The organism is Desulfovibrio subterraneus, assembly GCF_013340285.1.
GTDB classification, from domain to species: domain Bacteria; phylum Desulfobacterota; class Desulfovibrionia; order Desulfovibrionales; family Desulfovibrionaceae; genus Halodesulfovibrio; species Halodesulfovibrio subterraneus.
Genome location: NZ_BLVO01000013.1, coordinates 1197689 through 1255359 on the forward strand (window position 1 = coordinate 1197689; position 57671 = coordinate 1255359).

49 protein-coding genes, 1 tRNA gene and 1 pseudogene (1 of these 51 cut by a window edge) are annotated in these 57671 nt (G+C 56.7%); 26 read left to right on the forward strand and 25 right to left on the reverse strand.

What is annotated here, in order from left to right; all coding sequences use genetic code 11:
• Together HUV30_RS12335 and HUV30_RS12340 are read left to right on the forward strand one after the other, a co-directional pair.
• On the forward strand, nt 1-2850 hold a 2850-nt coding region (locus tag HUV30_RS12335; RefSeq protein ID WP_174405739.1), incomplete at its 5' end, for a DEAD/DEAH box helicase.
• A 359-nt stretch (nt 2851-3209) separates the two neighbouring features.
• On the forward strand, nt 3210-3659 hold the full coding sequence (locus HUV30_RS12340; protein WP_174405740.1) for a hypothetical protein: 450 nt from the start codon (nt 3210-3212) through the stop codon (nt 3657-3659).
• 252 nt (nt 3660-3911) lie between these two features.
• Here the strand turns inward: HUV30_RS12340 and HUV30_RS12345 are convergent, their stop codons facing one another.
• Entirely contained in the window at nt 3912-4424 is a 513-nt protein-coding gene (locus HUV30_RS12345) for a 4Fe-4S dicluster domain-containing protein (RefSeq protein ID WP_174405741.1), read from the reverse strand.
• Nucleotides 4425-4453: 29 nt separating this feature from the next.
• Nucleotides 4454-5512, reverse strand: a complete 1059-nt coding sequence (locus tag HUV30_RS12350; protein WP_174406188.1) for an FAD-dependent oxidoreductase — start codon at nt 5510-5512, stop codon at nt 4454-4456.
• A gap of 302 nt (nt 5513-5814) precedes the next feature.
• Between HUV30_RS12350 and HUV30_RS12355 the strand changes: the two genes are divergently transcribed.
• The 4 genes from HUV30_RS12355 to HUV30_RS12370 all read left to right on the forward strand — a co-directional run bounded on the left by HUV30_RS12355 (nt 5815) and on the right by HUV30_RS12370 (nt 11568).
• Nucleotides 5815-6246, forward strand: a complete 432-nt coding sequence (locus HUV30_RS12355) for an ACT domain-containing protein (RefSeq protein ID WP_174405742.1) — start codon at nt 5815-5817, stop codon at nt 6244-6246.
• 198 nt (nt 6247-6444) lie between these two features.
• On the forward strand, nt 6445-7920 hold the full coding sequence (locus HUV30_RS12360; protein ID WP_174405743.1) for an RtcB family protein: 1476 nt from the start codon (nt 6445-6447) through the stop codon (nt 7918-7920).
• A 2-nt stretch (nt 7921-7922) separates the two neighbouring features.
• Nucleotides 7923-9827: a molybdopterin-dependent oxidoreductase gene (locus tag HUV30_RS12365; RefSeq protein ID WP_174405744.1), complete on the forward strand. Its 1905-nt coding sequence runs from the start codon at nt 7923-7925 to the stop codon at nt 9825-9827.
• A 379-nt stretch (nt 9828-10206) separates the two neighbouring features.
• The gene (locus HUV30_RS12370; RefSeq protein WP_174405745.1) at nt 10207-11568 is read left to right on the forward strand and encodes a (Fe-S)-binding protein; all 1362 of its coding nucleotides are present in this window, start codon (nt 10207-10209) and stop codon (nt 11566-11568) included.
• Between the two features lie 272 nt (nt 11569-11840).
• Here the strand turns inward: HUV30_RS12370 and HUV30_RS12375 are convergent, their stop codons facing one another.
• The 6 genes from HUV30_RS12375 to uvrB form a co-directional block, all read right to left on the reverse strand.
• Nucleotides 11841-13517, reverse strand: a complete 1677-nt coding sequence (locus tag HUV30_RS12375; RefSeq protein ID WP_174405746.1) for an NAD+ synthase — start codon at nt 13515-13517, stop codon at nt 11841-11843.
• The gene (gene dapB, locus HUV30_RS12380) at nt 13517-14296 is read right to left on the reverse strand and encodes a 4-hydroxy-tetrahydrodipicolinate reductase (protein ID WP_174405747.1); all 780 of its coding nucleotides are present in this window, start codon (nt 14294-14296) and stop codon (nt 13517-13519) included. Before dapB ends, HUV30_RS12375 begins: the two co-directional genes overlap by 1 nt.
• A gap of 122 nt (nt 14297-14418) precedes the next feature.
• Nucleotides 14419-16902 (reverse strand): NAD-dependent DNA ligase LigA, encoded by a 2484-nt coding sequence (gene ligA, locus HUV30_RS12385; RefSeq protein ID WP_205245234.1) that lies wholly within the window; start codon nt 16900-16902, stop codon nt 14419-14421.
• Nucleotides 16903-17039: 137 nt separating this feature from the next.
• Complete coding sequence (locus HUV30_RS12390) at nt 17040-17807, reverse strand: glycosyltransferase family 2 protein (protein WP_308481218.1); 768 nt, start codon at nt 17805-17807, stop codon at nt 17040-17042.
• A complete protein-coding gene (locus HUV30_RS12395; protein ID WP_174405748.1) occupies nt 17791-18846 on the reverse strand; it encodes a potassium channel family protein in 1056 nt (351 codons plus the stop codon). The genes HUV30_RS12390 and HUV30_RS12395 overlap by 17 nt, the downstream gene beginning before the upstream one ends.
• A gap of 14 nt (nt 18847-18860) precedes the next feature.
• On the reverse strand, nt 18861-20885 hold the full coding sequence (gene uvrB / locus HUV30_RS12400) for an excinuclease ABC subunit UvrB (protein ID WP_174405749.1): 2025 nt from the start codon (nt 20883-20885) through the stop codon (nt 18861-18863).
• A 156-nt stretch (nt 20886-21041) separates the two neighbouring features.
• Here uvrB and HUV30_RS12405 point away from each other — a divergent pair, with 156 nt between their 5' ends.
• Nucleotides 21042-21539 carry a hypothetical protein gene (locus HUV30_RS12405; protein WP_174405750.1) on the forward strand — a complete coding sequence of 166 codons (498 nt, stop codon included), beginning with the start codon at nt 21042-21044 and terminating at the stop codon, nt 21537-21539.
• An 84-nt stretch (nt 21540-21623) separates the two neighbouring features.
• Here the strand turns inward: HUV30_RS12405 and aat are convergent, their stop codons facing one another.
• The 4 genes from aat to HUV30_RS12425 all read right to left on the reverse strand — a co-directional run bounded on the left by aat (nt 21624) and on the right by HUV30_RS12425 (nt 25702).
• The gene (gene aat, locus HUV30_RS12410) at nt 21624-22328 is read right to left on the reverse strand and encodes a leucyl/phenylalanyl-tRNA--protein transferase (protein ID WP_174405751.1); all 705 of its coding nucleotides are present in this window, start codon (nt 22326-22328) and stop codon (nt 21624-21626) included.
• 96 nt (nt 22329-22424) lie between these two features.
• Nucleotides 22425-24707, reverse strand: coding sequence for an ATP-dependent Clp protease ATP-binding subunit ClpA (gene clpA, locus HUV30_RS12415; protein WP_174405752.1), 2283 nt, complete (start codon nt 24705-24707; stop codon nt 22425-22427).
• A 2-nt stretch (nt 24708-24709) separates the two neighbouring features.
• Nucleotides 24710-24970 (reverse strand): ATP-dependent Clp protease adaptor ClpS, encoded by a 261-nt coding sequence (locus tag HUV30_RS12420; RefSeq protein WP_373869339.1) that lies wholly within the window; start codon nt 24968-24970, stop codon nt 24710-24712.
• A 132-nt stretch (nt 24971-25102) separates the two neighbouring features.
• Nucleotides 25103-25702, reverse strand: coding sequence for a class IV adenylate cyclase (locus HUV30_RS12425; RefSeq protein ID WP_174405754.1), 600 nt, complete (start codon nt 25700-25702; stop codon nt 25103-25105).
• Between the two features lie 175 nt (nt 25703-25877).
• Between HUV30_RS12425 and crcB the strand changes: the two genes are divergently transcribed.
• Both crcB and HUV30_RS12435 read left to right on the forward strand, forming a co-directional pair.
• Nucleotides 25878-26252 (forward strand): fluoride efflux transporter CrcB, encoded by a 375-nt coding sequence (gene crcB, locus HUV30_RS12430; protein ID WP_174405755.1) that lies wholly within the window; start codon nt 25878-25880, stop codon nt 26250-26252.
• A 21-nt stretch (nt 26253-26273) separates the two neighbouring features.
• A complete protein-coding gene (locus tag HUV30_RS12435) occupies nt 26274-26627 on the forward strand; it encodes a DUF190 domain-containing protein (protein ID WP_174405756.1) in 354 nt (117 codons plus the stop codon).
• A gap of 169 nt (nt 26628-26796) precedes the next feature.
• On the opposite strand, the gene HUV30_RS12440 is transcribed toward HUV30_RS12435, so the two are convergent.
• The 13 genes from HUV30_RS12440 to HUV30_RS12500 form a co-directional block, all read right to left on the reverse strand.
• On the reverse strand, nt 26797-27450 hold the full coding sequence (locus HUV30_RS12440) for a ferredoxin-like domain-containing protein (RefSeq protein ID WP_174405757.1): 654 nt from the start codon (nt 27448-27450) through the stop codon (nt 26797-26799).
• Nucleotides 27451-27471: 21 nt separating this feature from the next.
• On the reverse strand, nt 27472-28545 hold the full coding sequence (locus HUV30_RS12445; protein WP_174405758.1) for a protein-glutamate methylesterase/protein-glutamine glutaminase: 1074 nt from the start codon (nt 28543-28545) through the stop codon (nt 27472-27474).
• A gap of 4 nt (nt 28546-28549) precedes the next feature.
• Nucleotides 28550-29425 carry a CheR family methyltransferase gene (locus HUV30_RS12450; RefSeq protein ID WP_174405759.1) on the reverse strand — a complete coding sequence of 292 codons (876 nt, stop codon included), beginning with the start codon at nt 29423-29425 and terminating at the stop codon, nt 28550-28552.
• A gap of 58 nt (nt 29426-29483) precedes the next feature.
• Nucleotides 29484-31610: a chemotaxis protein CheA gene (locus HUV30_RS12455; protein WP_174405760.1), complete on the reverse strand. Its 2127-nt coding sequence runs from the start codon at nt 31608-31610 to the stop codon at nt 29484-29486.
• Between the two features lie 51 nt (nt 31611-31661).
• The gene (locus tag HUV30_RS12460; protein WP_174405761.1) at nt 31662-32024 is read right to left on the reverse strand and encodes a response regulator; all 363 of its coding nucleotides are present in this window, start codon (nt 32022-32024) and stop codon (nt 31662-31664) included.
• A 178-nt stretch (nt 32025-32202) separates the two neighbouring features.
• A complete protein-coding gene (locus tag HUV30_RS12465) occupies nt 32203-33924 on the reverse strand; it encodes a methyl-accepting chemotaxis protein (RefSeq protein ID WP_174405762.1) in 1722 nt (573 codons plus the stop codon).
• 162 nt (nt 33925-34086) lie between these two features.
• Nucleotides 34087-34554, reverse strand: a complete 468-nt coding sequence (locus tag HUV30_RS12470; RefSeq protein ID WP_174405763.1) for an FxLYD domain-containing protein — start codon at nt 34552-34554, stop codon at nt 34087-34089.
• Nucleotides 34555-34556: 2 nt separating this feature from the next.
• Nucleotides 34557-35903: a DNA repair protein RadA gene (gene radA / locus HUV30_RS12475; protein WP_174405764.1), complete on the reverse strand. Its 1347-nt coding sequence runs from the start codon at nt 35901-35903 to the stop codon at nt 34557-34559.
• A 12-nt stretch (nt 35904-35915) separates the two neighbouring features.
• Nucleotides 35916-36752 (reverse strand): DUF3426 domain-containing protein, encoded by an 837-nt coding sequence (locus HUV30_RS12480; protein WP_174405765.1) that lies wholly within the window; start codon nt 36750-36752, stop codon nt 35916-35918.
• Nucleotides 36753-36813: 61 nt separating this feature from the next.
• Nucleotides 36814-37341 (reverse strand): hypoxanthine phosphoribosyltransferase, encoded by a 528-nt coding sequence (hpt, locus tag HUV30_RS12485; protein ID WP_174405766.1) that lies wholly within the window; start codon nt 37339-37341, stop codon nt 36814-36816.
• 26 nt (nt 37342-37367) lie between these two features.
• Complete coding sequence (locus HUV30_RS12490; protein ID WP_174405767.1) at nt 37368-37835, reverse strand: N-acetyltransferase; 468 nt, start codon at nt 37833-37835, stop codon at nt 37368-37370.
• Nucleotides 37836-38336 carry a TlpA family protein disulfide reductase gene (locus HUV30_RS12495; RefSeq protein ID WP_174405768.1) on the reverse strand — a complete coding sequence of 167 codons (501 nt, stop codon included), beginning with the start codon at nt 38334-38336 and terminating at the stop codon, nt 37836-37838.
• Between the two features lie 19 nt (nt 38337-38355).
• Nucleotides 38356-40770, reverse strand: coding sequence for a homocysteine S-methyltransferase family protein (locus tag HUV30_RS12500; RefSeq protein WP_174405769.1), 2415 nt, complete (start codon nt 40768-40770; stop codon nt 38356-38358).
• 255 nt (nt 40771-41025) lie between these two features.
• Between HUV30_RS12500 and HUV30_RS12505 the strand changes: the two genes are divergently transcribed.
• The 17 genes and pseudogenes from HUV30_RS12505 to hysA all read left to right on the forward strand — a co-directional run.
• A complete protein-coding gene (locus HUV30_RS12505) occupies nt 41026-42096 on the forward strand; it encodes a sigma-70 family RNA polymerase sigma factor (RefSeq protein WP_174405770.1) in 1071 nt (356 codons plus the stop codon).
• A gap of 18 nt (nt 42097-42114) precedes the next feature.
• Complete coding sequence (locus HUV30_RS12510; RefSeq protein WP_174405771.1) at nt 42115-43842, forward strand: tetratricopeptide repeat protein; 1728 nt, start codon at nt 42115-42117, stop codon at nt 43840-43842.
• Between the two features lie 2 nt (nt 43843-43844).
• Complete coding sequence (locus HUV30_RS12515; RefSeq protein WP_174405772.1) at nt 43845-44693, forward strand: hypothetical protein; 849 nt, start codon at nt 43845-43847, stop codon at nt 44691-44693.
• Nucleotides 44694-44725: 32 nt separating this feature from the next.
• Nucleotides 44726-45085, forward strand: a complete 360-nt coding sequence (locus HUV30_RS12520) for a hypothetical protein (protein ID WP_174405773.1) — start codon at nt 44726-44728, stop codon at nt 45083-45085.
• 22 nt (nt 45086-45107) lie between these two features.
• Nucleotides 45108-45542 carry a ribose 5-phosphate isomerase B gene (gene rpiB, locus HUV30_RS12525; protein WP_174405774.1) on the forward strand — a complete coding sequence of 145 codons (435 nt, stop codon included), beginning with the start codon at nt 45108-45110 and terminating at the stop codon, nt 45540-45542.
• Nucleotides 45543-45552: 10 nt separating this feature from the next.
• The gene (gene cysS, locus HUV30_RS12530) at nt 45553-47010 is read left to right on the forward strand and encodes a cysteine--tRNA ligase (RefSeq protein ID WP_174405775.1); all 1458 of its coding nucleotides are present in this window, start codon (nt 45553-45555) and stop codon (nt 47008-47010) included.
• Between the two features lie 7 nt (nt 47011-47017).
• Nucleotides 47018-48478: a beta-barrel assembly-enhancing protease gene (locus HUV30_RS12535; RefSeq protein ID WP_174405776.1), complete on the forward strand. Its 1461-nt coding sequence runs from the start codon at nt 47018-47020 to the stop codon at nt 48476-48478.
• Between the two features lie 134 nt (nt 48479-48612).
• On the forward strand, nt 48613-49152 hold the full coding sequence (gene hslV / locus HUV30_RS12540) for an ATP-dependent protease subunit HslV (protein WP_174405777.1): 540 nt from the start codon (nt 48613-48615) through the stop codon (nt 49150-49152).
• 1 nt (nt 49153) lies between these two features.
• Complete coding sequence (ispE, locus tag HUV30_RS12545; protein WP_174405778.1) at nt 49154-50113, forward strand: 4-(cytidine 5'-diphospho)-2-C-methyl-D-erythritol kinase; 960 nt, start codon at nt 49154-49156, stop codon at nt 50111-50113.
• A 4-nt stretch (nt 50114-50117) separates the two neighbouring features.
• A tRNA-Gln gene (locus tag HUV30_RS12550) sits at nt 50118-50193 on the forward strand.
• A gap of 50 nt (nt 50194-50243) precedes the next feature.
• Nucleotides 50244-51182: a ribose-phosphate diphosphokinase gene (locus HUV30_RS12555; RefSeq protein ID WP_174405779.1), complete on the forward strand. Its 939-nt coding sequence runs from the start codon at nt 50244-50246 to the stop codon at nt 51180-51182.
• Between the two features lie 57 nt (nt 51183-51239).
• On the forward strand, nt 51240-51845 hold the full coding sequence (locus HUV30_RS12560; RefSeq protein ID WP_174405780.1) for a 50S ribosomal protein L25: 606 nt from the start codon (nt 51240-51242) through the stop codon (nt 51843-51845).
• Nucleotides 51846-51938: 93 nt separating this feature from the next.
• A complete protein-coding gene (pth, locus tag HUV30_RS12565; protein WP_174405781.1) occupies nt 51939-52550 on the forward strand; it encodes an aminoacyl-tRNA hydrolase in 612 nt (203 codons plus the stop codon).
• Nucleotides 52551-52639: 89 nt separating this feature from the next.
• Nucleotides 52640-53152 carry a CarD family transcriptional regulator gene (locus tag HUV30_RS12570; RefSeq protein WP_174405782.1) on the forward strand — a complete coding sequence of 171 codons (513 nt, stop codon included), beginning with the start codon at nt 52640-52642 and terminating at the stop codon, nt 53150-53152.
• A gap of 240 nt (nt 53153-53392) precedes the next feature.
• Nucleotides 53393-54859: a transcription termination factor Rho gene (rho, locus tag HUV30_RS12575; protein WP_174405783.1), complete on the forward strand. Its 1467-nt coding sequence runs from the start codon at nt 53393-53395 to the stop codon at nt 54857-54859.
• Nucleotides 54860-55325: 466 nt separating this feature from the next.
• The gene (gene hysB / locus HUV30_RS12580) at nt 55326-56282 is read left to right on the forward strand and encodes a NiFeSe hydrogenase small subunit (RefSeq protein ID WP_174405784.1); all 957 of its coding nucleotides are present in this window, start codon (nt 55326-55328) and stop codon (nt 56280-56282) included.
• 40 nt (nt 56283-56322) lie between these two features.
• Nucleotides 56323-57671 (forward strand): annotated as a pseudogene (hysA, locus tag HUV30_RS12585) (NiFeSe hydrogenase large subunit HysA); it runs 130 nt beyond the window's last position.

Consider the following 57671-nt stretch of genomic DNA (forward strand, 5'->3'; position numbering starts at 1 on the left):
TGGCGACAGAACTTCCGCGCATTTTTCTCTACCGACATAGAGCCCGAGGCAGGCCGTCATTACCTGATATACCGTTTCCATCCCGAACCGGGCCGCCTGCAGGTATCCTTTTTCCGTGCGCGTCAGAACAAATCGGGCCTTTCCACCGTACACAACGAAGTGACGCTGGAACAGATCATCGAGAATCCCGACTGGTGTGAACTGTCGCCCAAACTGCCTATCGTTGCACAGCAGATCGGACGCTACAACGACTATTTCGGCCACCGTGTGGAGGTTCCGGACGGACTGCTCACGTGGTTCCTGTGGACCGTGCGCCGTGAATACTATCTTTTCTGGAAGGATACCGACTCTCCCTGCCGTGTTGAAATCGGCACAATGGATCTCAAGCTCAAGCCTCAGCTCACTGAAGAAGGCCTGACCTTCGACGTGATGATCCGCAGCGAGGGCAAACCTCCCCAGTCCATCGTGGACAGCGAAGTGACCTTCCACGGGCAGATTCCCCTATGGGTATGCTGGAACAAGGGATTTTACCCCGTTTATACCAGCCTGAACTCCTCACTGGTTCAGGATCTGGCCCTGCAGCCTCCCGTGATCGAGAAGGAAGACATTCCCGAATTCCTTGACCGCGTCTGGACGCAGCTGCCCGCCACGGACCTGTTCGGACAGGAAGAGTTCCTCAAGCACATGGAACCCATTTTCATTCCTGCCACGTACAATCCCAAACTGTTCCTCGACGAAGAAGGTTCTCTGCTCACGCTCGAGATTCAGAACCTCTATGAGACCGTGCACGGTGAATTCCTGCTGCCCGGCCCCAACCCCAGCTTCATGACCGGCAGCTACTCTTTTGAAGGCAGCACCTATCTTATCCGCCGCATGCAGGAAGAAGAAGCGAACCTGACCGATCTGCTGCTCTCCATGAATTTTCAGCCCAGAAACAACAGGGTGTGGTTCCTTGAACCGGAAGAAGCCATCACCTTCCTTCTGGATGCCTACCCCAAGCTGGTCGAGCAGTATCGCGTCTATGGCGAGAAGGCCCTGTCCAAGTACAAAGTGCGTCTTACCACGCCCGCCATTACCGCCACGGTGGAATCCAACGAGGATGAAAAGTGGTTCTCGCTGGAAATCGAGGTGGAATACGACGGGCAGCGAGTGCCTATCGACACCATCTGGAAGGCATGGGTGCAGGGCAAGCGCTATGTGCAGCTCAAGGACGGCTCTTACACCAGCCTGCCTGAATCGTGGCTGGAAAAAATCGCCCACAAGCTGCGCGCCATGGGCCTTGACGCAGAAAAACCCCCGAAGGACCGCTTCGAACAGTTCGAAGCCCCTGCGCTGGACAATATTCTGGAAGACCTGCCCGACGTGCACACGGACCCGTTCTGGAACAGTCTGCGCGAGAAAATCCATTCCTTCCAGGAAATCAAGCAGCTCAGTGCGCCCAACGGGCTGCATGCCACCCTGCGCAATTATCAGGCGCAGGGCCTGAGCTACCTCAGTTTCCTGCGCGAATACGGGTTCGGCGGCATTCTTGCTGACGAAATGGGTCTTGGTAAAACCATCCAGACCCTTTCATTCATCCAGCACATGGTGGAAACCGGGTCCGACGGTCCCAACCTCATCGTCGTGCCCACGTCCGTTCTGCCCAACTGGGATCGTGAAGCGGAAAAGTTTGTTCCCGGCCTGAAACGCCTGATCATCTACGGCACCCGCCGCGAAAACATGTTCAAGCAAATCGAAGAATCGCATCTCGTCATCACGACGTATGCTCTGCTCCGACGCGACCTTGAAGAACTGCAGAACTACGAATTCAACTCCATCATTCTTGACGAAGCCCAGAATATCAAGAACCCGAACACCATTACGGCGCGTTCCGTGCGCAAGATTCAGGCTAAACAGCGCCTGTGCCTTTCCGGTACGCCCATCGAAAACAACCTGTTCGAGCTCTGGTCGCTGTTCGAATTCCTCATGCCCGGCTTCCTCGGTTCGCAGCATTCCTTCCAGCGCGGCATTATCAAACCCATCAAGGATGGCGATGCCGATACGCTCGACTACCTGCGCAACCGCGTCAAACCGTTCATTCTGCGCCGTACCAAGTCTGAAGTGGCAAAAGACCTGCCACCCAAGATCGAGAACATCCAGTACTGCGCCCTCGCCGACGAACAGGCGGAGCTGTATGCCGCACTGGCAACCAAGCTGCGCCAGCAGGTGCTGAACGACGTGGACGAAAAGGGCATGGCCAAGAGCCAGATGTCCATTCTGGACGCCCTGCTCAAGCTGCGTCAGATCTGCTGCCACCCGCGCCTGCTCAAGCTGGAGATGCCCGGATTCTCCACGAACCTGCCCTCCGGCAAGTTCGACGCCTTCAAGGACATGATCACGGAAGTGGTGGAAGAAGGCCACAAGGTGCTCGTGTTCTCGCAGTTCGTGTCCATGCTGCACATCATCCGCTCATGGCTGCAGATCTCGGAGATGCCCTTCGCCTATCTTGACGGTACCTCGAAAGACCGGTTCGATCAGGTGGACAGGTTCAACAACAACAAGGACATTCCCATCTTCCTTATCTCCCTCAAGGCAGGCGGAACGGGTCTGAACCTGACCAGTGCCGACTACGTCATCCACTACGACCCGTGGTGGAACCCCGCTGTGGAAGACCAGGCAACCGACCGCGCGCACCGCATAGGCCAGACCTCGCAGGTGTTCTCGTACAAGATGATCTGCTCCAACACCGTGGAAGAAAAGATCCTCAAGCTGCAGGAAATGAAAAAGGGCGTTGCAGATGCCATTATCCCCGGACAGGATTCATGGAAATCGCTCACCCGTTCTGACCTTGAAATGCTCTTTGAAGTGTAACCGGCACCCACATGACGTTCAAAGCCGCGGCCTGTGCCGCGGCTTTTTTCATGCTCTGTCCGGTTTGGGGCCGACCCTATCCCGTTTAGCCCTATCCGGTTCCCGATCCGATCTGGTCCGATCGAGTCTAATCGGGTCTGATTTAATCTGGTCTGGTCCGGTCTGGTCGCATATTCTGCGGGCAAAAACGATGATGAATACATCAACCCTGCCATATTGATACCCTGCACAGCTCTTACCGCTCATGCAGCCCAGTACCTTCGCATTCCACGCAGGACTTGCACTTGCGGCAAAAACCACCTAAAACCCGCAGCACGTCATATTCATATCGCATATTAACGGACGAACAAGGAAACGACATGTCTGATACAGCCAAGCAGCAGAAGAAGTTGAAAAAACGCATTCAGGCCATCAAGGAACGCAAAACTTCCGGCGCTCAGGACATAGCTGATGCCGTCCTCACGTTCTGCCGTCCGCTTCTGCAGGAATCGCAGGCACTGAACGGTGAAGACAACGCAGTGGGTCTGGGCGTGTTCGCATGGAACGCCGCATTTCTCACCAAGGACCGCTGGTCGGCCAACCTGAAGAACTCTCTTGGCCGCTTCAACCTTTCCACCGATGCGCAGGAAGCCCTTGAAGGCATTGTGGAAGAAATGATCCGCCAGAAGAAGCTCATGCATCCCAATGACATGCGCGTTATCACCCACTATGATGTCAAGGTTGCAGACGGCAAGCTGGAACTGACCGTGGACGCCAAGGTGGCTACCAAGCCCCAGATGCCCAAGTTCAACGACCTGCCGCAGATGTAACAATGCCGCTTATGCAATACAAAAGGCCCGTCATATGACGGGCCTTTTACGTTAATGACAAACCTTCGTTTGCAGTAAAGCCGCATTCCCGTTAAGCCGGAACTGAGATCCGAAAAACGGATTTTCATCGGCGTATACGAGGTGCAGGAACGTTAGGTTCCTGCCCTGCGGAGCAAATAACAGAAAGGTCTTTGTCAGCAGTATAAAAGCCCGCCACATGACGGGCCTTTTCTGTTTTCTGATACTGCGCAATCATTCCTTGCCGCAGCGTGGCGGGCGGATATGATCCATAACCCGCTGGTGCGCCTTTTGCGATTCCGTCGTTTCCAGCTTGGCAATCTCGTCTCGGTCTACATAGAGAATGGCGCCGCAGGGGCACATATCCACACAGGCAGGACCAAGGCCGATGGCGCGGCGCGAGGCGCACAAGTCGCACTTGGCAACGGCAACGCCGCTGCAGGTGGCAAAAAAAGCCGCATAGGGGCAGGCCATGACGCAGTTGCGGGTCTCGCAGCCGCGGCACAGCATGGGCTGCAGCACCACTGCGCCGTCACGGTCGCGGTTGAGCGCTCCCCTGCTGCACACGTTCATGCAGGCTGCCTTTTCGCAATGCTTGCAATACAGGGGAATCATTATCCCCTCCGTCGTGCGTGTCATGGTGATACGCGGCGTATCATACAGGAACTTGCACACGGCTTCGCAGGTTTCGCAGCCAATGCACTTTGAATAATCTATGTGAAGAGTTCTGGTACCCTCAAGCATCATTGCCTCCGGTATTCTGTATCCGCAACATGCTAGCGGGTCATCTTGTCTGCTTCGAAATTGTATTCGTCTTCGCGGTGCTGCGCCTTCAGGTCCAGCCAGTTGGACAATGAGCGTGCGGCCCGAAGCCCGCTATAGACAGCCTTGCCTATCTTGCTGGGGCCGGAGAGCACATCCCCCGCCACAAACACATTGTCTATGGCCGTCATGTTCAGCCAGCGCACTTCGCCCCTGCGTACATTCTCAAGCCCCAGCTCCTTCTGGAACGGAGGCGTGGGAATTTCACCTATGGCCCCGACAACCACATCCACAGGCAGCACCACGTTTTCTCCGGTAATGCCGTTGGCCACTTCCAGAGCCTGCACCCGGTCCTCGCCGTGTACGGCAACAGGGGTGCAGCGTTCCATCCACTCGCAACCCATCTCGCGCATGCGGTCTATTTCAAAACTGCCGCAGGGAGCCTCGCGCACGGTCTTGCGGTACACAAGATGCACCTTGGCGGCACCGAGGGATATGGCGGAATCCACCACGTCCACGGCGGAATGTCCGGCACCGATCACGGCAACAACCTTGTCCTTCACATCCGGCACTGAAACGTTGGTGGATGCGTATTTGATCGCGCGGATGGGGAACAGGAATTCAAGCCCCGAATACACGCCCTTGAGATTCTCGCCCGCAATGCCGAGCTTGCGCGACTTCCATGAGCCGGAACAGATCATCACGGCATCATAGTTATCCACAAGGTCGTTGAGACTCAGGATATCACAGGCAAAGTGGTCCCCTTCCTCTTCATGCATGGGAGCACTGCAACAAACCTTCGTATTGGTACGGAACACAACACCAAGGCGGCGCTCAAGGTCGCGCACGCCACGCTGAATACGGTCTGCGGGAATTCTGTGGCTGGGAATGCCGAATACCATCAACCCGCCCGGCTTGGGCAGTTTGTCGTACACATGCACCTGATAGCCAAGGCAGGCAAGATACCCTGCCGTTGCAAGGCCGGAAGGCCCGGCACCTATCACTGCGACATCCCGTCCGTTCGGCGGAGCGCTCTCCGCCTTCATAAACCCGAAATTCATGGTTCCGGCCACAAGGGCCGGATGAGCATTCGACGGGGTATCCGACATGCTGGTTTCCTTCCTTCTGAAATGCGATCGCTTGTCCGTCCATTCCGGAGCCGGAGCACCAAACTCCGTCCGGATGGTACTGGTCAGACGATCAATATACCCGTTATAGCATGCGATGCAAGCCGGAACAGTGTGAAAATGTGAACAATCACAGGGCATCCATATGCAACCTCGTCTTGTCATCATGCGTGGCTGGTGGTACAAGACATAACGCACGAAACACCCGTTATCACGTGGTGGCACGTATACCAAGAAGAGGTCGCACCATGAAAGTTGAACAAATCTCAGTATTTCTGGAAAACAAGGCGGGCCGTCTGGCAGAAGTGACCCGCACACTCACAGACGCAAACATCAATATCCGCGCTCTGTCTCTGGCAGACACTTCCGACTTCGGCATCCTGCGCCTCATTGTCAGCGATCATGAACGCGCCAAGTCCGTGCTCAAGGACAACGGCTTCACCGTTGGCCGCACCACCGTTGTTGCCGTGGAAGTGGACGACAAGCCCGGCGGGCTGAACCACATTCTTTCCACCCTCAGCGCCAACGGCGTGAACGTGGAATACATGTATGCCTTCGTACAGAAGGGCGGAGAGAACGCAACGCTCATCTTCCGCTTCGACCGCACCGATCAGGCGCTGGAAATTCTGCAGAAGCACAACATTCCGATCGTACCGGGCGAAAAGCTGTACGCGAACTAAGCACCTTCAGAGGCCGGTTTTACCGGCCTCTTTGCGTTAGGCCTGTGCTGTCCTTGAAGACGCGTAACCTGTTCACCACACACGGACATGGTATCGGCTTCGCGCAGACAGTATTCCGGCAGCAACACTCCGGCATAAAAACTCCGGTATCAAACCTCAGTATCAAACCCCAGGTATCAAATCTGAAGCGCACACGGTATGGCCAAAAAGAAACACCACGCACAGCACAAGACAGCCCCTGCCCTGTTCAAGGACATACAGCTGATCCGCCAGTCGGATGCCGAATGGCAGATTCCGCAGCAATCCCCCATGCGCGTGCCCTGTCATGTCTTTGCCACCGATGCCGTCCGTGCCACGCTGGATTCCGCCACACTACGGCAGGCCTGCAACGTGGCCACCCTGCCCGGCATAGTAACTGCCAGCATGGTCATGCCGGATGCCCACAGCGGATACGGTTTTCCCATTGGCGGGGTTGCGGCCTTTGATCCTGACGCGGGCGGCGTCATCTGTGCAGGGGGCGTGGGCTTTGACATTGCCTGCGGCGTCCGCACGCTGGTAACGGGGCTCACACCGGACGATGTGCTCGGCAAACGCACGCAGCTCGCGGACGCTCTCTTCCGCAGCATTCCCTGCGGCGTGGGTACCGGAGGGGCAATTCCCCTCACCAGTGTCTCGCTTGAAGCCATGCTCACCGGCGGCGCCAAATGGGCCGTGGCGCACGGCTATGGCACACAGGCCGATCTGGACCATACCGAAGAAGGAGGTTTCATGCGCGGGGCACGCCCCGAATTCGTTTCGGCAGAAGCCAAGAAACGGTTCATGGACCAGCTGGGTACACTCGGCTCCGGCAACCACTATATGGAAGTGCAGCGCGTTACCGACATATATGATGCCACGGCAGCACAGGCCTTCGGCATTGCCGTTGACGACATTCTGCTCTCCATACACTGCGGTTCACGCGGGCTGGGCCACCAGATAGGCACGGATTTCCTCCCCCGCATGGCGGACAAAGCAGACTATTTCGGCATTACTCTGCCCGAAAAAGAGCTGGCCTGTGCTCCCATTTTTTCAGATCTCGGGCAGGAGTATCTGGGAGCCATGCGCGCGGGCATAAACTGCGCCCTCGCCAACCGGCAGGTACTGACCCATCTGGCGCGCGGCGTATTTGCCGAGTGCTATTCCCACTCCCGGCTCAGGATGATCTATGACGTGTCGCACAATACTTGCAAGGAAGAGCAACACGTGGTGAACGGCAAAAAACGCCTGCTCCATGTGCACCGCAAGGGAGCCACACGCGCTTTCGGACCGGGACACCCCGAGCTGCCAGCATTTTGCCGCTCCGTGGGCCAGCCGGTCATCGTCGGGGGCAGCATGGGCACACCATCGTATATCCTTGCAGGCTGCACTGATTCCGCCAAGAGCTTCTGCTCGGCGAATCACGGAGCGGGCAGGTCCATGAGCCGCACCACGGCCCGCAAAACCATACATGGCAAGGATATGCTTGCCGTGCTGGACCGCATGGGTATTACGATTCGCACTTCCGACATGCGGAGTATTGCGGAAGAAGCGCCGGAAGCTTACAAGAATATCAACGCCGTGGTCGAGGCCACGGAAAAGGCAGGACTCGCCCGGCGCGTTGCACGGGCCGTTCCTCTCATCTGCATCAAAGGTTGACCATGAAGTACATTTCCGCCTGCACACTCGATTGTCCCGATGCCTGTTCCGTTGTCATAGACCGCAGGGAAGACGGCAGTGTTTCCATCACCGGCAACCCGGAACACCCCTTCACCAGAGGCTTCATCTGCGTGAAAGGCCGCAAGGCATATGAACGCCTGACCAGCCCGGAGCGCATTACCGCGCCGCTTATGAAGGTGAACGGTGAATTCGTTCCCACGGACTGGAATACCGCCCTTGACCGCATTGCGGACAAACTGAAGGTGCTGCGGGACACGCCCGCCTCCATTCTGCACATACGCTCGCACGGGTATCGCGGTGCGCTGGCCGAAGCCAGCCGCTTTCTGTTCCGCAGCCTTGGTGCCAGCACCACGCGGGGGGCATTGTGCGACGATGCGGGCATAGAAGCCAGCATCATGGATTTTGGCGCCCTGCATCATAACGATCCCTTCGATCTGCTCAATGCCGGATATATCATCAACTGGGGCAAGGACCTGTCCCGCTCCTCGCTGCATATTGGCCAGCTGATCCGCGAGGCCCGCAAGAACGGAAGAAAGGTCATCACCATTTCCCCAGGTGGCGACGGAAACGCAGATTTTTCAGACACCGTCATCAGAATCCGTCCCGGCACGGACCGCTTTCTCGCGGCCGCAGTCATCCGCAAGCTACTTGTCCGTGGCTATGCCTCATCCACCGCCCTGCTCAAGTCTTCCAATTGGAACGAGTTCAAAGAGCTTATCGCCGCGCAGGATGAAGATAGCCTGCTCAACGCCTGCGACTGCTCTCCGGACGACCTGCAGCTGCTTGCCAACACCTACGCCAATATCGACATGAAGCCCGTTGCCAGCATCATCGGCTGGGGGATTCAACGCCATGTATACGGCGGAGAAAACGTCCGGTTCATCAACGCGCTGGCGTATCTTTCCGGCCAGGTGGGACGCAAGGGCGGCGGCGTATATTTCAACATTTCCTCCGGCCGCAACCTGAATACGGACTGGGCAGACAATGCGGGCACTCCCGCCCGCCGACTGCTGCTGCCCGCCATCGGCAAGGAGATTCTCGAAGCAACACCCCCCATCAAGTTCCTGTGGGCGGATGGCAGCAACTTCGTCAACCAGACACCGGACGCGGCCACCAACATCAAGGCCATGGATTCCATCGAATTCAAGGTGGTTGTGGATGCGTTCATGACGGACACGGCCCTGCGCGCAGACATCATCCTGCCTTGCGCCCTGAACCATGAACGCGAAGAGATTCTGGGTTCCTGCCTGCACAACTGCGTGCAGTATTCCGCTCCCGTCTTCACACCCGCCGGACAGTCACAGCACGATTTCGACATCATGACCGACCTTGCCTCGCGGCTGGACATTGCTGCCCCCACCCGAGAAGAGGTATTGCGCATGGCGATTGATGTGCCTCACCTTTCCACCACGCTGGAAGAAATGCGCGAGCAGGGTTTTGCCGTTGCCGAGCACCCTCCCGTAGCGTGGGAAGACTACGAGTTCGCGCATCCGGACGGAAAATACCGCCTGCCCGATGCGCTGCACACCGAACCGCTGCCTCCCAAAGGCTATCCCCTGCGGCTCATGTCGCTGGTGCACAAGGAATACCTGCACTCGCAGATGCCGGAAAAAGAACAGAGCGCCAAACCCACCGTATGGGTTAATCCCGGCATTCCGGTTCTGGGTACGCTCGACAGTAACAAACCCATCTACCTTGCAACCCCCAAGGGGCGCATAGAGGTTCAGGTGGAAATCATAGTGGGGCTGCACCCCGAGTGCATCATCATCCGCCGCGGCGGGTGGATGAAGTTCGGCAACAGCGCAAACCCCATTATCGAGGCGCGCATCACGGACATAGGGGAAACCGCAGCCTACTACAGCCAGTACACGCGGCTTGAAAACTGATCAGCAGAGATTGCAAAAGCCCCTGCCCTGATGTTTCCGGGCAGGGGCTTTTGTGCTTCTGTGTAATACGAGTCTGGTAACACAATGACTCGCGCAGGGCTGGTTCTTGCCACGACGGGCGCTGCGCCTATTGCGAAGATGGAAATTATCCGCGCAGGGCGGATGTTCGCAGCCAATCCATGGTGAGCCCCGACAATTGACGAGGCATGTCACGCACATTGTCAGCTCTGCGCGAACCAGATCAGCGCTGCGGATACAAAAAACGACATGTCATTACGTACAGCTATACCTCTACCGGCTCCTTTGACATGCCTCCGGCTTGCGGTATAGGTGCAGTCTGGAGCAATAGCCAACAACACACAGCTCATCCAGACGAACCATGAAAAAACAGCCACAGACCTCTTTGCCCCACGGCACCGGCAGCATTGCCCGATCCGGCCATTTCGGCCAGGTCACTTGGCCTGTGCTTCCGGAAGCTGCCGCCACCGCTGCAGCCGTTTCGGCCGACTGTTCCGAATGCATGGCCTGCGTGCGCCAATGTGCATTTCTGGACCGCCACGGCACCCCCAAAGCCCTTGCCGATGCCTACACCGCCAACCCGCAAAAGATACGCGACCTTGCGTTCGAATGCAGCTTATGCGGCCTGTGCACCACCATATGTCCGGACAAAGCTGACCCCGCCGCTATGTTTCTGGCGCTCCGCAGGGAATCCACCGCCGCAGGTGAAACGCTGCTGCCGCGTTACAAGCCTATTCTTGGCTATGAAAAGCTCGGCAATTCCCCCTTTTTCAGCTGCTACAGCCTGCCTGAAGGGTGCGACACCATCTTCTTTCCCGGCTGCACGCTTCCGGGCAAGCACCCCCACGCCACCGCCGAACTGTTTGCGCGCATACGCCGCACTATTCCCGCCGCAGGCATAGTGCTGGACTGCTGCAACAAGCCATCGCACGACCTTGGCAGGCAGGACCACTTTGAAACCATGTTCGGAGAATTACTCAATTTTCTGATGAGCCACGGCGTTCGCACGGTACTGGTGGCCTGCCCCAACTGCCACAAGGTATTCAGCCAATACGCTCCGGCGATCCGGGTAAGGACCGTATACGAGTTCCTGCATGAAAACGGGCTGCCCGATGCGATTACACAATCCGGCACCTTGCCCGACGCTGCCGCCCCGACTGTGGATTCGGTTGCGGAGGCTGGTGCAGACATGACCGTCACGGTGCACGACCCCTGCCCCCTGCGTGATGAAAGCGGAACCCATGATGCCGTACGGGCGCTTCTCGACAGTAAGGGCATTGCGATTGTCGAAATGCGCCACAACAGGAAGAAAACCCTGTGCTGCGGAGAAGGCGGCACAGTGGCTATGCGCGCCAACGATCTGGCTCTAGCATGGGGAGAAGCGCGCAGCAGAGAGGCGCAGGGCAAAACCGTCGTCACCTACTGCGCAGGATGTGCCAACTACCTTGGCATACACATGAAGACCATGCACATTCTCGACATGCTCTTTCCGCAGCCGGAAACAGCAAAGACCGCTCCCCCCGCAGGACTGCGACCCTATTTAGAACGCCTGAAGTTCAAGCGATACATTAAGTCACTGCCCGCCGCAGTATACCGCGAGCGCCCCACACGCGTCGGCGAACGCTTCGTCAGCATGCCACGGCTGGACAGCAAGAAGATGCTCGCGGCAGCTTCCGTTGCCGCTGCCGCATTGCTCTGGCTGCTTATTTCCCATTTTGCATAATTGGCTGGCTCTCTTGTCATACATAAAAAAACCGGAAGCCAAAGCTTCCGGTTCAGGGTAATGACAAACCTTTGTTTTCAGTAGAACCGCAGCCCCGTTAAGCCGGAACAGAGGTGCAAAAACGGATTTTCATCGCTGATACGAGGTGCAGGAACGTTAGGTTCCTGCCCGGCGGAGCCAAAAATACCAAAAATCTCTTTTTCGGCATTCTAAAACCGGAAGCCAAAGCTTCCGGTTTTCTTATTCAAACATGATGGCCCGAAAACAACCAGCTACATCAACCCTTCCGGCAGATTCACTCTGCAGGCAACGGGCATGCGCCAGCCGGTACCAAAGGCCCGGTCAGTTATCTTGATTCCGGGCGGTGCCTGACGGCGTTTGAACTCGGAAATACGCACAAGGTGCAGCACCCTGTCCACATCCGCATGAGCAAATCCCTTGGCGAGCAGAGCCGCGCGGCTGTGCCGTTCTTCAATATAGGCCTTGAGAATGGCGTCCAGCACTTCGTACTCGGGCAGGCTGTCCGTATCTTTCTGGTCAGGCCGCAGTTCCGCAGAGGGGATTTTGTCGATGATGGCGACAGGAATCACTTCCCTGCCCTTGGTCTTATTCAACCAACGCGAAATGGACCACACAAGGGTCTTGGGTACGTCTGAAATAACGGCAAGTCCGCCAGCCATGTCGCCGTAGATGGTGCAATAGCCCACGGACAGTTCCGACTTGTTCCCCGTGGTCAGCAACATGGCACCAAGCTTGTTCGAAATGCCCATGAGCAGATTGCCACGGATGCGCGACTGGATATTCTCTTCCGTCACATCAGGCTGCCTGCCCGCAAACACCGGTTCAAGCGCGGAGTCAAAGGCACGCATCATGGGTTCAATGGGAATGATCTCGGTGCGTATGCCAAGGCTGCGCCCCAGCTCCAGCGAATCATCCACACTGCCCTTGCTGGAATACGGCGACGGCATGAGCACACCGAGCACGTTGTCCGGCCCGAGAGCTTCTGCCGCAACAGCGGCCACAAGGGCGGAATCTATACCGCCGGAAAGGCCCAGAACCACCTTGGAAAAACCGCACTTGCGGGCATAGTCACGGGTACCCAAAACAAGGGCCTGCCACGCCTGTGCTTCCGGCGCGGCATCGTCTTCATGCACTATACCGGTTCCGGCAAAGGGATCAGCCAACACCACATCTTCGGCAAAGCCGAGCCCGCGGGCAATCAGCCTGCCCATATGGTCAAAGGCCATGCTCTTGCCTGCAAAGACAAGGTCGTCATTGCCGCCGACCTGATTCGCATACACCACCGGCACGCCATGGCGGGCGGACAGGGAAGATAGCATCTTCTCCCGTATGGCCTGCTTGCCAAGCGAGAACGGCGATGCGGAAAGGTTCACCAGCAGGTCCACGCTGCCGTCCAGCAATTCCGCCACGGGGTCGGTGTCGTAAAACCTGTGGTCAGTCCAGAAGCTCTTGTCGTTCCACACATCCTCGCAGATGGTCACGCCGATGCGTCTGCCCGCCACTACCACACGCCCGCAGCCCCTGCCCGGTTCAAAGTATCTGCGTTCATCAAATACATCGTAGGTGGGCAGCAAAGTCTTGTTGGCAACAACAGTTACCGTGCCGCCATCCAGCAGCACGGCACTGTTGAATACTCCGTTCCCCACCGGCTCGGCGTTGCGCACGGGGGTGCCTATGAGCACGGCGGGCATGGGCGTTGCCGCCGCAGCCAGCTCTTCTGCCAGTCCCTCAAGGGCAGCCCAGCAGGCTTCCGCAAAATATTCGCGGAACAGCAGATCGCGGGGAGGATACCCGCACACCGCAAGCTCGGGAGTGACACACAGGTCTGCACCCTGACTTGCCGCGGATTCAACGGCTTCCCGGATGCGGCGGACATTGCCCACCACATCTCCCACAACCGGATTGCACTGCAGCAGAGCGATACGCATTAGAAAATGTCCGACATGGAATAGAGCTTGCCGGGCTGCTGCTGCTCAATCCACTGAGCGGCACGCAGAGAACCGGCTGCGAAGGTCTCGCGGGAATGGGCCTGATGTGTCACCTCGATACGTTCGCCGGGGCCCATGCAGTAGACGGTGTGCACGCCCACCACGTCGCCGCCGCGAATGGTCTGCACGCCGATCTCTTCTTTGGGGCGCTCGCCGATGATGCCCTCGCGGTGATAGTTGGCAACATCCTTCAGGTTCCAGCCGCGTGCTTCCGCAAGGCATTCAGCAAGGCGGATAGCGGTACCGCTGGGGGAGTCTTTCTTCTTGTTGTGGTGCAGCTCCACCATTTCAAGATCGTACAGTTCGCCCAGATGCTTCACCAGATCGGGCAGCACCTTGAGCAGCACATTCACGCCTACGCTCATGTTGGGCGACCAGAACACGCGGGTAATCTTGGCAATTTCTGCCAGACGGGCCTTTTGCTCATCGTTCAGGCCGGTGGTGCCTATGACAATGGGGTTGCCGTGGCGGGCTGCGGCTTCCGCATGGGCAAGGCTTGCCTCGGGCGCGGTAAAGTCGATGACCACACCGCCAGGAACCTTGGGCAGCACTTCATCAAGATCGGTGCCCACAAGACATCCCCATGAATCCAGACGCTGCGTGTTGCCGGGGCGTTCCACCACGGCTGCCAGCGTATGCTTGTCACTTGCCTGCACCATATTGGCAATGGTGTTACCCATACGGCCATTGGCACCCATAACGATCACTAATACGCTCATACGCTCTCCTTGCTGCTCACAACGTCTCTGTTTTTATGGCCTGCGACAGATGGGAAAGCTCCCGCCCGTCGTATACGTGCTGCCGAATCACTTTGGAACCGCCCTGCAATGGGGCGCTTCCGTCAGATAAGGCTGTGCTGATCTTTCTTTATCCCCTTTGCAGAGGCGTCCTTCTTCGGCTTGACTTGCTCTGGAGCATCTGAAGTGCTTACAGACGCGGAAGCATCCGTTGCACCAAGTTCAGGACCGGAATCGGGTACTGCGCCGGAATCAGGGGCAGACGGTTCTGGATGCGCCCCGACAAGGGGTTCTACGTCATCTCCGGCTGATGTTTCAACCGGTTCTCCGGAATCACCTTGTGCTTCGTCTTCACCAGCTTCAACAGGTTCGGCTTCGCCTTGTCCTGTTTCGTGCGCAGAAACTCCGTCCGTACCGGTCTCGTCGTCACCGGAATCGTCCGTACTGATTTCTTCCGCACCTATTTCGCCGGTAACGATTTCACTTGTGTCGATTTCGTTTGCGCTGATTTCTTCCGCACCAGTCCCTTCAGACACCGCGCCGACAGCTGCGTGAAGACGCAGAAATTCCTCTTCCGAGATCACGGCAACGCCGAGTTGCTGCGCCTTGGCAAGCTTGCTGCCCGCATCGTCACCGGCAACTACGTAATCCACCTTGGCGGATACGCTGCCCGCGATCAAGGCTCCCACCTCTTCCGCCATCTTCTGCGCGGCCGAACGCTTGAGCGTGGGCAGGGTTCCCGTGAACACCATGCGCTTTCCGGCCAGAGGGTGATCTCCTGGGGCCGGTGCTGCCGCTTCTTCCTGCACGGGCCACAGGCCGATGGTGCGGAACTGCTCCAGAAGGGCAATGTTCCCTTCGTTGGCAAAGAACGAGCGGATGGAGGCGGCCACTTCCGGCCCCACGTCCGGCAGGGCGGTCAGTTCCTCGGTGATGGCACCCTTCAGGGCATCGAGAGTATGAAAATGGTTCGCCAGCACCCGTGCAGTCTGCTCGCCCACATGGCGAATGCCGAGCGCGCAGATAAGGCGGGGCAAGGTCGCGGAAGTCTTCACCATGGCAAAGGCATCCACAAAATTTTGCGCCAGCTTGGGACCCATGCGCTCAAAGCCCATGAGCTGTAATCTGGTCAGTGCAAAGAGGTCCACAGGGGTCTTCACCACGCCACGGTCCACAAGCTGCTCTATCCACTTCTTGCCCACGCCCTGCACATCAAGACCGGCCTTGGAGACAAAGTGGATAATGGACTGCCGCACAACAGCAGGACAGGCCATGTTCATGCACCGCCACGCAGCCTCGCCCTCTTCGCGTGAAGCCCTGGAGCCACACACGGGGCACTCGGCGGGAAAGTCGAAAACAAGTTCTTCGCCCGTGCGTTCTTCGGCTACGGCGCGGACCACTTCAGGTATCACGTCACCCGCACGCTGGATGATCACCATGTCGTTGATCATCAGGTCCTTGGCGCGGATTTCGTCTTCATTGTGCAGGGTGGCACGGGAGACGACAACACCGCCCACCTCCACTGGTTCAAGATGCGCAACCGGAGTCAGCACACCTGTGCGCCCCACCTGAATCTGGATATCCAGCAGACGGGTACGGGCCTGCTGCGCGGGGAACTTGAAGGCTATGGCCCAGCGGGGAAAACGGGCCGTAAAGCCAAGCGCCCTCTGCAGGGCAAGATCGTTCAGCTTGGCCACCATGCCGTCAATCTCGAAGGGAAGCTCGTCACGCTTGGCACCGAGCATGTCGAAATGCGCCAGCACTTCTTCGGGACCGGTACACAGGCGCGTCTCCGGCGGTGTCTGAAAACCGAGGTGGCCGAGCCCTTCCATGATTTCCTGCTGTGAATTCCAGCGGGAAGCACCGTCTGCCCATTCCACCACGCCCACACCGTAGGCAAGAAACATGAGAGGACGCGAAGCTGCAACGCGGGAATCGAGCTGCCGCACGGAGCCCGCTGCAGCGTTGCGGGGATTGGCGAACAGTTTGCCCCCCTCTTTGCGCTGACGGGCGTTCATGGCGGCAAAGTCCTTGCGGCTCATCACCACTTCGCCGCGCACTTCAAGGCGGGCAGGCACCACACCGGCTTCATCGCGCAGCCGGAGCGGCAGATTGTCCACGGTGCGCATGGTATGCGTCACCACTTCACCTGTTTCGCCATCGCCGCGCGTCAGGGCCGCCGTGAACACACCGTTTTCATAGATGAGTTCCATGGCAAGACCGTCCATCTTGGGGTCCACCCAGAATTGCATATCGGCCTGCGGCTCAAGGCGCACTATACGCTGCACAAAGTCGTTGAACTCCTCAGCACTGAAGGCGTTGTCGAGGCTGTACATGCGCAGAGTATGGGAGCGCGATTCCAGCTCGGACATCACCTCGCCGCCTACCTTGCGGGTGGGGGAATCCGGCGTTGCCAGTTCGGGGTGCGCCTCTTCCAGCGCACGCAACTCGCGGAACAGAATATCGTATTCTGCATCCGTTACTTCCGGATCATCCAGCACGTAATAGCGGTAGTTGTGATGCTGCAGCAGCTTGCGCAGTTGCGCAGCACGTTCGGCAGCATCAGAAGAAAGGGAGGAACCGGCCATGCCGGAAACGGAATCGGAAGTAGTCACTCGTAACCTTGTCCTGTCTGCTTATCGTAAAAGATGACCGCACGCCGGAAGCCAGCTCCGCGTACGACCCATGAAATTTTGCGTATTGCCGGTTCTGCCGCAGCGCAAGGCTACAGCCCGGCGTGATCCTGCCAGTCCTGCTTCAGGGAATCCATCCGCGTTTTGTAATCCACCCCGAGGCGGGCGGCAAGATAGGACTGCTCCGCAAGAGCGGCAGTCTGCATGAATCCGGAAATTTCCCGCGCCGTGGAGTGATAGATATGCTTCACGGCCACCTCGTGGTCCACAACCACATGCCAGCCCGCTTCATGCGCACACAGCGAGAACCACACATCCACGCCGTAGCCGTAGGGGTTGCCCGCACTGTCCACACCGCCGAGCTCCCGCCAGCAATCCACGCTGATGAGCGGGGCAATGCCGTCCACATAGGTGACAGTGCGATACTGCATGCCTTCCTTGCGGACCATCTGCGGATGATAGGGATTGCTGAGCACTGCCGGTGCATACACGCCCACGCCCCTGCCCCCGAGTACGGTGTTCAGCCGCTTCAGCCTGCCTTCAGCCCGCTTGATGAACGGCGGCGTGCTGGCAAAGAGCACATCGTTATTCAGAAACCAGACATGGGTGTAGCCTGCCGCATCCATCTTCTGCAGGGCAAGCTGCAAGGCTCCGGCCCAATACAGGTTTTCATCCGTTCTCAGCCATGCGTCGGGATACTGTTCAGGCGCACAGTTGTCTAGCACAAAGACCTGCTCCGCCAGAACAGGGTCGGACTGCTGCAATTGCGCATGCAGACGCCGCGTCAGCGACGTTTTTCCGTAATGCAGAATGACTATAGCAAGCCGCATGGCATGAACGGGGTTAGAGAATTTCTTCAAATTGCTGGAAGCTCTTTGTGGAGCCAACGGCAATGACGGTATCTCCGGCGTGCAGCACGGTCTTCGGTTCCGGATTGAAGGTCATTTCCTGCCCGACCTTCTTGATGGCTATGATGATCAGGTTGAACCGCGGCCGTATGCCCGATTCAATGAGATTCTTGCCCACCAGTTCCGAAGTATCGGAAATGGTGAGTTCCTCCATCTGAATATCTTGCGAGGTTTTCTTGTGCGCCAGTTCCATGAAGCTGGTCACGGTAGGACGAAGAACCGACTGCGCCATGCGCACCCCGCCGATGCGGTTGGGCATGAGCACTACATTGGCACCGGCAAGCTTGAGCTTGCTCATATGCGCCTGCGCACCGGCACGGGCCACGATATTGATGTCCCTGTTAAGCTGGCGTGCGCTGAGCACCACATAGACGTTCTGGGAATCTTCGGAAAGGCTGGCGATAAGGCTCTTGGCGTGACTTATACCCGCTTCCGCAAGCACTTCGTCTGAAGTGGCATCGCCTGAGATATGCAGCACGCCGTCTTCCTCAAGGCGCTCCAGCGTCTTGGGATCGTTTTCTATGACGACGATGTCGTAGCCTTCTTCCATTATTTCCTGTGCCACAACGCTGCCTATGCGCCCGTAGCCGCAGATGATGCAATGGTTGCGAAGCTTGCTGATGGTCTTGAGCACCCTGCGCCTCCCGAGAAGTTTGAAAAGTCTGCCTTCCACAAGCAGCTGCGAAAAGGCACCGAGGATGAAGGCGAAGTTGCCCACGCCGGTCAGAATGACGAAGGTAGTGAGCACGCGCCCTTCCTGCGACAGGGGATGCACCTCACCAAATCCGATGGTGGAAAGCGTGATAACCACCATGTAGAATGAATCCCAGAAATTCCAGCCTTCTATGAGCATGTAGCCATAGATGGCCCCCAGCGAAACGGTGACCAGCGACAACTGGCTGATCACCAGCGGCCAGAAGAAACCAAGCTGGTTACGCAGGCGCAGCACCCGCGTGAGAAAGGGAGTCCTTTTCCTGACGTTGTAGCCCATACAGCCTTGCCCTGTTAGTCCGCAGCCAGCAATCGCTGGCGCAGCACCTGAATGCGGTCGCGCAGTTCCGCAGCCTTTTCGAATTCCAGTTCCTTGGCCGCCTCGCGCATGTCGCGTTCAAACTGCTGAATGCGCTTGCCAATGTCTTCCGATGAAAGTCCCCAATCCTCTGCCGGCATTGCGGGTCCGCCCGCCTTGCCTCTGCCCTTACCCTTTCTGGAATCACCCGGAGAATAGAGAGAGTCGAAAGAGCTTTCCAACTTCTTGCGGATGGTGGCGGGCGTAATGCCGTTCTCGGTGTTAAACGCTTCCTGCCGTTCCCGGCGGCGCGCGGTTTCTTCCATGGCAGCCCGCATGGAGCGGGTTACGACATCCGCATACAGAATAACGCGGCCTTCAACGTTTCGTGCGGCTCGTCCGAAGGTCTGAATGAGAGACCCCATGGAACGCAAAAAGCCTTCCTTGTCGGCATCAAGAATAGCTACCAGAGAAACTTCCGGTATATCAAGCCCTTCGCGCAGAAGATTTATGCCGATGAGCACATCAAATTCCTTGCGACGCAGCGCCTGCAGAATGGCCATGCGCTCCATGGTGTCTATGTCGGAGTGCAGGTAACGGGTAACGGTGCCCATGCTGTTGAAGTATTCTGTCAGGTCTTCGGCCATGCGCTTGGTCAGGGTGGTCACAAGCACGCGCTCATCGCGGGCAGCCCGCTGCTTGCACTCGCCGAGCAGGTCGTCCATCTGGCCCTTGACCGGACGCACTTCCACCAACGGATCAAGAAGACCGGTGGGACGGATGATCTGCTCCACCACCAGCCCCTGAGCACGCTCCATCTCCCATTTGCCCGGCGTTGCGGAAACATAGACGGTCTGGCCGATGCGTTCGAGAAATTCGTCAAAGTTCAGCGGCCGGTTATCCAGCGCGGAAGGCAGGCGGAAGCCGAAATCCACCAGCGTCTGCTTTCGGGAACGGTCGCCCTTGAACATGGCCCCGACCTGCGACACGGTTATGTGGCTTTCGTCCACATAGAGCACAAAGTCGTCGGGGAAATAGTCGAGCAGACAGGAAGGCGGAGAGCCCTCCTCGCGGTTATCCAGATGCCGCGAGTAGTTTTCTATGCCCGTGCAGTAGCCCATTTCCTCGACCATTTCGAGATCGAGCATGGTGCGCTGCTCAAGGCGCTGGGCTTCCACCAGACGATTGGTATCGCGGAACTCCGCCAGCCGTTGCTGCAGTTCCACACGAATGTCACCCACGGCGCGGTTCAGGTTGTCGCGGTCCGAGACATAGTGGCTGGCAGGATAGATGACCGTTTTGCCCACCGACCCGAGCACGTTGCCGGTGATGGGGTCTATCTCGCTCATGGATTCGATTTCGTCGCCGAAAAATTCCAGCCGCAGAGCGCGTTCATGGTGATAGGCGGGAATGATTTCGAGCACGTCCCCGCGCACACGGAAGGTGCCACGGTGAAAGTCGTAGTCGTTGCGCTCGTACTGCACATCCACAAGCCGCCCGATCAGGGAATCCATGCTTATCTGCTGCCCTGTCTCCACGGGAATGACCAGCTTGGCGTAATATTCCGGCGAACCGAGGCCGTAAATACACGAAACCGAAGCGATGATGATGACATCGCGCCGCGTCAGCAGCGCATGCGTGGCGGCATGACGCAGCTTATCTATGTTATCGTTGATGGAAGAGTCCTTCTCTATGTAGGTGTCGGAGGAAGGAACATAAGCTTCCGGCTGATAGTAATCGTAGTAGCTGACGAAATATTCAACCGCATTATGCGGGAAAAGTTCTTTGAATTCGTTGTAGAGCTGCGCGGCAAGGGTTTTGTTAGGTGCAAGCACCAATGCGGGGCGTTGTGTTGCGGCAATGGTCTGCGCCACGGTGAAGGTTTTGCCGGTGCCTGTGGCACCAAGCAGCACCTGATCGCGGATGCCCGCATTCAAATTGGCGGTCAGTTCCGCTATGGCCTGAGGCTGGTCGCCCTGCGGGGTAAAGCTCGTAACGAGCTTGAACATGTTCTCTTGCATATGAACCTCGCCCGCCAGTGTATCCTGCCGCACATACATGGTAAAGGCCGGATATTGCGGGCTGTTAAGAAACGGAAAACCGGTTTAGCCGGTTGCGGACCGCATGATTATGGACTAGGTAAAGGTAACCGCAGAACCAACTCTTCCGGAGGAAGCATGCAAACGTATATCATCCCTGCCGAAGAGGGCACTCCCCTCGACAGGGTTTACAGTATCTCCATCACAATCCGCACTTTCAAGGGCCGCCGCAACGTGGAAGCCCACGTATTCCGGTGCGATCCGGATCTTGCAGAAGCCGCATCCTACGACTGGAACACCCTTGTGGGACCGCCCATGGACCCCGCAAATCCCGGTGATGTAGAGGACGTGAAGCGCACCCTGCTGGAAACCTTCACCGCCGAAGAACGCGACGCGGTGGTCAGCTATCTTTCCCGGCGTTACGGCAGCCGCATTGAATGCATAACGGCCTGCCCTGTTGAACTGCCCATTCCGCTTGGCGTGACGCCTCTTTCGTCCATCACCCCCGGCAAGACTCTGGGCTTCATCCGGTTTGAAAACGTAACCGACTATCCCCTGCCCTTTGCCGTGCGCGGTTTTTACGACCTTACCCAGCATGATCCGCTCGACCGTCAGGGCGGCGAAGAACAGGCCTGATTCCGCCTTTCGGCGAACAGTCCAGCCCTGCCTGAGCCAATTAACCCTGCACAGGCACAAACGGGGCAAACAGCCCCCTCTGTTCTACAAGGGGAAAAAATCTTCGGGAATTTCCCAAAGGCCCTGTCTCGTCGGAGTACGCAGGGCCTTTTTCAATTGGGCAAGAAAATCGTTGCGCGACACTTCTTCTGCACCAAAACGGCGCAGGTTGTGCGTCACCTGCTGGCAGTCCAGCATGGAGAATCCCGACTGCCGCAGAAAACGCGCCAGCCAGACCAGCGCCACCTTTGAGGCATCCGGCTCACGGTAGAACATGGATTCGCCGAAAAACACACCGCCGAGCGAAACGCCATACATGCCGCCCACCAGCACACCATCCCGCCACGCTTCCACCGAATGGGCAATGCCGTGCAGGTGCAGCTCGCAATAAGCCCTGATCATTTCCGGCACGATCCATGTTCCGCATTGATCGGGACGCGGTGAGCAGGCGCAGAAGCGTATGACCTGCTCGAAGGCCCGGTCCATGGTGATGGTGAACTGGCGGGAATTGATGACCCTGCGCAGACTGCGGGGGATATGCAGATTGTCGGGATATAGCACGAAACGAGGATCGGGCGACCACCAGAGAATGGGGCTTTCCTCATTGTACCAGGGGAATATTCCGCAGGCGTAAGCAGAGATGAGCCGTTCCACGGAAAGGTCACCGCCTATGGCAAGCAGGCCTTCCGCATCGGCAAGTTCAGGATTGGGGAAATCCACCCCTTTTTCCGGCAGCCAGAATACGTTCATAGGATACTAAAAAACGCGGCGGTAAAAACCGCCGCGCTTATGCTGTCATTAATGCGCAGAGCAAGTTCGCATGCAGTGCGAACGGCCCCCCGGCGTTCAGTTATCCTTGCCGGAAAACGACGTGAAGGTAAAGGTTAAACCGGAAACATCCTTGCCTTCCGATGCCTTGAGTTTTCGGGCACCTACCTTGACAATACCCCCTCGCTGCAATGCGCCGAAGAGCACTTCGCGGGCAATATCGTCCTCAAGTCCGCGCCGTATGGCCCGGCGCATGGGGCGAGCGCCGAATGCCGGATCATATCCCAGCTTCGCAAGACGCTTTCGGGCGGCATCCGTCATCTCAATGCGTACCCGCTTATCCTTCATCTGGCCTTCCAGCTCGGCAACGAACTTATCCACGATGTTGAGCATGATCTCTTCGGAAAGTCCGTGGAACGGCACTAAGGCATCCAGCCTGTTGCGGAATTCGGGCGAGAAGGTCTTTTCCACTTCCTTCAGACCACGCGAGGTGACATCCGTCTCCACAACAGAGCCGAAGCCTATGGCCTTGGCTGCCATTTCACGCGCGCCCGCGTTGGAGGTCATGATGAGTATGACGTTGCGGAAGTCGGCCTTGCGCCCCGTATTGTCGGTAAGCGTGGCGTAGTCCATGACCTGCAGCAGAATATTGAATATATCCGGATGCGCCTTTTCGATTTCATCCATGAGCACCACGGCATAGGGGTGCTTACGGATGGCATCGGTAAGCTGGCCGCCCTGATCAAACCCCACATACCCGGGAGGTGCACCTATAAGCCGCGACACGGCGTGCTTTTCCATGTATTCGCTCATGTCGTAACGCAGGAACTGCACACCCAGCGTCTGGGCAAGCTGCTTGGCCAGCTCAGTCTTGCCCACGCCCGTGGGACCGTAGAAGAGGAAGGAGCCTGTGGGCCTGTCATCCCTGCCAAGCCCCGCACGGCTGCGCAGAATGGCGCGGCAGACCACGTCCACAGCTTCGTCCTGCCCGAACACCATACCCTTCAGCGTAGAATCCAGATTCGCCAGCTTCAGCCTGTCACCGGCAGAAACATGCTGTTCAGGGATACGCGCCATGCGTGCCACCACCCGTTCTATGTCTCCGGCGGTAATGGTGTTGCGCTTGCGGTTGGCGCTGCGCAGCCTGTAGGCGGCACCGGCTTCGTCAATAACGTCTATGGCCTTGTCCGGCAGAAAACGCTCGTTGATGTAACGGGAAGAAAGCTCCACCGCAGCCTTGATGGCCGGATGCGTATACCGCACACCGTGGTGCTCCTCATAGTAGGGCTTGAGACCCTTCAAGATTTCAAGGCACTCATCGGTGGTGGGTTCCGGCACGTCAATTTTCTGGAACCGGCGCGACAGAGCCCGGTCCTTCTCGAAATGGTTGCGATATTCCTCGTAGGTGGTGGAGCCGATGCAGCGAATGGTTCCCGAAGCCAGAACCGGCTTGAGGATGTTGGAAGCGTCCATGGAACCGCCGCTGGTTGCCCCTGCGCCCACGATGGTGTGAATCTCGTCTATGAAAAGAATGGCACCTTCAATGGAAGTAAGCTCCTTGATCACGCCCTTGAGCCGCGCTTCGAAATCGCCACGGTACTTGGTGCCCGCAAGCAACGCGCCAAGGTCCAGCGCATAAACGCTGGCTTCAAGAAAACTGTCCGGCACGTGGCCGTTGACAATGCGCAGGGCAAGGCCCTCGGCAAGGGCTGTTTTACCCACCCCCGGCTCACCCACATACAGCGGGTTGTTCTTGCGCCTGCGCGCCAGCACCTGCACGGTGCGCTCAAGCTCTTCGGTACGGCCGATGAGCGGGTCTATCTGGCCTTCCCTCGCCTTTGTCGTAAGATCCACGCAAAACTGGGCAAGGGCATCGGGCCTGCCGGAACTTTCTCCGTCTCCCTGCACCCCTTCCTTTTCGCTCCATTCCTCGCTGCCCATGGCGTGCGAAATGAACTCAAGCACATCCAGTCTGGTAACACCCTGCGAACGCAGGAAGTAAACGGCATAGGAATCCTCTTCCTCAAACAGGGCCGCAAGCAGGTCGCCCACTTCTACCTTGTCCTTGCTGGCAGACTGCATCTGCATGACCGCACGCTGCAGCACACGTTGCACGCCGAGAGTCTGCACCACTTCCGTAGGCATGTCGGCAGGCAACGGTTCAAGGTGGGAAGAGAAAAATACTTCAAGCCGCTTGGACAGTGCGTCGGCATCGGCTCCGCAACCGGAAAGGATGTGTCTGCCCTGATCGTCGCGGGTAATGGCGAAAAGGATATGCTCAAGCGTCAGAAATTCATGATTCCGTTTACGCACTTCCGAGACGGCGTCCGAGAGCACTGCTTCAAGTCGTTTACCGAGCATGTCTACACCTCTTCCATGCTGCACCGCAGGGGAAATCCCTCTTTACGGGCCCGCGCATGCACTATGGCTACCTTGGTTTCCGCCACTTCGGCGGTAAAAACGCCACATTCGCCAACACCCTTTTCGTGAACGCTCAGCATGATGGCCGTGGCCTGCTGGGCTGTTTTGCGAAACACCTGCACGAGAACGGCTATGACAAACTCCATGGTCGTATAGTCATCGTTATGCAGCAGCACCTTGAATTTTCTGGGCTCCTGCAACATTTCATCCAGCAGAATCTGGTCCTGTCTATCCGGATTGGCAAATCTGTGGCTCATGTGTCGATCCGTGTGGCCTGTCTATGGTTCAGCCGCATCACTGCGACAATCATACACTGCTATCAGTGTTGATACAGATTATAATTCCTCGAGGAGCTCATGCAACCGCGAGGTGGAAAAACAAAAATTATCGTCATGCGGCAACCCCTGCGCTGCCCGCCAGTTGCGGTTCAGATCGTGGTAGGTGCCGGTATTTGCCTGCTCCATGCGCAGGCCGATACGTGCTGCGCAGGTAAATATGGCCTCCCGCTCCCCTTCCAGTTCCGCAACATCGCCGAAGGGCATGGAGTCCAGACAAATTTCCACACCATCCAGCTTCCATTCCTCGCGCATTTTCTCATAGCGGAAGGCCGCATCGTAGCCCATGCCTTCCAGAATACCGCGCATGCCGTCAAAGTTCTCCACCGTGGTCTCTCGCTCGTCATACACTTTCACATCGGCGGGGACAGGCACCTGCGGGGGGCGCTTCAGGGTCAACACGGCGGTCTCGCCGTTTTTGCGTATCTTCGTGCGCAGACGCAGGAGCATATCGCTGTTCTTGAACGAGCGTTCCGGCGTATCAAACACCAGATTGCGCTCCACGTGGCTGCCCCGGCACTCCGCTCCCAGTTCGGCAAGCTTTTTGCGCAGCGCGGCAAAGTCGGCATCGACAAATTTCAGTTCCGTTTCAAAGGCCATAATGCTCCCGCATGAACAACTGCGGACAATGCCTGTCGCACCGCAGCCGATTGGTTCTTGTTCTCGCACCATACCGAGCGTATGGTGCCTTCATATACTGGTAAACATTTCCAGCCGGTAATTCAATGAAGTATCGGCATTCACCGCGGGCATGTCCCCGAAAGAGGAGCAATTCGTGCAGAAGCTCTTTCTGCTGTTCATTGCCGGAGGGCTGGGAAGCCTCAGCCGCTACACACTGGCCGGACTGGTGCAGCGCCTTGCCGGAACATCGTTTCCGGCGGGCACATTTGCCGTGAACTGCCTCGGCTGTTTTCTGTTCGGACTGGTCTGGAGCCTGTTTGAAGACAGGCTCTCTCTGCCGCCGGAAATGCGTGTGATCGTGCTGACCGGATTCATGGGCGCGTTCACCACCTTTTCGACCTACATATTTGAAACAGCCAACCTGATCAGCGCATCGCAATGGGTCTATGCCGTGGCCAACTGTGCAGGACAGCTGGTTGTGGGCCTTGTCTTTCTCTGGATCGGCCTTTCGCTCGGCCGACTGGTTTAGCTGCATTCAAGGAGACGCGATATGGTATCCCTGCCGGAACAGGCTCAGCGCCTTTGCATATACACCGGAGAAAACGACACCCACGCAGGCCGCCCCCTCTATGAAGTCATAGTGGAGATGGCACGCAAACGCGGCCTTGCCGGAGCCACGGTCACCCGCGGTGTTTCCGGCTTCGGGGCGAATAGCCTTGTGCATACCATAAAGGTGCTGCGTCTTTCCGAAGACCTGCCCCTGCTCATCCAGATAGTGGACACGCCTGAGAAAATCGAAGCCTTTCTGCCGGAACTGGATGCCGTAATAAGCGAAGGACTGGTCACCGTTGAACCTGTGCAGGTAGTCTTCTACCGGCACAAGAATGGGAAGAAGAACCAATAATACGCGTTATCAGACCGCTGCCCACACAAATGGATAAGCCCCGCAACTTTTTTAACGATGCGGGGCTTTCAATTGTCGGAACAGGTTCCGAAGCAAGTCTCAAACAAATTTCGGGACAGATTTCGGGACAGGTCTCGGAATACGTCTCGGAATACGTTTTAGAACAGGCTTACAGCACAGCGGCCTTTACCGCATCAATGCCCACCTTTTCAACAAACTTGGACACACGCAGACGCTTGCCGGATTCGCTGCGGTAGTATTCCATGAACTTGCGGACAAGTTCCTTGGCTTCTTCGGTGGTCAGGTTCTCGGCAAGCACGTCGCCGATACGGGGACGGCCGCCGGAGTTGCCGCCCACAATGACGGTCCAGCCGTGTTTGGTGCCCATGAGGCCCACGTCTCGCACGTAGCTTTCGCCACAGCACATGGGGCAGCCGGAAACACCAAACTTCACCTTGGCTGGAAACGGTTCTTCATGAAACATGTTCTCGATCTCAAGCCCGAAACCGAGAGAGTCCTGCAGGCCGAGCTTACAGACCGCAGTGCCGGGGCATGCCTGCACATAGTGCACGCACAGTTCGGTGGCGCGGCCGACCTTCCACTTCAACTCTTCCCACATGGGTTCGACCTGATCTTCACGCATACCCACAAGGGCCATGCGCTGGCCGGAGGTAATCTTGATGATCGGCACTTCGTACTTCTTGCAGACGTAAGAAATAGTATCGAGAATTTCCGGAGTCAGCATGCCCGCAGGGGTACGGGGCACGATGGCATATGTCTGCTTGTCGCGCTGGAGAATAGCGCCTTCAAGATGTCCTGGCATTCTACACCTCTGATACGTTGATTAATGTCCGTTACACATGCGCAGAATTTCACCGGCAATGCCGTTGAGCGACATGACCTTATGCACGCCGCCCTGCTTTATGGCTTCCTGCGGCATACCGAAAACCACGCATGAAGCTTCATCCTGTGCTATGGTATAGGCACCCGCGTCGAACATTTCCTTCATGCCCACCGCGCCGTCGTCGCCCATACCGGTAAGAATGGCCCCCACCACATTCTTGCCGCCGTAGCGGGCGGCAGAACGGAACAGCACGTCTACCGACGGCCGGTGACGCCTTACAAGGGGGCCTTCCTTCAGTTCCACAAAATAATGGGAACCATTACGCTTGAGCAACATATGCATATTGCCCGGTGCAATCAACACCTTACCGGGTTCCATGCGATCATTGTCTTCTGCTTCTTTCACATGCATGGCGCACATGGCATCCAACCTGCGGGCAAAAGCATTGGTAAAATGCTCGGGCATGTGCTGCACTATGGCCACAGGCGGGCAGTTGGCGGGCAACCCCAGCAGCAGGCTGGCCAGTGCTTCGGTTCCACCCGTGGAAGCTCCTACAACCACAACCTTGCTTGTAGCACCCACAGCGCGGGTAACAGGCGTGGGCGGTGGCAGCACGGCATCGGCCGACAGCTTGGGAGCCACGGTGAGCTTTTCCGTCACCTTCTTCATCCGGGCGCGCGCTGCAGCCTTTACGGCATCGCATATGCGTATGGCAGATTCTTCCAGAAACTGCTTCGTGCTTATGCGCGGCTTGGTGATAATTTCAACCGCACCATATTCCATAGCCTTGAAGGTGGCTTCTGCGCCCTTCTCCGTTACGGCGGAACATATGACCACCGGGATGGGGTGCTGGGTCATTATCTTTTTCAGGAAGGTCAGGCCGTCCATGCGGGGCATTTCCACGTCCAGCGTGATCACATCCGGCACCACACTTTCCATGCGTTTGGCAGCCACGAACGGGTCGGATGCGGTACCGACCACTTCCAGCTCAGAATCCGCACTGAAAATGTCCGCCAGAGTCTGACGCACAAGTGCCGAGTCATCGACAATAAGAACCTTAATTTTCTGTGCCATTCGTCTACACTCTCCTGTAAACGGTTGGCGCCGCCTGTACGAGCGGCAGTTGCATTCCGGCAAGACTTTCCGAATGACCGATAAAGAGGAAGCCCCCGGGACGGAGACAGTCGCAAAACTGCTTGAACAGACGCTCTTGTGTAGGTTTGTCAAAATATATGATCACGTTGCGGCAGAAAATGATATCCATGGGATTGGAAAAACAGAACTGCTCCATGAAGTTGAGCCGCTGAAACTCTACAAGACTGCGAATTTCCGGTGCAATGCGGATGAGCTTTTTCGAACGGTCCTTGCTTCTGAGCAGAAACTTCTTGCACAGCTCCGGAGGAATATTGGCAATCCTGTCCTCATCATACACAGCCTTAACCGCTGTCTGCAGAGCACGGGATGAAATGTCCGTGGCCAGAATACTGAAAGAGAACCCGGCATAGCGTTCCGCAAAATCGCTGAGTACCATGGCCAGCGTATACGGTTCCATGCCTATGGAGCATCCGGCGCTCCATAGCGCGAGCTTGCGGCTGCCGTTGCGGCGTATCCATTCCGGCAGCATGGTGTGCACCAGATAGTCAAAATGCTTGGGCTCGCGGAAAAACTCGGTGGTATTGGTGGTAACCACATCGATCAGATTGCGCAGCTCCTGCTCCATGCCCGCATCCGAGAACACATAATTCACATAGCTGTCATACGAAGGATAATTCAGCACCCGCAATCTTTTCTGCAGTCTGGCTTCAAGCATGGTCCGCTTTGACGGCGGCAGTTTGATACCCACCCGTTCATGAATGAATGCACTGAGGCGCTGAAACACCTTGTCTGGCATGGGCGCCGGTCTGTTAACCAGATCGGCGTTTGTGGCAGTAGCGTTATCCGAAGGATTCTTCATGGCAACCCGATCGCTTGATGCATGTATGTGCAGTGCCGGTCAGACCGGCTGCACGGCGTCAATACAAATTTCGTTGTCCGAGAATGGCCGACTGTACCAGACGCGGGATATCGAGAATAAGCGCCATGGAACCATCGCCCTTGATGGTCGCGCCCGATATACCCTCCACATCCTTATAGACCTTGCCGAGCGACTTGATGACTGTCTGGTGCTCGCCGATGACATGGTCCACCACAATGCCGTAGCGGGAACCCGAGGTGCTCACCACCACGATCTGTTCAATAGGCGGCTGTTCACCTGGCACCTCGAACTGCTCACGCAGCACGATATAGGGCACTATCTCACCGCGCAGGTTGATTATGCGCTGCCTTTCTCCGTTCACGGATGAGCTTATGTGCTCCACACATTCTTCCACATGGTTGAGGGGAATGACATAGAACTCGTTGCCCACCTGAATCTGCAGACCATCGATAATGGCAAGAGTGAGCGGCAGGCGGATAGTGATGGTTGTTCCCTTGCCGGGAATGCTGTCCAGCTCGATGGTGCCACGCAGCGCATCGATAGAGCGCTTCACCACGTCCATGCCCACACCTCTGCCGGAAACACTGGTGATGGCTGCGGCAGTGGAAAAACCAGGCGCAAAGATGAGGTTGCAGACTTCCTTGTCCGAAAGCTCCGCTTCAGGACTGATGATGCCCTTGGCTGTGGCTGATGCAAGAATGCGCTCACGGTTCAGACCGGCACCGTCATCCATGATGGAGATAAGCACCTCGCCGCCGGAATGCTCCGCTGCAAGCGTGATGGTGCCGGTTCTCGGCTTGCCCGCAGCTTCACGCACATCAGGCCTTTCAATGCCGTGGTCCAGACTGTTGCGCAGACAATGCACAAGCGGGTCACCAAGGCGTTCGATAACGGTTTTATCCAGTTCCGTTTCTGCACCATGGGTCACAAGCTCAACTTCCTTTCCGAGTTCGGAAGAAAGGTCGCGTATCAAGCGACGGAACTTGCTGAAGGTTGTGCCGATGGGAAGCATGCGGATGGAAAGCGTGGAATCACGCAGTTCATCCGATAGACGTTCCAGTTCTTCGGAAAGAGTATTCAATAAAGGATCGTGGGAGGAATGGACATACTGGGCAATCTGCGCCTGCACGATGACCAGTTCGCCTACAAGGTCAACCAGCTTATCCAGCTTGTCGGCCGCAACCCGTATACTCGCCGCGCCGCCGGCATCCGCCTTTTCGCCGCCGGTGTCTCTGCTTTTCCGCAGTTCACGAACGGCTTTCTGCTCTGCCAGAGCCGATTCCACCTGATCTTCGGTCACCAGTCCGGCATCGCGCAGAACGCGGCCTATGGGGCGCTGCTCCCGCAATATCTCTGCAAGGCTCTCCTGCGTCACATCTCCGCGCTCAAGCAGAATCTCGCCGAGCCGCTTGTAGGCAATGTCACTGTCCAGCTGCCCGGTGCCGTCCACCAGCTGAATAGTCAGCTCACAGTCATCTTCCACGAACAGGAAGATATCGCGAATGGCCTCTTCAGTCTTATCCGTCAGCAACAGGATGTCCCACCAGACATAACAGGACTCTACGTCAAGATCCTCAAGTCCCGGCATTTCTCCGAAATGGGGATAACAACGCATGGACCCCATCTGCGCCAGATCATCTAGCAGGTGCAGAGGATTGGAACCGGAAAGGAAAATGTCCCGGGCCGGTTTGAAGCGGATACGATAAACAACCTGCGCACCGGGTTCCGCCACAAGGGTTCGGGACTCAACAGCCGCAACGTCCTGCCCGGATGAATCATCGGCCCCGCCAAGCATGGCCTTGAGCCTGGCGGTAAGCTCCGCCTCTGTCTCCGCATCTACCTCAGCACCTGTCGCACTGGATTCCAGAAGATGGGCAATATGGTCCCGCGACAGAAGCGTCAGGTCGAGCAGCTCACGCGTTACGGCCAGTTCCCTGTTGCGAACCTTGTCGAACATGTTTTCGACATTATGCGTAAAGGCGGCAATATCATCGAATCCGAACATGGCGCCGGACCCTTTGATCGTATGCATGGCACGAAACACCCTGTCCACGATATCGGAATTGCCGGGTTCCTCTTCAAGTTCAAGAAGAGCCGTTTCCAATTCGGACAGAAGTTCCTGCGCTTCTTCGCGAAACGCCTGCGCATTCACGTCATCAAGCATAACCGCATCCCTTTAACAGTGCACGGGAGAAAAACAACAGCACCGAAGCACCTAACGCAAGACCTTCTTCACAACATCCACAAGCTGCTCGGGCTTGAACGGCTTGACTATCCAGCCTGTAGCCCCGGCCGCCTTACCTTCCTGCTTTTTCGAAGCCTGCGATTCCGTTGTCAGCATGACAATGGGAATGAATTTGTAAGACGGCAAAGCCCGTATTCCCTTTATGAGTGAAATACCGTCCATGTTCGGCATATTCAGGTCGGTAATCACCATATGCACAGGGCCTGTCATTTTCGCCAGGGCATCCTTGCCGTCACGGGCCTCTACAACGTTGTATCCGGCCTTCTTCAACGTCAAAGACACCATCTGACGGACACTGGCCGAATCGTCCACCGTCATTATAGTCTTAGTCACAGCGTATCCCTCACAGCAATTATTTCATAACATATGTACTAGTTTAAAAAACGCCCCCGAAATGCGGATGATGCAGATGCAGCATCCGCAGAGCCATATCAACGCATCCTGACCGCAGAAAAACGGAGCTCCGGCTGCGCTTCCGGACGCTCATGGCTCCCGCGTTTTTCCTCAACCGTCAAAACAATTCAACATTGCTATCAGAATCATCAAAGAGGTCAATTCCGCCACTGCCGGTATCACCAAGGGCGGACCGGTGCACGTTGCGTTCGCTCTCCATGGTATATCTATCCAGAATATCCCTGAGCGGCCGGGGCAATGACAGCGGGGCATCCCCCTCTCCACAAGGCAGCTGTTCCACAAGGCTTTCCAGCTCACGGCATGCGGCAAGAAGCGCATTCCCCACATGCTCGTCAACCGTAATGCCCTGGGCAAGCCCCATGAGCGTTGCGGTAAGCCGCACCGAATCACTCCGGATACTCTCCAGCAGCCCGCCCCCTTTCGTGTCCACGAACCTGAGCTGCTCCATGAAGCCATCCAGTTCACCCGTCATGGCCCTGGCCTGTGAAGTATCAAGATAGGTTGCGGCATGGTCGCGCAGGGAATCAGCCACGCGAGAAATAGCATGAAGCTTGTCCGATATGGACAGAGTCTGGCCGCCCGCGTCCTTGGACAAGTTCTGTATGGACAGCGCCAGCACCCCAAGCGCCTTGCCCATATCACCGGTATGCGCAGCTTTGATGCTGGCGTTGAGCGCGATAAGTTCAATCTCGGCGCCGACATCTTCGATATTCTCAAGAAAAGCAGTCATCTCGGCGACGGTATTGACAACGGAGACCATTACCTCGCCGACTTCCTCTCCTGCGCGGGCCAGCTGGGCAAAATGATCGGCAAGGGCTGCAACAGCTTCGCTCATGGCCTCCAGAGGCGACTTGGCCCCGTTGCCCCCGTGAGCCTCCTCCACGATACCGGAAACTCCCTCAACGATACCGGCAAGGGCCAGCACCTCATTTCTGAGGGAATCAACCGCATGCATAAAGTTATTGCGCGCATGCTCCAGCTGGGAACACTGAACAGCGTTGATGGAGCGAATCCAGCCGTATATTTCCGAATGATCGCGCACATCGGCTTCGCCCTGCATGAAGTCAACGGTATCCGACAGCACTTCTTCCACATGCTCCACCTGCTGGCGGACAATATCGTGGAACTGCATGGAAGCGACAACACTGCCCATGCTGTCCTGAATACCGGAAAAAGATTCGGAAAGATCGGAGGAAACGCCTGAAAGGCGTTGTCCATAAATGTGGAGTGAAGCGAGATTCTCCTGCACCTGCCCGGTGATTCGGGTGGAATATTCGGCCTGCGTTGTCTGTATGTCGTGCATGCGCTCGGCAGCAGTTGCCGCCAGTGCATCAAGGGCACTCACATGAACTCTGATGGTTGTGGAATATTCCACGATTTTGGTAGCCAGTTTTTCCACATCGTCGGCGAGCGTGTTAAATCCTCTGCCGTCGGTGCCGAGGCGGGCACTCTCTATACGTGTGGAGATGGACAACATTTGCAGGGTGCGGACCACTCGCCCGTAGTTGTCCAGAAGTTTGAGCAGATCAACCAGATGATGACGAATGATTGTAAAATCATCCACATCTGTCGAAGAAGAACGTCCGGTCAGGGTATGGAGGACTCCGGTCTTTTCCTCCATCTGCTTCAGAACTTCCTCGAGAATTTCTCCTACGGTGGAGTCGACAAGCTCACGGGCATTCTCAACCAGTCCGTCCGCCTGAGCCGAAGCATCGTGCAGCCGCTGGCCAAGGTCGAGGAAATCATTTTCACGGGAGGAGACAACCTTGCCGAGACCGGCTCCCACCTTGCGCATTCTGGAAAAACAGGAATCAAGCATCAACGCTCCGTTGCAGCATGGCGTCCGCAAATAGATTCTACAGCAGCCATACCCCCCTTTTTCGCAATCATTTCAGGCAACCACCACTGCCGCATTTCGAACAAAAAACTCTACAACTTGCGGAAACAGGCTGTCAAAACAGAAATGCATATTTACAGAACATTATCTTTCCGTTCCCAAATCCAGAACATAGGCCGATACGCTGAATTCATGAGGCAGTTCCTCACCCGTGTAAACAACCATGAACGGAATCGTATCATCAGGAATAACAGGAGGCGGCCCGTCATGCAAATGGTGCGTCATTCTGGTGCGGGAGATTACGCCCTGAAAAGTCAGCTGTTGCAGTTCGTCCACAGAATAAATCCTGCCGCACAACTGTCTCATGATACCGACAACAGCGCCGGATTCATCAAAGAAAACTGCAGAAACCCCGATGTACGGCACGGTGGTTCCGGTATTGTTCCTTACTTGTCCTTCAACCACTATCACCTTTGTCTCATCCTGCAATGCAAGAGAATACTGACGCACATTCTGCAACAGCAACGTAGGTTCAGCGGCCAAACAAGAGGATGATAGTCCGTGAATAAGCAAAAGCAGGGTCAGAACGGCGGACAACCTGCAAAAAGACATGATCAGGACCGCCTGAAAAGAGCTTCCTGCAGGGAAAGGATGGTATCCAGCCCGCCGTTTCCGTTGCCGCCGGGATGGAAGACCGGCTTGTAGCCGAGGCGCAGAGCCTGTGAATGCCGCACGTCCTGCCCTGCCACAGGGCGCACCTGCCCGTTGAGGTCTACCTCGCCCCAGAACACGGAGCGTTCCGGCAGCGGAATATCGTAGAAGGAGGAAAGCACCGCAGCCACAAGGGCAAGGTCCATGCCCGGGTCCTGCAGGCGCATGCCGCCGCCGACCTTGGCATAGATATCCACCTGTCCGAAGTTGAGCCGCAGACGCTTTTCAAGCACGGCCAGCAGCAGGTGCAGGCGGTTCACGTCAAACCCCAGTCCTGTGCGGCGGGGTATGGCCAGATAGCTGCGGCTCACGAGAGCCTGCACTTCCACGGCAAAGGGGCGTTGCCCGTCCACCGCCATGACAACGGCTGTGCCTGAAAGAGCGGGGTCGCGGGCACCGAGAAAATATGTGGAGGGATCATCAACTATACACATGCCCTGCTGCGCCATCTCGAAGACCAGCAGCTCCTGATTCGGGCCGAAACGGTTCTTGAATACGCGCAACATGCGGTACATCTGCCGTCTGTCACCCTCGAGCGAAATGACGGTGTCCACCATGTGCTCGAGCATCTTGGGCCCTGCGAGCTGTCCGTCCTTGGTAACATGGCCCACAAGAAGCAGTGTAATACCGCCGCGCTTGCATGCTTCAATCAGTTCCGTGGCAACAGCGCGCACCTGACTCACACTGCCGGGCAGGCCGTCAGCCCGCAGGGAGGTAAGCGTCTGCACCGAATCCACGATGATGAGGTCGGGAGGAGAATCCCCTTCCAGCGCAGGCAACACATCATCAAGACGGGAGGTGGAAACAGCCGTCAGCTTGGGACAGAGCGCGCCAAGCCGTTCTGCCCTGCCCTTGAGCTGGGCAAGGGTTTCTTCACCCGAAAGATACAGCACCTGCTTGCCGGAGCTCGAAACAGCACCGGCCACCTGCAGCAACAGAGTGGATTTGCCTATGCCGGGCTCACCGCCAATGAGCAGAGCCGCACCGGGGACAAGACCCTCGCCGAGAATGCGGTCAAGCTGCTCCATGCCCGTGCCGAAGGGTTCATCCCGCTCATCCGTGACATCCTGCAGGGGCATGATGCGCGAAGCCTGAAACGACGAGGGAGCGGACATTCTCTGCTTACCCTGGTCCTTATGGACAACCCGGGTTTCCAGAGTATTCCACTCCCCGCACTTTGGACACTGTCCCCGCCACTGCGGGGCGTTAGCCCCGCAGGCGGAACAGATATGTACTTCTTTTGTTTTCACAAAAATCCGTTGTTATTTCTTTGGCGGATCTTTCGCTTCTATGACCTTGACCCCGAACTCAGAAACAGATGCCGGGGGATTATAGAACACCACCATGAAAGGCACTTCCCCTCCGGGGGGGATATTGGTGTTGTTGGTCAGAATCTCGATCTTGTTGTTAAGAGCGGATTCCAGCTCCTGCTGCCCGAGCACCTGCAGCTGGAAAAGCGAAACGGTAATGCCGCAGTATTGCTGTTTGCTGGTTATGGTCACGTTGTTCGTATCAAACAATGTAACCTCAACCTTGACCAGTTCCTTGGGAACGTTGAAGTTGTTCACCACCTTACCTTCAACAACAAAGAGCTGCCCGACCTTTTCGTTAGGCTGGTAGTACTGGCGCACGTTTCTGAGAGCCAGATTCTTTATGTTGTCGGTAACGGTAACCTCGTCGGAACCGTTGGCAGAGGTCTTGGGAGCCTCAGCCGTGGCATTGCCGAACAGACCGAGCTTGCCGAACAGGTCGGGCATGGTGAAATACACCCCTGCCCCTGCTCCGGCGAGCAGGACGACGAGCAGAACAATAACAAGGCCAACCTTGCTTTTGCCCTTGCCCTTCTCTTTGGTCTTCCCCTTGCTCTTCTTCTGTGCAGGGGCGTCCAGATCGAATCCGGAATCCGGGCTGCCGAGAATATCTTCAAGAGAAGAATCATCGTCCCTACTACGGACAGGCTCCTCATGCCTAGGAGTCGCCTTTTCTCCTGCAAGGGGGAACATGTGCTTGCACACAGTGCAGCGAGCCTTGGCCCCCGGCTTGAACATGGAGTCAGGAAGATTGTATTTTGTTGAACAATTGGGACAAGTTACATGCATTGTTTTTCCTGTGGTGCTTTGCCGCAGAATGATCGCAATTGTCCGGAACCCGAGTGCGACCCTATTCTACTACGGCTTCGTATATGGCACCAAGTTCACGATATTTTTCAGCATAGTCCAAGCCATAACCGACAATGAACCCTTTTTGCAACGTAAAGCCGGGGTAGTCCACAGTCACATCCACTTCGCGGCGCTCGAACTTGTCCACAATGGCAGTCAGTCGAATGCTCACGGCACCGCGAGCCTCGAGCTGCTTGATCAGGAACGCCATAGTGTGACCGGTATCCACTATATCTTCCACGATGAGCACGTGCTTACCCTCAATGGACACTTCCAGATCCTTTGTAAAGGAAATGGTCTTGGTGCTGCTCGTTCCCTTACCGTAGCTGGCGCAGCGGACAAAATCCACTTCCGGGCTCACCGTAATCAGCTTGACGAGGTCGGAGAAGTACATGAACGCGCCCTTGAGCACGCACACCACCACCAAATCCTTCCCTTCATAATCCTTGTTGATCTGATCAGCAAGAGCGCGCAATCTTTCCGCGATAGCTTCTTCGCTATACAAGACCTTCAATTCTTTCACTTGCATAATATACATCCTATGCGCATGCAGGGCTACAGCTCAATCTGCATGGCTATCTCATCACATTCAGGGAACTTGGGACAGTTGATGCAGTCCGCCCACACCTTCTGCGGCAAGGTATCCTTCGTCACCTCGACAAACCCCATCTTTCTGAAAAAGTTGTCCTGATAGGTGAGAGTGAAGACTTTGTAAATACCCAGCGTAACAGCTTCGCTCAGGCAGGCATCCACCAGCTTGCGTCCGAATCCCGCACCGCGCATGCGCTCATCTACTGCAAGCGATCGCACTTCTGCCAGATTATCCCATGCGATGGCCAGCCCGCAACATCCCACAATGGGCGAACCGTCGTCGGGGTCAACGACAAAAAACTCGCGCAGATGGCCATACAGCTGATTCAACGGTCTGGGAAGCAGAAGCCCCTGTCCGGAACATTCCATGAGCAGCTTGTGAATAGCCTTCACATCCTGCATGCGGGCTTTGCGAATATAGGGTCCGGCCATCTAGTTTGCCTTGAGTTCCTCAATCTTGGAGGTGAGCGCCGAGGGATCGGCGAGTCCGATATGGTCGATGACGAGCGTTCCGTTCCTGTCATAAATAAGCAGACGGGGGATGGAGGAAATGGCAAACACTAACGGCAGATCGTTAACGGCCCTGTATATCGGATAGTTAAAGTCATACTTGCCGGCCATGGCTTCAAGTTCCTTAGGATTCTCATCCACGGAAACGCCTATGAGCGTCATGTCCGCAGCATCCACTTTGCCACGCAGTGCAATAAGGTCGGGAATCTCTTCCTTGCAGGGCGGGCACCACGATGCAAAGAAATTGATGACCACAACCTTGCCCCGCTCCGCCCTGATAATCTTGAGCAGGTCGGCAGCACCCACTTCGGTAATGCCTGCGGCAGCAACGGAACCGGCTGCACCCGCCAGAAGGACGGTCAGCAACGCGGCGGACAGGAATAAAGATACCCGGCGGATCGTGCCGCCAAACATATTCATCATTTTCAGCTCCCGGTTTGCCTTATGCAGCAACGAGATTCTGGGCAAGGCGTACGGCGGCAACGGCATCCAGCGAATAACCGTGCGCACCTATGGCATCCGCAAAGGCCTGTGTTACAACAGCGCCGCCGACCATGACCTTCACATCATGCATGCCGCGTTCACGCAGAAGATCAATGGTATCCTGCATGCGCACCATGGTCGTTGTCATGAGTGCCGAAAGCCCGATGAGCTTGGCACCATGCTCTGCAGCGGCTTCCACAATGGTCTGCGCCTTCACGTCCTTGCCGAGGTCCACAACGTTGAAGCCGTGGTTCCCGAGCATGAGACACACTATGTTCTTGCCGATGTCGTGAATATCCCCTTCCACAGTCGCCATGATGATGGTGGGCTTTACCGTGGCGCCGCCCTCGTCCTCAAGCATGGGCTTGAGGTGGGCAAAACCGTGCTGCATGGTTTCGGCAGAACGCAGCAGCTGGGGCAGAAAATATTCCTTCCGTTCATACTTGTCACCCACCTCGGTAATGGCGGGGATGAGCATGCGGTTCACCACATCAAAGGGGGTGACACCGGCATCAAGTTCCTTGCGGATAAGATCGATGACGTTATCCTTGTCACCTTTCACCACTGCTTCAAAGGCAGTGGTGGCCGCACCGCCGGAAACCACGCCACCACCGATAACAGCAGTGTTGCCGGGCTTCCATTCGGCATAATCGGCGATAAAACGCTCCGCATTGGGGTCGCGGTTCAGCAAAACTTCTGCCGCAGCCAGCGCTTCGCGGATACGCGCGTTGCCGGGATGGGCAATACACGAAGAAAGGCCGGAAGCCGCTGCCATGGTGAGGAAGGTGCTGTTCAGCAGCCCGCGTGCGGGCAGGCCGAAGGAAATGTTGGAGAGTCCTATGGTCGTGGGCAGGCCAAGCGTATCGGTACAGTACCGCACCGTCTCAAGGCAGGCTCTGGCAGCCTCGGCCTTGGAGGAAACAGCAAGAGCCAGCACGTCGACCATGATGAGCCTGCGCGGAATACCGAGCGAATCGGCCTGCGCAAGCAGCTCTTCAATGATGGCGATACGCTCGGATGCCGCAACAGGCAGCTTTCTGCCCTTGAGAGGCAGCAGGATAAAAGGTGCACCGTACTTGCGGCACAAGGGACCGAGTCGTTCCATACGGCCGGGTTCTCCGCTGATGGAGTTGACCAGCGGCGAAGCGGGATACACGGTCAGCGCCTTTTCAAGGGCGTCCATATTTGAGGTATCCACAGCCAGCGGCACGGGATGCTGCGACACAATGCGCTGGATCAGTTCGGGCAGCAGCACGGTTTCATCAACCATGGGGGCGCCGACGTTCACGTCCAGCAAGGGAGCATGACTGTCCAGCTGTTCCTGCACGAACATCATACAGGTGGTGAACTGGCCGTTCTGCAATTCCGAAATGAGCTGCTTCTTGCCCGTGGGGTTGATGCGCTCACCAATGATGCGCACGGGATACCTGGCACCAAAACGCACCAGCGAGGCACGCGAGGTGACAACAAGACCGGAGGAACGGTCTTCAACCGGCTTGCAGGGCACATCGGCCACGGCCTTGCACAGCGCCGCGATATGGTCGGGGGTGGTGCCGCAGCAGCCGCCCATGCAACGCACGCCCATTTCCGCAAACTTGCGCGTCTGTTCGGCAAAGGAGGTGGGATTGAGACGGAACACGGTGTTGCCCGACGCGTCCAGTTCAGGCAGGCCCGCGTTGGGCATGACCAGCACGGGAACAGGTGAAACCGCCAGCATCTGCTCGACCACGGCAACCATCTGCTCGGGACCGGCACTGCAGTTGGTGGCCACAAGGTCCACGCCCATGTTGGCAACGGTCTCCACAAAGACCTCGGGCGAGGTGCCGGTAAGGCTTACCCCGTTCTCAAAGGTCATGGAAGCACCAACGGGCAGCGAACAGACCTCACGGGCGGCAACAATGGCGGCACGCAGTTCGGCAATGTCGAAATGCGTCTCCATGAGGAGGAGGTCCACGCCCCCGTCCACAAGGCCGCGCATCTGCTCCTTGTATCCCTCAACAAGCTCCTCGAAGGTAAGATCACCGAGGGGCTTGAGAAAATGTCCGGTGGGGCCTACGCTACCGGCGACAAAAACGTTGCCTCCCGCTTCATCCGCCGCCCTTCTGGCCGCATTGGCCATGGCACGGTTGAAATCCGCGATATCAATATCGGCAGGCATCTTGAAACGGGTGCCGCCAAAAGTATTTGTAGTCAGAACATTGGCGCCCGCGCGGGCATAGTCAAGGTGAATACCCTTGAGCACATCAGGATTGGACAGACACCACACTTCGGGGCTGACACCGGCGGTAAGACCGCGGGCCTGCAGCATGGTTCCCATTCCCCCGTCAAAAAAAACGAACCGGCCTTCCTGCAAGGCTCTTCTGAAATCTGCCACCTGATGCTCCTCAAACGAACGTTACAATCCGAAAAAACGCCTGACGGCAAGGCCCCTGCGGGCGCACGGTGTAAGGACAAGTCCGCTCTGGTCTACTGAAAAACATTGAAAAGGACAAACAAAAACTATACCATTCGGGCGTGATACCTTGTCGGAAAAGGTTTTTTCCGGCATGCTGACCTACCTTGACAGATGGTAACGGGCATGGTCCGCACCACTGCATGAACAGACCTAAATTTACCGCAAAGATATACGATGACCAGAAAAAGTGAATCCGGCAAGGACGACACTCCTAAGAAATATACAGAGCAGGACATAGAGGTTCTGGACGGCGCCGATGAGGAAGAGGAAGAAGAAAGCCTTGACCTGGATGAGGACGTTATAGACCTGGATGAGGATGAGACAGACGATTTTATTCTGGATGCCAGCCTGCCTGCCGTCTCAGGCTCTTCGGTTCCGGGAAAATCCGCCACCCGGGACTCCCTGCACCTCTACCTGAGGGAAATAAGCAAATTCCCGCTGCTCAAGCCGGATGAAGAGTTTCAGCTGGCCCGCAAGGTACTGGACGAAGGCGATCAGGACGCGGCATTCCGCCTTGTTTCTTCGCATCTGCGCCTTGTAGTGAAAATCGCCATGGACTTTCAGCGCCGCTGGATGCAGAACGTGCTCGACCTTGTTCAGGAAGGCAACGTGGGGCTCATGCGTGCCGTGCACAAGTTTGACCCGGACAAGGGCATCAAGTTTTCCTATTATGCGTCCTTCTGGATCAAGGCTTACATCCTGAAGTTCATCATGGATAACTGGCGGCTGGTGAAAATCGGCACCACGCAGGCGCAGCGCAAGCTGTTCTACAACCTGAACAAGGAAAGACAACGCCTCATGGCGCAGGGCTTTGTGCCCGATTCCGCCATGCTTTCCGAGCGCCTTAACGTATCAGAGGAGCAGATCATCGAGATGGAGCAACGGCTGGACGCCAGCGACATGTCACTGGATCTGCCCGTCGGCGAAGACGGCTCCACCGCCACTCGCATGGACTTCCTTCCCGCCCTTGGCCCCGGCGTTGAAGATATGCTTGCAAACAGCGAATTAGGCACTATGCTTAAGGAGCACATCAAAACCATAGAGCCCAAGCTCAATGACAAGGAACTGGAAATTCTGCATGGCAGGCTACTTTCAGAAGACCCTATTACCCTCAGGGAAATCGGCGAAAAGTACAATATTACCCGTGAACGTGTCCGCCAGATAGAAGCGAGACTTCTCCAGAAGCTCCGCGACCACCTGTTCCGTGAAATCAAGGATTTCTCCAAAGACTGGATCAACCGATAGAGCAAGGTACCCCCTGATATGTCCTCCGCCTCATCATCAAAATATCGCAGCAAAGTTCGCCATTCGGCGGGGCCCCTTGCCCGCGCGGCGGTTCTCATCTTCGCCTGTCTGTTTCTCGGCGCCTGCGCCAAGCAGCAGCCCGTGGCAGAACCTGCAAAGCCGGCGGCTTACCCCATGACTCCCGAAGCGGCCAAGGTGTACTATTACCTTGTCCTCAACGAAGCCGCGAAGAACAACGACCTGCGCATGGGCACGGAAGCCATCCGCCAGTTGCTGAATCTCAGCCCTTCTGCGGATGTCTATGTGGATGCAGCACGTTTCTATACCGAGCGCAAGGAAGTAACTCTGGCCCGCGATATCGCCAAACGCGGCCTTGAGAACTACCCGGACCACTTCGACCTGACCATGCTGCTTGCAGAAACCTACCTGAGCGAAAAGCGCATAGACGAAAGCGTTTCACTGCTCAAGGAGTACATCAGCAAGCACCCTGAAAACGGCGAAGCCCGTCAGCAGCTCGGCCAGCTCCTTCTTTCCAACAACCTGTTTCAGGAAGCGGCAGACCTGCTCCGCCAGAAGTCCTCTACCAGGAACGACCCTGTCACCCGTTACTATCTGGCCCGCGCTTATGTGCAGCTGAAGAAGCTGAAGGACGCGCAGACCGAGCTCAAGAAGGCCGTTCAGACAGAACCCGAATTCGTCGAAGCGTGGGCGGAACTTGCCTATGTCTACGAACTGATGAAGGATTACGTGTCCGCGGAAAAGACCTACGAGCACATCATCGAGCTCGGTGAAACCGGACAGGAAGTATGGCTCAGGCTGATCACCCTGAACCTCAAGCTCAACCACCCCGAAAAGGCGCTTTCCATTGCCAAGGAAGGCCCCGAGGACATGAGCTTTTCCCTGCAGGCGGCAACCATCTTCATCGACGAAGGCTTTCCGGAACAGGCACGCGAACTGCTTATTCCGCTGGCCGAGATGTCCAATCCTCCGGCCGAGGTATTCTTCCATCTCGCCCTTATCGCCTTCAATAATGATAAGGATCTTCCCGGTGCCATCAGCCTGCTTGAAAATATTCCCGATCATGACCGCCTGTGGAGCAAGAGCATACGCTTCCGCACCCACATGCTGTTTGAACTCAAGCGCTATGACGAAGCCGTAACCCTGCTCGAACAGGGCATAAAGGCCGACCCCGCCGACCGTGAATTCTGGGACATGCTCATCGACCTGCAGGCAAGCCTGAAGCACTTTGACGAAGCCCACGCAGCTCTGGACAAGGCGCTCAAGCGCTGGCCCAACGATACCGAACTGCTCTTCACCCGCGGCTCCGTCTATGACCTCGCAGGTGAAAGAGACAAGGCACTGGAAGTGATGGAAGAGGTCATCTCGCACGACCCCGAACATCCCGAAGCACTGAACTACGTGGGCTATTCGCTTGCTGACAAAGGACAGGATCTTGACCGGGCACTTGTGCTCATCGAGTCCGCCCTCAAGCAGGAACCCGAAAAGGCTTTCATGGTAGACTCCCTCGCATGGGTGCACTTCAAGCTCGGCAATCTGGAGCAGGCATGGGAAGCCATTAACCGCACCATTGAACTTGGCGCCAAAGACCCCATCATATGGGAACACTATGGTGACATTGCCAAAGCCATGGGGCGCAAGTCGGATGCCCGCAAGGGATACCGTGAGGCTCTCAAGCTTGATCCCAAGAACGCTGACGAACTGAAAAAGAAGCTCCGGGGCATTTAACCATGACCAGCCTTCGTACCATGCTGCAGCGTGCCCCCGTCATGCTGCTGCTTGCAGTTGCCCTTCTTTCGGGCTGCGCCACCCGCCAGGCTCAGGTACCTGCCCACATTACCGACCCCGCTGTGCAGACCAAGGCACAGGAACTGTGGGAGCGCTATGTGGCCGATGCCGAAACCCGTGCAGAACAGGCCGGACCGTTCCGCATAAACGCCTCGCTGCGTTATTCCACGCCGGATTCAGGCCACAGGCTCGTGCTTCGCGCATGGGGCAACGGCATAGCTCCCGTGCGCATGGATATAGAAGCCGGAGTGGGCAAAACACTTGCCCTCATCCGACAGGATACCCATTCCTTCATTGCCTATGACCCGCGCGAAGGCAGAGCTTTCGTGAACAACAACAGCGGCAGCGCCCTGCTCCGTCTCGGTCTGCCTGTTCCCTTCGGCATAAGCGATCTCGGCCACCTCATGGCAGGACGATTCACGAAGGTGTTTCCGGAAAAATACCTGTATGTCGACCTTGTGCCGGAAGGCGGCTTTGCCTACACTCTTTCAGCCGTAAGCCACGGGCATGACGGCTCCGAAGCCGTGGAAGGCGTATTGAAGCTCTCTCCCGAAGGTCGCCCCACCGAGTGGAGCGTCGGCACCGGTGACAAGCGCATGGTACTTTCCATGAACAACTTTGATGAAACCGACCCGACTCTGCCCGGCAAGTTTTCCATTGCCCTCGGCACGGACAGGACCGCAGTGCTGCTGATAAAGGAACGCACCCCGCTGGACGAACCCTTCGCAGCACAGCAGCTCAAGCTGGATTTGCCGGAAGGCACTCAGATCAAACCGCTGCCGGACAACTAGCCCGCAGCGCAACATATTGCAGAGAGGAAAGTATGGCCGCCGAACATTCCACCGGACAAGATCAGGCAACCTGTGCAGGCGTGATGGAAAACCTGCGTTTCGGATTCAGGGTATGGCTCGGAGAAATCCGCCTCATGCTCGCAGGCATTGGCAGACGCTTTGAAGTACGCCAGCTTGAAAAGCGCCTCGATCAGGAATGCGCCCAGCTCGGCCGCCACACGGCAGCCCACCTTGCCGGAACCGGAGAGGAACCCGCAGCCCCCTCGTTTGACATGATACGCTCTGCCCGTCAGGTGCAGTTCCTCGAAGAGGAAATCGTCCGCCTGCGGATGGAACAGGAACAGGCTGAAGTTCGTGAACAGGCCACCAAGCGCAACACCTACGCCGCATAACGGCATCATATAAGAGGTTATCATGAGCAAGATCGTTTGCATCGGTTCCGACCACGCGGGCTTCGCCCTCAAAGAGGTTCTCGTCAACTACCTTAACGGCCACGGCTACACGGTCGAAGACCTCGGTCCTGCCGCCGCTTCCAGCTGCGACTATCCCGACTTTGCCCACAAGGTCTGCCGCAAGGTTTTGAGCGACAGCATTCCCGGCATTCTCATCTGCGGCACCGGCATCGGCATGTCCATGGCTGCCAACAGGCATGAAGGTATCCGCGCGGCCCTGTGCACCAACGAATTTCACGCGCGTGCCACACGCCAGCACAACAATGCCAACGTGCTTTGCCTCGGCGAACGCGTAACCGGCCCCGGAGTGGCCATGGAACTGGCCCGCATCTTCCTTGAAACGCCCTTCGAGGGCGGCAGACACCAGCGCCGCATCGACCTCATCGACGCCAAATAAGAGCCGATTCATGCAACTGTACAATACGCTTACCCGCAAGAAAGAAGAATTTGTTCCCGCCGTTCCCGGCAAGGTCAACATGTACGTATGCGGCATTACCGCCTACGATCTCTGCCATATCGGTCATGCCCGCTCTGCCGTGGTATTTGACGTGCTGGTGCGCTACCTGCGCAGCATAGGCATGGATGTGACCTTTGCCCGCAACTTCACGGACGTGGATGACAAGATCATCAACCGCGCCAATCAGGAAGGCATTTCCAGCACCGAGGTGGCCGAGAAGTACATCCGGACCTTCCACGAAGACATGGACAGGCTGAACGTGCTGCGCGCGGACATTGAACCCAAGTGCACCCAGCACATCGGCGAAATGATCGCCCTGTGCGAAGACCTCATCGCCAAGGGCAAGGCCTATTCCACCCCTTCAGGTGACGTGTACTTCCGGGTTCGCGCCTTCCCCGAATACGGCAAGCTCTCCGGCCGTGACGTGGATGAAATGCGCTCCGGCGCACGCATCGCTCCGGGCGAAGAAAAGGAAGATCCGCTGGACTTTGCCCTGTGGAAGTCCGCCAAGCCCGGCGAACCGCACTGGGTAAGCCCCTGGGGCAACGGCCGTCCAGGCTGGCATATCGAATGCTCGGCCATGAGCGAAAAGCACATGCCCCTGCCGCTGGATATCCACGGCGGCGGGCTTGACCTCATCTTCCCGCACCATGAAAATGAAATAGCCCAGACCGAGGCAGCCACCGGCGACCATATGGCCCGCTACTGGGTGCATAACGGCTTCGTGCAGGTTGATTCTGAAAAGATGTCCAAGTCACTGAACAACTTCAAGACCATCCGCGACATTCTGGAAAACTACCTGCCGGAAACCCTGCGCTTCTTCCTGCTTACCAAGCATTACCGCAGCCCCATCGACTTCACCTTTGAAGTCATGGACGATGCGGAAAAGAACCTGAAGCGCATATACGAAACCAAGGCGCAGCTGGCAGAAGAACTGGCCCGCACCAAATGGAGCAAGGCCGACCTGCCTGCGGACATCACCACCGAGTTCAACGAAAGCCTCGCCGCGTGGCACACTGCCATGGCGGACGACATGAACACGGCGGCTGCCCTTGGGCACGTGTTTACCATAGTACGTCTCATCAACCGCGTGACGGAAGACAAGAACCTGCGTAAGTCGGAAGGGGCACGCGCCCTGTTCGAGCAGGCTCTGGAAGCCTTTGCCCAGTGGTCCGGCATTCTCGGACTGTTCGCGCTGGAAGCCGGAGCGTTTCTCAACGATCTCAAACTGTGCAGAGCGGCTCGCAAAGGCATAGACCCCGCCAAAGTGGAAGCTCTTATCGTACAGCGTCAGGAAGCAAGAAAGGCCAAGGATTTTGCCTTGTCAGACTCCCTGCGCGAAGAGCTGACCAATCTCGGTGTGGACGTGCGGGACACCCCCGCCGGTGCCGTGTGGGACGTGCTCTAGGAAACACATGAAAACAATCCGGGCTCATGCCTTCACCCGCTGCCGCCGGGCATCCGTCCGGTGGCGGCGGTCACTTATCCAGCTCCTCGTGCTGGCCATGGTGATTCTCACTCCCCTGCAGGCCAGCCGTGCAGACATTTCCGATCTCTTCAAAGACTTCTCGCTGAAGGATGAACTGGAACTCGGCCGCAAGTTCAGCGTGCTCATCAAGTCGCGCATGCCTCTCATAGAAGATCCCGAAGTAGTCTCCTATATCAACGACATCATCAAGCGCCTGCAGACAGACATGAAGCCGCAGCCCTACAAGTTCGAGGGCAATGTCATTCTGGACAATTCCCTGAACGCCTTCGCCGTTCCCGGCGGATATCTTTTCGTGCACACCGGACTGTTGCTGGAACTGGAAAACGAGTCTGAACTGGCCGGTATCATGGGCCACGAACTTGCCCACATTACCCAGCAGCACATAACCGGACGCATAGCCAAGGCCAAAAAAACCCAGCTGATGGGGCTTGCCGGAGCACTTGCGGGCATGTTCATAGGCGGCGGGAGTACCGGCCCCGGTCTGGCTGTCGGCTCGCTGGCTGCCGCCCAGAGCGCCATGCTCAACTACAGCCGGCAGGATGAACGAGAAGCGGACCAGATGGGGCTGATCTATCTGACCGGTGCCGGATATGCACCGCAGGGCATGGTTGGCGGGTTCGAGGCCATCCGCAAGAAAAAGTGGCAGTCCGGTTCCACCATGCCTGCCTATCTCAGCACCCACCCCGACGTGGACGAACGCATCATATCACTTGGCGACCGTATCAGAATGCTGCCGCCGGATATGCTCAAACGTCCCGAGGACAATAAACGCTTCAACAGAATCAAAACCCTTATCCGGGCCCGTTATACAGATCCCAAGATTGCGCTCCGCCATTTTGACAGGAGTGCGCCGGATGACTGCATGAGCCAGATGGGCCGAGCCATAGCGCTTGCCCGTCTCAACCGGATTACTGATGCTGCAGACAATTTCGATCTGGCCCTCGCGTGCAGCCCGAACGATTTTCTCGTCAACCGCGAGGCAGGCAGCTTCCATTACATGAAGGGCGATCTGGACAGGGCTGCAACCCTGCTGCAGAAAGCCATTCTGCTTAATCCGCGCGATTACATGGCCTTCTTCTTCTATGCGCGCCTGCTCGGAGACAAGGGAGATATCAAGGGAGCATCCCGATATTTTGAAGAGCTGCTCCTGCATCTGCCGGAGGATTCCGAAATCCACTACTATTATGGCAGAATGCTTGGAGAAAACAGGTACCTTTTCAAGGGATATCTGCACCTTGCCTACAGCGCCCTCTACAAGAACGACAAAAAGAAAACTGATTACAACTTCGGCCTGGCGAATACCAACGCCAAGACTCCCGAAGAAAAACAGGAGCTGGAACGTTTCGAGGCCAAGTATCAGGAACGGGCGGAATTCTGGGACAAATAATCGACCGGCCCGCGGCGACACAGCGGCAGAACGAAAACACGGCGGTCCGAACAGGGCCGCCGTGATCATTGCAGCCATGCCCCCCCGATCCTCCGCAAAGCCCGAATCATACACGCACAGCTCAGGAGTATAGAATGCAGTTGAGAGGAACCACCATACTTGCGGTCAAGGACGCCAACGGCGTTGCCATAGCCGGTGACGGACAGGTCACCCTCGGCCAGAGCATCGTCATGAAGCATACGGCCCGCAAGGTGCGGCGCATATACCGCGACCGGATCATCGCCGGCTTTGCCGGTGCAACCGCAGATGCCTTCACCCTGTTCGAACGGTTTGAAGCCAAGCTCGAAGAGTTTCGCGGCAATCTTGTCCGCGCAAGCGTGGAAATGGCCAAGGACTGGCGCAAAGACAAGTATCTGCGCCGTCTGGAGGCCATGCTTCTTGTGGCTGATGCCGATCACATTCTCATCATCAGCGGCACCGGCGACGTCATTGAGCCGGACGACGGACTGGCCGCCATCGGCAGCGGCGGCGCCTACGCACTTGCTGCAGCCCGCGCCCTTTCCCGCAACACGGAACTTCCGTCAGAAGACATCTGCAGAAGGGCCATGGAAATTGCCGGAGAGATCTGCGTGTTCACCAACAACAATCTCACCGTAGAAACCATTACCCGCTGACATGACCACGAGTCTTCCCGCTGATTCCCGGTCCGATAGCGAGCGCTGCAACGAGCATCATAGCGGGCGTCGCAGTGACCGGCCTGACACTTCCCTGCCGCTGCGCCTGAAGGCCGGCTGCAAGATCAACCTGTATCTGCACATTACCGGCGTCAGGGAAGACGGCTACCACGAACTGGACACCCTGTTCTATCCCCTGCCCGAGCCATCGGACACGCTGGATCTGGAAGCCGGAACTCCGGACAGCGGACTCACCCTGCTCTGCGAACGCGCCGACCTGTGCACCGAGCGCAACACCCTGCACAAGGCGTGGCGCATGTTCGGCGAGGCAACCGGTTATCAGCCGGATCTGCGCCTGACCCTGACCAAAGGCGTGCCGGACGGGGCAGGACTTGGCGGCGGCAGCGCCGATGCGGCTGTCTTTCTGAACTATCTCAATACCGCTGCGGGCAAGGCGGCACTTGATGCCGATGCATTGAACGCCCTTGCCGCGCGCATAGGCGCGGATGTGCCTTTCTTTCTGAATAATGTTCCAGCCCGCGCGACAGGAATTGGTGAAAAACTTGTTCCGGACAATGTAGACCTTTCCGGCTTCATTCTTCTGCTGGCCTGCCCGCCCGAGCATGTTTCCACCCCGTGGGCGTTCAAGGCATGGGACGAAACCCGCTCTGCCAAAGTGGGCAAAAATGCCCCGGATCAGTTGACATTGCCAGCGCATATGTATACAAGACCCTCCTCTCGTGCCTTGTGGCTTTTTAACAGCTTTGAATCGGTGGTATTTGCGGCCTTTCCGAAGCTGCGGGCGTACAAGGGATCACTCATCAGACATGGCGCCGCCGCGGTTGTGATGAGTGGAAGCGGCGCAAGCCTCTTCGCCTTGTACAGAGAGATGGAAAAGGCAATGCAAGCGTCAGATTCCCTCGCGCGTGAGGGAGTTAGGACCTTCATCCACCACCTGTAAGTCTTGGGGTGTCGCCAAGTCGGTAAGGCAACGGGTTTTGGTCCCGTCATTCGAGGGTTCGAGTCCTTCCGCCCCAGCCATTCAGCTTATTTACAGGTGAGTTATTGACCTCAAGCCCGGACTTGATACCATGCACGGCGACTTGAAGATACTCACTGGCTCTTCCAATCCGGAACTCGCAAAAGCCATCTGCAACCACCTCGGTTGCCAGCTTACCCCCGCTGTCTGCGAAACATTCAGCGACGGGGAAATCCGCATTGAAATCGGTGCAAATGTACGTGGCGACGACGTTTTTGTCGTTCAGTCCACCTGCGCACCCGTAAACTACAACCTCATGCAGCTCTGCCTCATGCTCGACGCTCTCAAGCGTGCAAGCGTAGGCCGCGTTACCGCAGTTGTTCCCTACTACGGTTATGCACGACAGGACCGCAAGGTTGTACCTCGCGCTCCCATCAGTGCCAAGGTTGTGGCAGACTTCCTCACCATGGCGGGCATGAACCGCCTGGTTACCGTGGACCTGCATGCCGGACAGATTCAGGGCTTTTTCAACACTCCGGTGGACAACCTCTACGCCGCCCCGGTCATTCTCGAATACCTGCGCGACATCAAAGATGACGTCGTAATGGTTTCTCCCGATGCCGGTGGTGTGGAACGCGCCCGTGCCTTTGCAAAGCGCCTGAATGCCGGTCTTGCCATCATCGACAAACGCCGCGACAAACCCAACCAGGCTCAGGCCATGCACGTCATAGGTGACGTGAAGGGCAAAGTTGCTGTCGTTGTTGACGATATGATCGACACGGCGGGCACCATGGTTGCAGCAGCTAACGTGCTCATGGAAAACGGCGCCAAGGAAGTAATGGCCTGTGCAACGCACCCCGTACTTTCCGGCCCCGCCATCGAACGCCTTAACAATTCCGCATTCTCCAAGGTGCTCGTAACCGACACCGTTCCGCTTGGCGACAAGCTGGAAAACTGCGAAAAGCTCAAGGTGCTTTCCATTGCCGGCCTGCTGGCCCGCTCGATACACAACATCCATACGGAATCTTCCGTTAGCGTACTGTTCGTCTAGTTTTTTTCATCTGCAGCGAGTGAAACACCTCGTGGTGGAACCCTAAAGGAGTAAACAATGGCCGAAAGAATCAATTTTCCCGTAACGAAGCGTGAAGGTCTGGGCAAGGGCGCAAACCGCCGCCTGCGCGAGCAGGGTCTGATCCCCGGTATCTTCTACAGCACCACCGGTGAAAATATCCCCGTTACGACCGAAACTCTCCCCTTTGCCAAGCTGTACAAGACCGTTGGCAAGACCACTGTTTTCAACCTCGACATCGAAGGCGAAACCAAGCCCTGCATGCTGTGGAAGGTTGAAATGCACCCCTTCAAGAACCGCGTTCAGCACATCGACTTCTACGGTGTGGACCTTGAAAAGGAAGTTTCCGTCAAGGTTGAAGTAAAGCTCACCGGCGCCTCCAAGGGCGTTAAGGCCGGTGGCCGTCTTGAGCATTACCGCGACACCGTGAGCATCGTCGGCAAGCCTGAACTGCTGCCTTCCTTGATCACCGTTGACGTTACCGAAATGCAGATCGACAGCTCCGTATACGCTTCTGCCCTGCAGCTTCCCGAAGGCGTGCGCGTAGTGTACGAAAATGACTTCGTCATTCTCCGCGTCGTTCCCGGCCGTGCAGCTACGACCGAAGATGTTGCCGAAGAAGCCGGCAAGAAGAAGAAAAAGTAATTATCCCGTTTCGTTCCGGCCCCATACTAAACGGTATGGGGCCGTTTTCTTTTTTCAGCCGCCAACATTCTGCCACAGAGAGGAGTTCACTCCATGCAGGCCGCAGGTCTTATCGTCGGGCTCGGAAATCCGGGCAAGGAATACGAAAACACCCGTCACAATCTCGGCTTCATGGCCGTAGATCATCTCATGGACGACGCTCGCCGGTTTAATTCCGACGCCGTCTCTCCCCTCTCTACCGGCAAGAAAAAATATCTGCTCTGGAAGTGCATGCCCGGCGGGCTGCGTTCCACATGGCTGGTTGCCAAGCCCCAGACCTACATGAACCTTTCCGGCGAAGCTGTTGCCCACATCTGCGGCTTTTACAACCTTGATCCGGAACAGGTGCTCGTCGTCCATGACGAACTGGACCTGCCCCTTGGCCGCATGCGCTTCAAAACCGGCGGCGGTCTTGCCGGGCACAACGGGCTCAAGTCCATTGCCCAGCATCTCGGCACCCGCGATTTTCACCGCCTGCGCCTCGGCATAGGCAAGCCTGATCATGCAAACACCTCAAGCTATGTGCTGAGCCGTTTTGCAGGCGAAGAAGTGCGAACTGTCGAGCAGATTCTTGACGGCTCACTCAAGGGCATGCTCGCTTTCATTGAGAAAGGTGCTGCGGAAGCCGTGCAGGTTGTGAACGCTTTTGACGCCTGCCCCAAATAGTCCGCTAAATTGGCATGGACTACCTTATCGGAATAAGCTACTGTACTTTTTCGCGCTAAGATTATTGACATACTGCAAGGAGAGGGACGTTGTTCACACCGGATCAATTGGTGGTGTACCCTGCACAAGGTGTAGGCAAAGTGGAACGCATCGAACGCCAGACAATAGGGGGCGCCGAGGCTGAATTCTACATTGTCCGCATATTGAGCAACAATGTCACCCTTATGGTACCGGTCAGGAACGCCGTTAATGTCGGTCTCCGAGCTGTGTGTACCGCCGAACAAGGCAACGGTATTTTCGAAAGCCTCGCCGACCGTTCCGGTTTTACCGGCTACACCGGCCAGAACTGGAACCGACGCTACCGTGAATATTCCGAAAAACTCAAAAGCGGCGAACTGGGCGACGTTGCCTATGTTCTCAAAGAGCTTTTGCTGATCGGCAAGGACAAGGAACTTTCCTTCGGTGAACGCCGCCTTCTTGAACAGGCCATGGGCCTTATCACGCTTGAACTGGCGCATGCGCTCGGTAAGAAGCAGCAGGAAGTGCAAACGGAAATAGAAGAAATGTTTGCCGATGTCCTTGCCACCCAGGAAAAAAGTTAGCCTGCCAGTTGCGTTCTGCACTGTAATACGCTAGGTTTTCCCCAACGCACTTGTGGTGCATGGCATTACCGCCTCACAGCACCATTCACTCGCATATATTTTGAAGTCTTCCTGCCATGCCCCGTTGGGAGCATCTGACAGTACTTCCGCGGACAGCATATATCTATCACGGCATGTGAACCACGTTGTTCATGTGCCCTACAGTCTCACACCATCACCCTACAACGCATCTGAGTCCTTATGGCCACAAAGAAAGACGTTGATGAGAGCAAGCAGGAGTCGGCTCCGCGCACGCGCAGCCAGTCCAAGCCTCCTCAGAAGAAACGCAAGCAATCCCCACTATCCAAGGGCGACAACAAGCAGTCCAAGCCCGTCTCCCGTCCGAACCGCAAAGTCGAAAACGACGACTTCGACACGGAATCAGCCGCTCCGGCGGACTGTAGCGGCGACAGCGGACTCCACCTTTCCGAACTCAAGCTCAAGACTGCTGCAGAGCTGATGGAGCTCGCCGATCAATACCAGATCGAAAACCCGAGCAACCTCCGCAAGCAGGAATTGATCTTCGCCCTGCTGCAGCGATGCGCAGCGCAGAACGGCGCCATATTCGGAGATGGAGTTCTGGAAATTCTGCCCGACGGCTTCGGATTCCTTCGCTCTCCGATGTATAGCTACATGCCGGGGCCTGACGATATTTACGTCTCACCTTCGCAGATTCGCCGCTTCGGCCTGCGCAAAGGGGATGTGGTTTATGGCCAGATACGCCCCCCGAAAGAAGGCGAACGCTACTTCGCACTGCTCAGGGTAACTGAAATTGGTTTTGAGCCGCCGGAACGTTCCAAGAACCTCGTTCTCTTCGACAACCTGACCCCCATCTACCCACATCGTCAGCTCAAGATGGAAAACGGGCAGGAAAACTACTCCGGCCGCGTAATCGACCTCATGGCTCCCATCGGCTGCGGACAGCGTGGTCTGATAGTAGCACCTCCCCGTACCGGCAAGACCATGCTTCTTCAGTCGCTTGCCAACTCAATCAATGCCAATAATCCCGATGTATACCTCATCATTCTTCTCATAGACGAACGTCCTGAAGAAGTGACGGACATGGAGCGCACCGTAAAGAATGCGGAAGTCGTAAGCTCCACGTTCGACGAGCCTCCGCAGCGTCACGTCCAGGTCGCTGAAATGGTGCAGGAAAAGGCTAAGCGGCTTGTGGAACGCGGCAGAGACGTTGTCATTCTGCTCGACTCCATCACCCGCCTTGGCCGTGCATACAACGCCGTCACCCCCTCATCGGGCCGGGTGCTTTCCGGCGGTCTGGATGCGAACGCCCTGCAGCGTCCCAAACGTTTCTTCGGTGCAGCCCGTAATCTGGAAGAGGGAGGCAGCCTTACCATCATCGCCACCGCCCTCATCGATACCGGCTCCCGCATGGACGAAGTCATCTTCGAAGAGTTCAAGGGTACCGGCAACCTCGATATCTACCTTGACCGCCACCTCGCGGAAAAGCGCGTCTTCCCCGCCATCGACATCAATCGTACCGGCACCCGCAAGGAAGACCTTCTCCTCGACGAAGAGGTACTCAACAAGGTCTGGATTCTGCGCAAGATCCTTTCCCCCATGTCCTCCATCGACAGCATGGAATTCCTGCTGGGCAAGATGCGGGGAACCAAAGGCAACGCCGACTTCTTTGGCGCCATGGCCAAGTAGCACTCCCCTTACAGCATCACGAACAAACAGCCTGTGTCCTTCTGGACACAGGCTGTTTATTTTTGGATGACAGACATCACGTTCGGCTTGCTTTATCCTACATTTCACGATTTTTCCCGTACCGACACAACGTTCGGCCATTTCTCTGCAAATATGTCCACCACCGTTGCTTGTACACTCAAACAAGACATTCTGACCGCATTGCCTGCACCAGCAGACTCTCGCATCTTTGCCACATCAGACTTCCTACCTCATCACTACATAATCACTGCATTCAATGTTGAACACTCAAACACCACCACCTTACCCTAACGATCAATAATATCTATCGAAATAACCCCAAAACATTGGCAATCCATTGACACAACACGAATATGGATTGTAACTATCTATGCGGTTACTACAAAGCTATAGGGTGTTATATAGCTAGGGGTTTTCTAAAACGCCAAAAAGTAAGGAGGCAGGGATGAGTCTCAGCAGGCGTGACTTTGTTAAATTGTGCACAGGCACGGTGGCTGGCATGGGGATTTCCCAGATGTTCCACCCCAGTGTCTGTGAAGCCATTTCCGGCACCCTGAACGGCAGCCGCCCGCCCGTTCTGTGGGTGCAGGGTTCTGGCTGCACCGGCTGTTCAGTATCGTTGCTGAACGCCGTAAACCCTCACATCAAGCAGGTTTTGCTTGATGTTATCAGCCTTGAGTTCCACCCCACCGTTATGGCTTGGGAAGGCGAACCCGCCATGGAACACATGTTCAAGATTGCTGATGAGTACAAAGGTGGCTTCTTCCTCGCTGTGGAAGGCTCCATCCCTGTTGCCGAAGATGGAAAGTATTGCGTTATCGGTGAAGCCAATCACAAGGAAATCACCATGGTTGACGCAATGAAGGAACTGGCCCCCAAGGCTGCCGCAGTGCTCGCACTCGGTACCTGTGCTGCTTACGGCGGCATTCCCGCTGCTGAAGGCAGCGAAACCGGCGCCATGTCCGTCAAGGCTTTCTTTGAACAGGAAGGCATCTCCACTCCCGTAGTGAACATTCCCGGTTGCCCCCCCCATCCTGACTGGATTGTGGGTACCGTGGTTGTCGCCCTTGAAGCCATCAAGACCCACGGTCTTGCTGCCGGTCTGGGCGAAGTCGTCAAGCTGCTGGATGATCAGGGCCGTCCCACTCCCTTCTTTGGCCAAAACATTCACGACAACTGTCCCTACCTCCCCGATTTCGAGGCGGACAAGATGTGTGAAACCCTCAGCCAGAAGGACGGCTGCCGTATGAGCGTGGGCTGCAAGGGCCCCAATGCAATGGCAGACTGCTTCAAACGCAAGTGGAACAACGGCATCAACTGGTGCGTTCAGAACGCTGTTTGTATCGGTTGCGTAGAACCCGACTTCCCCGATGGACAGTCGCCGTTCTACGAGCCCATGTAAGCTGACCTTGACGTCTTTCATCGTTTGAAGGAGGAATAATATGTCTTCTTGTGCACGCAAGGGTGCAGCCGGCCACGGCAAGACCGCACACATCGCCATCGATCCGGTTACCCGAATCGAAGGTCACCTCAAGGCTGAAGTGACAGTTGAGGGTGGCAAGGTCGTGGATGCCAAGCTTTCCGGCGGCATGTACCGCGGTTTTGAAACCATTCTCCGTGGTCGCGATCCCCGCGACTCTTCTCAGATCGTTCAGCGTATCTGCGGCGTGTGCCCCACCGCTCACGCCACCGCTTCCGTTATGGCTCAGGATGCCGCCATGGGTACCAAGATTACCACCAACGGCCGCATCACCCGTAACCTGATCCTCGGCGCCAACTACCTGCAGTCTCATATTCTGCATTTCTACCACCTGGCCGCCCAGGACTTTGTTCAGGGTCCCGACAGCGCTCCCTTTGTACCGCGCTACAAGAACTCTGACCTGCTTACCGACCGCAACAAGGGCCTTGCCGCTGTTAACGCCGCTGCTGTTGACCAGTACGTTGAAGCCCTTGATGTCCGCCAGATCTGCCATGAAATGGTAGCCATGTTCGGCGGCAAAATGCCTCATGCTCAGGGCCTCGTTGCCGGTGGCGCTTCCGAAATTCCTACCAAGGATCGCCTGATCGAATACGCTGCGCGTTTCGACAAGGTTAAGGAATTCGTTGTCAACAAGTACCTGCCTGTCGTGTACACCGTCGGTTCCCAGTACAAGGACCTCTTCGCAGTCGGTCAGGGCCATCGCGCCTGCATCGCCTACGGCGTGTTCCCGCTGAACGACGAAATGACCAAGTTCATGATGAAGTCCGGCGTGTACTACGGCGGCAAGGACCATGCACTTGATCCTTCCAAGATTCACGAAGATGTGAAGTACTCGTGGTTCGACGACAGCACCACCGGTCTGCACTACACCAAGGGCCAGACCAAGCCTACCCCCCACAAGGAAGGCGCTTACTCCTTCGTTAAGGCTCCCCGTTACGACGGCGTTGCCTGCGAAGTGGGTCCGCTCGCCCGTATGTGGGTTGAGAATCCGCCCCTGTCCCCCATCGGACAGAAGGCTCTCAAGGAACACTTCGGCCTCAATGCCAAGAACTTCCGCGATCTGGGCGAAGACGCTGCCTTCTCCCTCATGGGACGCCACGTGGCCCGCGCAGAAGAAACCTGGTACATGCTGAGCTTCATTGATCAGTGGCTCAAGGAAGTTAAGCCCGGTGAAGAAACCTATGTGAAGCCCGAAATTCCGGCTTCCGGCGAAGGCACCGGTTTCACCGAAGCGCCCCGCGGCTCTCTGCTGCACTTCCTGAAGATCGAAGACGGCAAAATCGACAACTACCAGGTTGTTTCCGCTACCCT

Bases quoted from the DNA above. Each gene is read 5' to 3' on its own strand.
- cysS (WP_174405775.1), top strand. From the start codon at position 45,553: ATGCAACTGTACAATACGCTTACCCGCAAGAAAGAAGAATTTGTTCCC.
- HUV30_RS12365 (WP_174405744.1), top strand. From the start codon at position 7,923: ATGAAGTACATTTCCGCCTGCACACTCGATTGTCCCGATGCCTGTTCC.
- HUV30_RS12370 (WP_174405745.1), top strand. From the start codon at position 10,207: ATGAAAAAACAGCCACAGACCTCTTTGCCCCACGGCACCGGCAGCATT.
- HUV30_RS12535 (WP_174405776.1), top strand. From the start codon at position 47,018: ATGAAAACAATCCGGGCTCATGCCTTCACCCGCTGCCGCCGGGCATCC.
- rpiB (WP_174405774.1), top strand. From the start codon at position 45,108: ATGAGCAAGATCGTTTGCATCGGTTCCGACCACGCGGGCTTCGCCCTC.
- HUV30_RS12560 (WP_174405780.1), top strand. From the start codon at position 51,240: ATGGCCGAAAGAATCAATTTTCCCGTAACGAAGCGTGAAGGTCTGGGC.
- ligA (WP_205245234.1), bottom strand. From the start codon at position 16,902: ATGGCCGGTTCCTCCCTTTCTTCTGATGCTGCCGAACGTGCTGCGCAA.
- uvrB (WP_174405749.1), bottom strand. From the start codon at position 20,885: ATGCAAGAGAACATGTTCAAGCTCGTTACGAGCTTTACCCCGCAGGGC.
- HUV30_RS12480 (WP_174405765.1), bottom strand. From the start codon at position 36,752: ATGCATGTAACTTGTCCCAATTGTTCAACAAAATACAATCTTCCTGAC.
- HUV30_RS12490 (WP_174405767.1), bottom strand. From the start codon at position 37,835: ATGGCCGGACCCTATATTCGCAAAGCCCGCATGCAGGATGTGAAGGCT.
- HUV30_RS12340 (WP_174405740.1), top strand. From the start codon at position 3,210: ATGTCTGATACAGCCAAGCAGCAGAAGAAGTTGAAAAAACGCATTCAG.
- HUV30_RS12505 (WP_174405770.1), top strand. From the start codon at position 41,026: ATGACCAGAAAAAGTGAATCCGGCAAGGACGACACTCCTAAGAAATAT.
- HUV30_RS12425 (WP_174405754.1), bottom strand. From the start codon at position 25,702: ATGGCCTTTGAAACGGAACTGAAATTTGTCGATGCCGACTTTGCCGCG.
- HUV30_RS12405 (WP_174405750.1), top strand. From the start codon at position 21,042: ATGCAAACGTATATCATCCCTGCCGAAGAGGGCACTCCCCTCGACAGG.
- HUV30_RS12465 (WP_174405762.1), bottom strand. From the start codon at position 33,924: ATGCTTGATTCCTGTTTTTCCAGAATGCGCAAGGTGGGAGCCGGTCTC.
- pth (WP_174405781.1), top strand. From the start codon at position 51,939: ATGCAGGCCGCAGGTCTTATCGTCGGGCTCGGAAATCCGGGCAAGGAA.
- aat (WP_174405751.1), bottom strand. From the start codon at position 22,328: ATGAACGTATTCTGGCTGCCGGAAAAAGGGGTGGATTTCCCCAATCCT.
- HUV30_RS12440 (WP_174405757.1), bottom strand. From the start codon at position 27,450: ATGCCAGGACATCTTGAAGGCGCTATTCTCCAGCGCGACAAGCAGACA.
- HUV30_RS12420 (WP_373869339.1), bottom strand. From the start codon at position 24,970: ATGTTGCAGGAGCCCAGAAAATTCAAGGTGCTGCTGCATAACGATGAC.
- HUV30_RS12435 (WP_174405756.1), top strand. From the start codon at position 26,274: ATGGTATCCCTGCCGGAACAGGCTCAGCGCCTTTGCATATACACCGGA.
- hysB (WP_174405784.1), top strand. From the start codon at position 55,326: ATGAGTCTCAGCAGGCGTGACTTTGTTAAATTGTGCACAGGCACGGTG.
- HUV30_RS12455 (WP_174405760.1), bottom strand. From the start codon at position 31,610: ATGCTTGATGACGTGAATGCGCAGGCGTTTCGCGAAGAAGCGCAGGAA.
- HUV30_RS12445 (WP_174405758.1), bottom strand. From the start codon at position 28,545: ATGGCACAGAAAATTAAGGTTCTTATTGTCGATGACTCGGCACTTGTG.
- clpA (WP_174405752.1), bottom strand. From the start codon at position 24,707: ATGCTCGGTAAACGACTTGAAGCAGTGCTCTCGGACGCCGTCTCGGAA.
- HUV30_RS12375 (WP_174405746.1), bottom strand. From the start codon at position 13,517: ATGCGTATCGCTCTGCTGCAGTGCAATCCGGTTGTGGGAGATGTGGTG.
- HUV30_RS12555 (WP_174405779.1), top strand. From the start codon at position 50,244: ATGCACGGCGACTTGAAGATACTCACTGGCTCTTCCAATCCGGAACTC.
- hpt (WP_174405766.1), bottom strand. From the start codon at position 37,341: ATGCAAGTGAAAGAATTGAAGGTCTTGTATAGCGAAGAAGCTATCGCG.
- HUV30_RS12360 (WP_174405743.1), top strand. From the start codon at position 6,445: ATGGCCAAAAAGAAACACCACGCACAGCACAAGACAGCCCCTGCCCTG.
- HUV30_RS12345 (WP_174405741.1), bottom strand. From the start codon at position 4,424: ATGATGCTTGAGGGTACCAGAACTCTTCACATAGATTATTCAAAGTGC.
- HUV30_RS12515 (WP_174405772.1), top strand. From the start codon at position 43,845: ATGACCAGCCTTCGTACCATGCTGCAGCGTGCCCCCGTCATGCTGCTG.
- rho (WP_174405783.1), top strand. From the start codon at position 53,393: ATGGCCACAAAGAAAGACGTTGATGAGAGCAAGCAGGAGTCGGCTCCG.
- HUV30_RS12495 (WP_174405768.1), bottom strand. From the start codon at position 38,336: ATGATGAATATGTTTGGCGGCACGATCCGCCGGGTATCTTTATTCCTG.
- ispE (WP_174405778.1), top strand. From the start codon at position 49,154: ATGACCACGAGTCTTCCCGCTGATTCCCGGTCCGATAGCGAGCGCTGC.
- hslV (WP_174405777.1), top strand. From the start codon at position 48,613: ATGCAGTTGAGAGGAACCACCATACTTGCGGTCAAGGACGCCAACGGC.
- HUV30_RS12510 (WP_174405771.1), top strand. From the start codon at position 42,115: ATGTCCTCCGCCTCATCATCAAAATATCGCAGCAAAGTTCGCCATTCG.
- HUV30_RS12450 (WP_174405759.1), bottom strand. From the start codon at position 29,425: ATGAAGAATCCTTCGGATAACGCTACTGCCACAAACGCCGATCTGGTT.
- HUV30_RS12470 (WP_174405763.1), bottom strand. From the start codon at position 34,554: ATGTCTTTTTGCAGGTTGTCCGCCGTTCTGACCCTGCTTTTGCTTATT.
- dapB (WP_174405747.1), bottom strand. From the start codon at position 14,296: ATGAGCGTATTAGTGATCGTTATGGGTGCCAATGGCCGTATGGGTAAC.
- HUV30_RS12395 (WP_174405748.1), bottom strand. From the start codon at position 18,846: ATGGGCTACAACGTCAGGAAAAGGACTCCCTTTCTCACGCGGGTGCTG.
- HUV30_RS12520 (WP_174405773.1), top strand. From the start codon at position 44,726: ATGGCCGCCGAACATTCCACCGGACAAGATCAGGCAACCTGTGCAGGC.
- HUV30_RS12355 (WP_174405742.1), top strand. From the start codon at position 5,815: ATGAAAGTTGAACAAATCTCAGTATTTCTGGAAAACAAGGCGGGCCGT.